Source organism: Rhodococcus yunnanensis NBRC 103083 (genome assembly GCF_001895005.1).
Classification (GTDB): Bacteria; Actinomycetota; Actinomycetes; order Mycobacteriales; family Mycobacteriaceae; genus Rhodococcoides; species Rhodococcoides yunnanense.
In genome coordinates, this window is record NZ_BCXH01000011.1 from 1 (window position 1) to 56,273 (window position 56,273).

Here is a 56,273-nt window from a genome sequence, read left to right on the forward strand (position 1 = left end):
ATGGGGAAACTGGGGATATCGACGACATTACCTGGTGGCGAGCATTCGACGATGTGGACGAGGCACATCGAGAGTTGATCGAGGGCGTCGAACGCTGGGGTTTCAACCGCGCGCGCATTGACAACTGGATCAAGATCGCAGGTAACGCGGGCAACGAGAAGGTGCAACGTACCGTGTCGATGGGATACGGCCCGGCGGGACTGGTGTCGGAGGTTACTGCGACGTCGCGGATCGGGCGTGAGGTTCATCAGTCGCGTATCTACATCAAGCCCAAGAATTATGCGCCCGAGCGGTTGGAGCGAGTTCGAGCAGTGGGCATCGGGTAGTGGCACACGAGAAACTGGGGCCCTGAGCCGAAAGCTACCGATACGCCCCTGGCGTCTGGCCGGTCCAGCGTTTGAACGCACGTCGGAACGCCGAGGGCTCGGAGAATCCGAGTTTGTTCGAGATGTCGTCGACCGAATCGCCGCGGCTCAGACCCGAGACCGCTGCGTCGCGCAGAACTTCCTCGCGGAGCTGGTTGACCGACGTTCCTTCCTGCCGGAGGAGCCGCCGGAGGTGAGCGGTGCTGACCGACAGCATGTTTGCGATGTCGTCGGTACCCGGTGCATCACCGTGCAATCCGAGTTCGAGGGCACGGCGTACTTGTGAGGATGCGGTGCTGTCGTAGTCGCGTGCGGTGAACAACAGGTTCGGCGACTCACGCAGATATTCGGCCAACGTCTCCTCGGTCTGGACGATGGGCGCTCGCATAGCGGAGTTGTCGAATTCGAGTACTGCCGCCGGCGCGCCGAATGTCACTCGGGTTCCAAACATTCGGTCGTACAGTTTGCCCGTCGCCGGGTCGTCCATGGCGTACGGAAGCTCGACCGAATGCAACTTCACACGCCCGCCGATGAGCCAGGCCGCGAAGCGATGGACCAGCACCATACGAAAATCGGTGAGCAAATTCGCTGCCGTCTCTCGCGCCGCCTCGGGGAGGTGGCTGTTGTCGGCAGGTGGGATGGACAGCCGAGTCGTCTGGTCTCCGCGGGTGATCAGCATCGGCGGCATGCCGGACAGAACTCGCGTCGTCTCGGCCATTCGGTACAGCGCCGCCGACAGATCGGGGGAATGAATGAGCGTCTGGCAGATCACACGAAAACTGCCGCGCCGCATGGGCGTCGACGCAAGACCGAACAACTCGTCACCGGTGATCTGCCAGGTGGCCTGCGTGAACAGCGTGACCTGTTCGGCTGTGAGCCGCGAGTGCGGATCGTCCAACTTCTCGGGCCCGATACCCGCCACTGCGAGGGGATACGACAGGTCGAGTCCGCCACTGGTTGCCAACCGAACAGCTTTGACGACGAAGTCGACGGGTATGGTTCGCGGTGCCATGGTCGCTCAGAGCGCGAGCAGCCTTTCGGCTGCATCGGCGAGAACGGCATCCTTCTTGCAGAATGCGAAGCGCACCAATGTTTTCCACGATCCGGGATGATCGACGAAGGCGGTGACGGGTACAGCGGCCACGCCGATCCGATCGGGAAGCGACCTGCAGAACCCGAGGGCGTCGGTCTCGCCGAGCGGCGAGACGTCTGCGCACACGAAATACGTTCCGCTGCTTTCCTTGACGTCCAATCCGGCCTTGGTCAATGCCGTCGACAGCACATCACGTTTGGACTGGAGGCCGCGACGAAGATTCTCGACCCACGCGTCCTCGTGATCGAGGGCATGCGCCACGGCGGGTTGGAACGGCGTCCCGCCGACGAACGTCATGAACTGTTTGGCTGCGCGCACTGCGGAGATGAGTTCGGCAGGTCCCAGTGCCCAACCGGTCTTCCATCCGGTCGCGTTGAACGTCTTCGCGGCGCTCGAGACGGTGACCGTGCGCTCGAACATGCCTGGGAGCGTGCACAGCGGCACATGCAGGGCAGGAGTGGAGCCTGCGGAATGACCGGAAAAAGCAGGAGTGGAGCCTGCGGAATGACCCAACTGAGGTGCGTCGAACACCAGTCTTTCGTAGACCTCGTCGGTGAGTACGAGCAGGTCGTGCTCGCACGCGATCTCTGCGATCCGGGTCAACTCGACACGGGTGAGGACCGTGCCCGTGGGATTGTGTGGTGAATTGACGATCAACAGCTTCGTGTGAGGGCCGATGGCGCGCTCGAGGGCGTCGAGGTCGACGGCGAACCCTGCACCCTCGGCGACCAGTGGAACCGTTGTGCGTTTGGCGCCGGCGAGGGCGACGGCTGCAGCGTACGAGTCGTAGTAGGGCTCGATGAGCAGGACTTCCTCGCCCGGTTCGACGAGCCCGAGCACGGTCGCAGCAATGGCCTCGGTTGCTCCTACGGTGACGAGCACCTGCGCGTCGGGGTCGTACTCGGTGCCGAAGCGCCGCGCACGGTCCGCGGCGATCGCGTGGCGAAGAACCGGCATTCCCGGTCCCGGCGAGTACTGGTTGAGACCTTGGGAAATGGCGTCCCGCGCTGCTTCGAGCATCGACTCTGGGCCGTCGGTGTCCGGAAATCCCTGGCCGAGGTTGACGGCGCCCTTCGCGACGGCGAGCGCTGTCATCTCGGCGAAGATGGTCGACGCGAAGGGTCGTAGGCGTTCGACGGTTCGGCTCTGGTGCTCCGCGGACATTGCTGCAGCCTATCTGGGTCGTTCCTGCAGGCTCCACTCCCGGCGTAGGTGGGTTGTTCCGGCAGGCTCCACTCCCGGCGTATCTGGGTCGTTCCTGCAGGCTCCACTCCCGGCGTATCTGGGTCGTTCCTGCAGGCTCCACTCCCGGCGTATCTGGTGTCACATTTCGGGCAGGAGCCTCGTCCACATCGTAGGAGCAACCATTACGACGAAGGAGTGATGACCATGTCTCGCATTCCACCCGTCCCACCTGCGCAAGCACCCGTTCTCGTGCGGTGGGCATACAAAGCTGCAGCCAGGATGGTCGGCGAAGTACCCGAGCCCTTCGCGGTGAGCGCACACCACCCGAAGCTGCTGTTCGCTTCGCTCATCCACGAATTCGCCGCAGGCAAGGCGTCGTCGACGCTTCCGACGAGCGTGCGTGAGATCGCCGTGTATCGGACTGCCTGGACTCTCGGGTGCTCGTGGTGCGTCGACTTCGGCGTCATGATGCAGCGGCTCGACGGTCTCGACATCGACCGCCTTCGAGACATCGACGACTACCGGACCTCGCCGGCGTTCACGGAAGACGAACGAGCGGCGATCGCCTACGCCGATGCCGTCACGGCAACTCCGAGTGCCGCGACCGACGAGCAGGTCGCGGATCTCGAGGCTCGTTTCGGGCGGGCGGGGGTCATCGAACTGACGTATCAGATCGGATTGGAGAACATGCGGGCCCGCATCAACTCCTCGCTGGGAATTGCCGAGCAGGGATTCAGCTCGGGGGCTGCGTGCCGGGTGCCGTGGGAGGCGGGGGCGTAGCCGACATGGCAAGCAGGTCTGCCGCGACACCGCCGAGTTTGGAGGGGTTCGCGAAATCGTAGGCCGCCCAGACGAGCCCGTCGCGGACGGTGAAGCCGCCCACTCGGCCGGGGAAGCTGCGATGGTCGTCGTCGCCGGGCGAGCCCGAGGAGTAGTAGCCGAGGCTGCCGTTGACCATGGCAGGTGCCATCGACGAGAGCGACCCAGCGCCGTACATCGACACGAGCCCCAGGTAGAAGCGTGCGCACTTGTCCGGTCCGAGGATGACCCGTGCGGCCGTCCGCGTGGTGCCACCCGAGTCGCCGATCGTCCTGCAGTCCGGGTGGAGAGCGGCGACGACGCGGGTGAGATCGCCGCTGGCCATCGCCTCCATCAAGCGGCCGACGGCCTCGTTGTGTTCGGTGGACGTCACCGGCTCGGGGGCCGCGTCGACGTGCTTGCGAGCGCGGGCCGCGAGCTGCCTCGCAGCGCTGGAACTGACGCCGAGGATGTCCGCCACCTCGTCGAACGGAACGGAGAAGCCGTCGTGCAGTACGAATGCGACTCGCTGGGCCGGAGACAAGGTGTCGAGGACGACGAGGGCGGCCAGGCGTGCATCCTCGTCACGGACGAGTAGATCGAGGGGATCGTTCGACTGCGTGCTCGGCGACGTCGCGATCGGCTCCGGTAGCCATTGACCGACGTAGCTCTCGCGTCGAACTGCCGCTGATTTCAGGCGATCCAGACAGATACGAGCCACGACGGTGGTGAGCCACCCACGCAGATCGGCGATGGTGTCGGCGTCGCTGCCGCTGAGGCGGAGCCAGCTCTCCTGTACCGCATCCTCGGCGTCGGCGACGCTGCCTGTCATCCGATATCCGACGGCCATCAGGTGGCCGCGGTGCGATTGGAAGTCCCGAGCGAGCGACGTGGTGCTCATGTCGGAGAGAATACTTCGGTCACCGATCGGTAGGCTTCGACCCATGCGATTCGGATTGTTCGTTCCTCAAGGCTGGCGTCTGGACCTGGTCGGCATCGACCCTTCTGCACAGTGGGATGTGATGCGAGATATCGCCACCGCTGCCGATTCGGGACCGTGGGAGTCCCTGTGGGTCTACGACCACTTCCACACCGTGCCCGAACCGACCGAGGAAGCCACACACGAAGCGTGGACGCTGATGTCGGCATTCGCGGCGTCGACGTCGCGCGTCCGCCTCGGTCAGATGTGCACCGCGATGGCATACCGCAACCCGGCGTACCTCGCGAAGGTCGCGGCGACGGTCGACGTGATCTCCGGTGGCCGCGTCGAGATGGGTATCGGCGCAGGCTGGTACGAGCACGAGTGGCGTGCCTACGGCTACGGATTCCCGCCGGCAGGACAGCGCCTGGGTGCGCTCGACGAAGGTGTGCAGATCTTCAAGCAGGCCTGGGAGACGGGGTCGGCGACTCTGGACGGCAAGTACTACCAGGTCGATGGTGCTCGGGTTTGGCCGAAGCCGTTGCAGGACGGCGGAATTCCGCTGTGGATCGCAGGCGGCGGTGAGAAGGTGACGCTGAAGATCGCAGCCAAGTACGCCGACTACACCAACTTCGACGGCACGCCCGAGGGGTTCGTTCGCAAGTCGGAACTTCTGAAGGGCCACTGCGACACCGTCGGTCGCGATTTCGATTCGATCGTCCGATCGTCGAACTACAACGTCGCGATCGGTAGCACCGAAGCCGAGGTCGAGGACCGGCTGAAGCAGCTGGAGGAGCGTCTGACCAAGTACGTCGGCGCGGAGAAGGCCGAGGGTGCGCTGGGTGCATTCCGCGGCCTACCCGGAGTCGGAACCCCGGAGCAGATCGTGGAGAACCTCAGCGCGCTGAAGGACAAGGGCCTGGGCTACGGCATCTTCTACTTCCCGGAGGCGGCGTACGACCGCTCCGGTATCGAGCTCTTCGAACGGGAAGTCATCCCCGCCCTCACCTAGGTCACTACTGGAGGTCGTCGGGAAGGTCGTGTGGGTCCACCAGCAGTTGCTGGTTCTCGGCCTCACGCACCTTCTCCGACAATCCGATGTTCGCGACCAACAGCTGCCATTCCGCTTCGCTGATCTGCGCGGTCGCGCGCTCGATCACCGATGCATCCTTGGTTCCCCATGCAATGGGCATAGGGGAGACCATTTGCCAGGTTTCGCTGATGGTGTTCTTGTTGCGGTCGGCCAGCACCGAAATCGACGGTACGAGTTCGCCCTCGACCAGTTCGTGACCCGGCAGCGAGCGAATGCTGCGGGTCACCAGAGCGTAGTGGGGCGCTTCGGCGTCGGGCTTCGCGATGTCGACGAGGGCCAGCAGAGTGACTCCGCGGGCGCGTTTCTCGGCGATGATCGCAGGAACCAGATCGCCTTTGGCGTACAGATCCTCGACTGTGCCGACCTTCCTCGGCGCCCACACCATGACCCACAACGAGGTCGCCGCCGCGATGACGAAGACGGCGCCGAGGATGTAGGACCACGGATGGGCCAACCAGAAGAACCATGCGGTCGCCGCGATCAAGATCACAGCAGTGAAGATCGCAGACGAACGGAGCCTGCGGACATCCGCCATCGTCTCGTTCACCGACTTGGCGTGGTCCACATCGACAGGAAACTGGAATCGGCGCACACGCTCATTAGTAGCACGAGCTGTCAGATGGCAGGTCCGAGCATGTCGTCGGCATCGGTGATCCGGTACGCGTAGCCCTGCTCGGCCAGGAACCGCTGACGGTGAGCGGCGTATTCGGCGTCGAGGGTGTCACGGGAGACAACGGAGTAGAAGTGCGCCTGGCCGCCGTCGTGTTTGGGACGGAGGAGTCGTCCGAGCCGTTGCGCCTCTTCCTGGCGTGAGCCGAATGTGCCCGAAACCTGCACGGCCACGGACGCTTCCGGGAGATCGATCGAGAAGTTCGCTACCTTGCTCACCACGAGTGTCTGGATCTCGCCCTTACGGAACGCGTCGAAGAGCACTTCGCGTTCCTTGTTCTTCGTCGATCCCTGGATCACCGGGGCGTTCAGTGCCTCACCCAACTCGTCGAGTTGGTCGAGGTATGCGCCGATCACGAGTGTCGGAGCGTCCTGGTGTTTCGCCAGAATCGATTTCACGACGGCGACCTTGGTGTGTGCCGTCGAGCACAGTTTGTACCGCTCCTCGGGCTCGGCGACCGCATACGCCATCCGCTCTGCGTCGGTCAGCGTGACGCGGACCTCGATGCACTCGGCAGGCGCGATCCACCCCTGAGCCTCGATGTCCTTCCACGGCGCGTCGTAGCGCTTGGGGCCGATGAGCGAGAAGACATCGCCCTCACGGCCGTCCTCGCGCACCAACGTCGCGGTCAGACCGAGTCGGCGCCGAGACTGCAGATCGGCCGTCATGCGGAAGACAGGGGCGGGCAGCAGGTGGACCTCGTCGTAGATCACCAGACCCCAGTCGCGGGAATCGAACAATTCGAGATGCTTGTACTCACCCTTGGTGCGTCGAGTGATGACCTGATACGTGGCGATTGTCACAGGGCGAATCTCCTTGCGCTCGCCCGAGTACTCGCCGACCTCTTCCTCGGTGAGCGACGTGCGTGCGATGAGTTCGCGCTTCCACTGGCGACCGGCGACGGTGTTGGTGACGAGAATGAGCGTGGTCGCCTTCGCCTTCGCCATCGCGGCGGCGCCGACCATCGTCTTGCCCGCGCCACACGGAAGCACGACGACGCCCGAGCCACCGGCCCAGAACGAATCCGCGGCCATCTCCTGGTAATCGCGCAGCGTCCACTTGCCGCCCTCGGTGTCGAGCTCGATGGGATGAGCTTCGCCGTCGACGTAACCGGCGAGGTCCTCGGCGGGCCAGCCGATCTTCAGCAGCATCTGCTTGAGGTGCCCGCGTTCGCTCGGGTGAACGATGACGGTGTCCTCGTCGACCTTCGCCCCGAGCATCGGAGCGATCTTCTTGTGCCGCATGACCTCGGTGAGGACCGCTCGATCGAGGCTGATCAGCGCCAGGCCGTGCACGGGGCTCTTGACCAACTGCAGGCGCCCGTAGCGGGCCATCGTGTCGACGATGTCGACGAGAAGCGGCTGTGGAACGGCGTAGCGCGAGAAATTGACGAGCGCGTCGACGACCTGCTCGGCGTCGTGACCGGCGGCGCGGGCGTTCCACAACGCGAGTGGAGTGATGCGGTACGTGTGTATGTGCTCGGGCGCTCGTTCGAGTTCGGCGAACGGCGCTATGGCTCCGCGAGCAGCTCCGGCAAGGGGATGATCGATCTCGAGCAACAGCGTCTTGTCGGACTGGACGATCAGGGGGCCGTCGGTCACAGTTCCTCCTAGAGAACTTCGGTGTCGCGCGCAGAAAGTGCGCAACTTCTCCATTGTCCTGATATGGAGGCCCTGGCGCCATGTGACGGCTATTCCACCAACGCCACCGACGTGATCCGATGCAGTGTGAACCGTCGAACTGCCCCGGTTGCCGGGTCGAACGCGTCGAGCTGGCCGCCCCCGACGCTCACCGGATCGACGACGCGTTGGGAGGCCACACCCTGGGCGTCGACGTAGCCGATCGAGACGCTGCGGCGCACTTTCACAGCCGTTTGCAGCAGCGCCATCGTTGCCGAACCGGTGGCTCGTGTGCCGTCGGAACGGACGGTGCGCCCACCTGCCGTTGCGGCGCGCTCGCCCGCGCGTAGTTCGGTGACCAGACGTCCGAGTTGCTCGTCGGTGGGAACGGCCTGGCTGCGGTAGTTCGTTCGTCCGCGGCGGACGGGGACTCTGGCGCCGCGGGCGCGCAGATCGACGATCGCGCCGGACGAGTCCTCACCGGCCGGGGCGAAACCTGCAGCCCCGAGCACGGCCATGACCTCGTTCAGTGACGCCTGCGAGATCGCTACCGTCGGAGCGAGTGCGCGCAGCGCCACTTGCTCGGCTGCGGGGGACTTGAGCACCTCGGCGAGCAGAGCCGGATCCTCGCATCGCACGAACGACGACGCGACGCCGGCTCGAAGCCTCCCGTGCCGGCGTGCGACGTCGTCGATCAGATAGGTCAGCCCCTGGGGCACCGGTGTGCGTGAGTGTGTCCCGAACAGTGTGTGCAGTTCGGCAGCACTCATTCCGACGTCGAGGGCGCGGCGCAAGCTCTTGTCGGTGACGCGGTAGACGGTCGCGGCACCCGCGGACTCGACGTCGGCGACGAGTTCGATCCGGTCCTCCAGATCGGGTTCGAGCGGACCGGGAGCGACGAGCGTCAGATCGGCCTGAAGAAGCACGTAGTCGATAGGTGAGGGGAGCGCGTCGCGCATCTCGGCTTCGGCGTCTCCGCCGTGCAGCAGCGCTCTGCCCGGACTCGACAACGCGCCGCGAGCGACGATGCTCAACGCCGTTGCCTCGGCGATCATGTTGGTCGTCGGGCGCGGTGCGAACCGGGCTGCGGACCGTGGGCGTCGCCACGCCAGTCCGCGCGAGACGTCCGTCTCGGTCGTCGCCGTGCCCGAACCCAGATCGGCAAGGTAGTCGAGTATCGCTCGCCGGTCGCGCGGCGCTGCGGGGGAGCGAACTTCCTCCGACAGCGCGGCAACCGGCTTGTCGGTCGGATCACGCATGCCGATGAGCCACGGTGCGCGCTGCAGATCGAGCCACGCCGACGCCAACGTGTGCCACCTGGATGCGGGTGTCGCTGTGATCCATGGATCGACAGCCGACGTCGGCGCCCAGTAGTCCTCACCCGAATCGTTCGCAGGCAACGGATCGGGTGTCCCGCTGGAGATGAGCGACGCCGCGGCCAGAAGCTCGACGAGCAGTCCGACGCGTGCCTCGTCGAGACCGGTGACCTTGCCGATGCGTTTGGTCTCACGGACGCCGAGCCCGCCCGCCTTCAAGGCGGGTGCCGGTGAGTCGGACAGGGCCTCGATGATCGCGCCGCAGTGGCGGATCAGCTCCAGGGCCTCACCCGCGGCCGTCGCGTTGACATCGGAGAGTGGGTATTTCGTGGTGACAGGCTTCGGTGGAGACAACGACGTCGGATCGGTGATCGGCTCACCGCGCAGTGCCTGCCCGACCTGATGCGGCAGTTCCACCGTCTGCTCGTCGAGCCAGATCAGCAATCCGGCTCCGAGTAGCTTCTGCACCGGGCGATCCGGCGGCGTGCCGGGCGCGGCATCTCGGGTTCTGCCGGTGGGCGACGATCGAGCGAGAGTTTCGAGCAGGCTGCGTTGGGCGTCGTCGATGCCGTCGAGTGCCTGCGTGAGCTGCTCGGGGGTGAGCGACTCCGATGCGTCGAGGATCCGGCCGATGCGCCAAGGGACGGCGTCGCGCGCAGCAGGCGCAGTGCGCAGTGTCTTCGTTCCCCAGACGAGGGCACGGTCGCGCAGCGCAGCGAGTGCTGCGTCCACTGCCTTGGCGGTGGCGCGTTTGGCGACGAGCTGGTCCAACTGGGCACGGGTGACGGCCATCTCGTGCGCGCCCTCGACGGACAGCATCTCGAGAATCGTCAGCGCCAGCGTGTCCAACGTATCCGCGGCACGCAGGATCGACGCGCGTTGCTCGGCGCGTCCGGCGAGCACACCGATGGTCGACGGTGGCGGTACCGTCAGGTCCGGTCGCAGCGTCAGAGTGGTGACGAGTTCGGTGTCGGTACGAGATTTCAGCCACGCCGCAAGGTCCGGAGGCAGTGCAGTTTCGGTCATTGCTTAACAGATTAGTGACCTGGGCTGGTGTATGCCGCAGCGCAGGTGTCAAAATGAGCGCATGGTGAACAAGTCGAAGAAGCCCTATGTCGATCCAGGCTGGCCGGAAACCGCGCGCGGTGACCATGCGGTGAGCGAGTTGGCGTCCTCACGCTCGGGAGGTCTGTCCCCTTTCGGTGAGGAGACCGAATTCCCGTTGCCCGTGGACGACCTGCTGTATGCACATCCCGTGACCGTCATCAATCGCTAGAAGTCGGCACGAGCCCACCGACACGACAAAGGCCCCCGAGTGATCGGGGGCCTTTCTCGTACTCTGAAGTCGTGCGGCTTACTGAGGCAGGAATGCCTTGTTGGCCTGATAGAACTCGACGATCTGGGGATCGAGCTGGATTCCCTGCGTCGCGCTCTGGATGAGCGATGCGATCTGCGGATCGTTGGTCACCGTCTGGACGGCTGTGGTGATGCCGTCGATGACCTCGGCGGTGCCGTCGACCGTCGGGATCGACGTCAGATCGGGAAGCGTGGGGGCGGCCGGAGCGGACTGCGGCGAGGCAGGAACGCTGCGCTCACTCGGGGAGCTGCTCAGTCCGAGGCTCGAGGAGCAGGAAGGCCATGCGCCCCAACCCTGAGATGCCAGCACCTTCTCCGCTACTGCGATCTGCTCTTCACGGCTTGCCTGGTTGGCGGTGGCTGCGTACTGCCCGCCGCCGTGCGAAGTCCAGGTGCTGGGCGAGAACTGCAGGCCACCCTGGAAACCGTTGCCGGTGTTGATGCCCCAGTTGCCGCCTGCTTCACACTGTGCGAGGCGATCCCAATCGGAATCGGGTGCTGCAGTGGCGGTGCCGGTGAAGGCGATGCCTGCTGTGCCCATGATCGCGCCGGTGACGGCGACCTTGGCTACGGTGCGGCCGGTGGTGGTCGGCTTGCGATGACGTCCGCTCATACGAGTTGAAATCCTCTCCACTGGCGCCTGCGAGGTCAGCTGTCGGGTTCGGGCTGAGAGGTAGCCCGGCTCAACCATCCCGGTAGGGACTGTTGGGCTTCACCCCAAGGAAAGTACGGCCTGAGCAGTGCTTTCCGGTTATCCGAGAGGACGTGTGGGTCCCCCGTCCTCGTCCCCTGGGTGTTCGTCGAGGGTTCCGTTCCCGCGGGACGAGGTTTGGCGCTGCGGGTACGGATTCGGCCGAAGTTTCTCAGCCGCTGATGACCGTACTGAACTTCTCGCGGAGTGTCACCATTTGGTAACTGTTGCAATTTCGAGCCGCATCATGGTGTCGCGCCGGCGCGGAAACGCTTCTCGGCGAACCTGCAGCTAGCGGCGTCGAAGGGCGAGCGACGCACGCTCGTTGCCCTTCCGTTACTCCGCCGTTATGTGAGGGAAGTCACACCCATCCACAGGTTGGTGCCGGAGGGGCTGAAGTGATCAGGCGTCGACGATGTCCTTGCCGAGCGGCATGAGAGAGATCGGAATCATCTTCAGATTCGCGAACGCCAGAGGGATCCCGATGATGGTGATCGCCATCGCTATCGCGGTCACCACATGACCGATCGCGAGCCAGATGCCGGCGACGATCACCCAGATCACATTCCCGATCACCGACGCCACCCCCGACGTCGGCTTCTCGACGACCGTCTTGCCGAACGGCCACAGTGCATAGACACCGATGCGGAACGCCGCGATACCGAATGGAATGGTGATGATCAGAATGCAGCAGACGATTCCTGCGGCGAAGTAACCGAGAGCGAGCCAGAAGCCACCGAAAATCAACCAGATGATGTTGAGAATCACTCGCATCCTGGGCCCCCTACCTCGCGCGTCTGCCGGACATCAAAGCAAAGACTAACGCCAGAACGAAGCCGAGAGGTGCCGCCAGCATTGCAGTCAGATAAAGCCACAGTGGCGGCTGTTCGTGCGTGATCGCGGGAACCAGGAAAATGGCGACGATGGCCGCCAGACCAACTGCAAAGATCCCGAGAGCGATGCGCAGCAGAGTATTGCGATGAGAACGAGTCGGATCGGGCACACCACCAACCTATCCGGGTCGTTCCGCAGGCTCCACTCGCGGCCACTGAGGTCGTTCCGCAGGCTCCACTCGCGGCCACTGAGGTCGTTCCGCAGGCTCCACTCGCGGCCACTGAGGTCGTTCCGCAGGCTCCACTCGCGGCCACTGAGGTCGTTCCGCAGGCTCCACTCGCCGCCATTGAGGTCGTTCCGCAGGCTCCACTCCCGTGGATTCGAGGGTTGGCGCCGGCGTCGAAACCCGGATGCTGCCGATGACCCCTTCGCTGTACACTGCGTCATTCGCGTCCTGCGTTTGTCGTGGGGCGCGAAACGTGTGCAGGAAGACTTTCAAACGAATGGACGGGTGAGCGCAGTGCCTACCGGCAAGGTGAAATGGTACGACGTCGACAAGGGATTCGGCTTTCTCTCGCAGGATGAAGGAGAGGACGTCTATGTTCGTTCGTCAGCGCTGCCCGCAGGTGTCGAAGGCCTCAAGGCCGGGCAGAAGGTCGAGTTCGGGATGGCCGCAGGTCGACGCGGTCCGCAGGCGCTCAGCCTGAAAGTCCTCGAACCTGCACCGTCGGTTCGTCAGAACACCGCCAATCGCCGTGAGCCGGTCGAGCGCAAGCACACTCCCGACCAGCTGCACGGCATGGTCGAGGACATGATCACGCTGCTGGAAGCGACCATTCAGCCCGAGCTACGTAAGGGCAAGTACCCGGATCGTAAGACCGCGCAGAAGATCTCCGAGGTCGTCCGTGCCGTGGCTCGCGAGCTCGACAGTTAGCCGTTACTAGCCCGTCGCGATGGACCAGATCGCGTGACTGATGATCTCTTCCTGCTGGGTGTCGCTGTCGATGACGCCGGAGGGCAGGCGCACCTCGACGCCGAGCAGCGCCCTGCCTGCGTCGTCGAGCGGTGGGACCGTCAAGGCGAGTGTGGTGTCCGGCAGGTACAGAGTGTCGGTCTCGACGGCGTCGGCACCGTCGGGATGGGCGTAGACGGCCGCGAGAATCCAGGGCGCCGACGAGATCTCTGCGGGCAGCGACAGCTGAAGCGGCTGGTTCTCACGCACCGGTAGCGTCGCGCTCGCGCCGTCGCTGTCGCACAAGGGCTCGTCGACCGGGCAGTACAGGTAAGGCTCGACGTCGATGGTGCGGCCGTCGGCGAATGCGGTGACCGCGGGGCGATGCTCCGGTGCGTCGCGGATGAGCAGTGCCAGGACCGCGACGAATGCGACGACCACGACGACGGCACCCACCGCCCCGATCGCCAGGACCTTCTTGGTTTTCGGTGCGAGGTTCACTTAGCTCACGTTCTGTCGGACGGACGAGTCTGGTATTTCCTGCTCGGCATGATCGGGGCGATTACCGCCGAGGCCGGGCAGGAGCGTTTTCCCTCGGTAGGTGAAGAAGGTCTGCGCGAGACCGATCGTAAGCAACACCGAGACGACGGTGAAACCCAGCCAGTACTCGGTCGGTAGCAGCACGCCGAGGGTTCCCCCGAGAACCCAGCACAGCTGCAGGACGGTCTCCGATCGTCCGAAGCCCGACGCGATCGACTCGGGCGGCAGGTCGGACTGCAGCGAGGCGTCGAGAGAGACCTTGGCCAGCGCGCTGGCGCAAGAGGCGACGAGGGCCGCCAACGCTGCGGTCAGCAGGCTGTCGGTGACAGCGGCGACGATCGCTACAACGGTGACCGCGGTAGCGCAGCGAATCACCACGATCGACGGCCTGCCGAGCTTGATGCGCGCGCCCGCGGCGTTGCCGCTGAAGTTTCCGATCGCCGCCCCGGCCCCGACGAGGCCAAGCATCGCGGCCTGCTTGATCGGTTCGTGTTCGGTCTGCGATTTGGCGACGAACGCTATGTACAGCGTCAGAAAGCCCGTCAGGATCCGGATGGTCCCGTTGCCCCACAGCCCGACGATGACGGCCTTGCCGAGTGGTTGGCGACGATTCTTCGCAGGCGCGGTGACGGGCTTGCCGCGTCGTAGCACCTCGGTTTCGGCGTCCGAGCCGTGATAGCTCAGCGTCGCGGGAACCTCACCCTCGGTGACCTCGACCCACGACGGGATTCGCATGCTCAGGTAGGCGCCGAAGACGGTGATGGCGGCGACGAACCACAACGCTCCCGGTGACCCGGCCAGCCAGGCGATGACCCCGGCGATTCCGCCCGCGACGATCGTGCCTCCGATCAGGCCGAAGACCGTGAGCCTGGAGTTGACGCGCACCAGATCGATTTCCGGTGGAAGCACCCTCGGCGTCACCGCACTCTTGAGTACGGCAAAGGATTTGCTGAACACGAGCATTCCGAGTGCCGCCGGATACAACACCCAGCTGTCGAAGTTGAACACCAGTGCCACCGCGAGCACGGTGCGCACCAGGAAAGATCCGGCGAGCGCGAGCCTCCTGCCGTGCTGCAGACGGTCGAGCATCGGTCCGATGAGCGGTGCGATGAGGGCGAACGGTGCGATGGTGATGACCAGGTACAACGCGACCTTGGTCTTGTCCTCGCCGGTCGCGGCGGAGAAGAAGAGAGTGTTCGCCAGCGCCACCGCGATGGCGGCGTCGGAGGCGAAGTTGGCCATCGTCGCGTAGGTCAACGCCGTCAGCCCGGATTTGTCCGCACCGTCGGCCTTTGCTGCCCGCTGGAACGTCGCGATGCCCTTGCCGGTCAGTTCTCGGCTGCGCATCGCCGCCACACGGGTGACCGTCAACTTGCGCGGCAACGGCGGCGGCTTCGGCCCGTCGCCCTTGGCGGTGGGCGGCGTCGGGGGATGCAGTGGAGGCAACGGGGTTCGCCTGCTCGCAGCGTGGGGGGCCGGCGGGTAGTTGTCGAACCCCGGGTGGTCCTCACCCGGAGGGGTATCGGAATGGCTGGGGTCGGTCACAGGATCAATTCTGTCCTAAAACTCGAAGCAGCGAGCACACCGACTCACTGCCGGGGTGTGAACTGCACCTCGAACATTGTCGGCCACCGCTTTCCTGTCACCAGAAAGTGGTCCGTGCCCGGAATCTGGGCTATCCCGTTGAGGACGTCGGCACCCGAACGCTCGTCCTCGGTCATCGAGTTCCACAACGGCGAGGCGTCGATCATCTCGGTGATCTCACCGGTGGCGGGGTCGATTCGGGCGATGTCGAGACTCTGCCAGATGTTGGCGTAGACGGAGCCGTCCTCGGCGCATTCGAGTTCGTTGAGATTGCTCACCGGTTCGCCGTCCGAGGTCACCTGCACCGAGGAGGTCTCGTCGAACGACCGAGGGTCACGAAAGGTCAGTGTCGACGAACCGTCGCTCATGACGAGTCGGTCCCCGCTCGCGCACAGACCCCAGCCCTCGCCGTCGTAGCTCACCTGGCGACGTTCCTGCAGGGTCTGCGGGTCACGGTCGTACGCGATGCCGTCACGCCAGGTGATCTGCCACACCGCGTCGTCGGTGACGGTGAGGCCTTCGCCGAAGACGTCGGGCGAGAGGTCGACGCGCCGAAGTTCTTCCCCGGTCGCGAGCGAGGAAACCCGGACGTACGACGAGCCGGTGAGCCCGGTGCCCTCGTAGAGTTCGTCGCCTGCGATCTCGAGCCCCTGGGTGAATGCCGTCGGGTCGTGGTCGAAGGTGCGCAGCACCCGCACGGTGGACGTGGAGACGGCCGAAGGCTCGGGCTCGGCGGGAGTCGGCGAGCAGCCGACGAGGACGATCGAGGCAGCGAGGGCACCCGGCAGTGCGCGGAGGGAGGCCTTCATCTGCCCCATCATGGCAGCCCGAACTGGGTGGTTTCGAAGTGATGCGGCAAAATGAATGTGTGAGTTTCGCATCGTCTCCAGAGCTCGACCACATTCGTCCTGTCCTAGCCGAGGCCGCAGAGTCGGCGCGGCAGGCACTGATCGATCTGGGAGAAGGCGGCGTCGGTGAGTATCTCGGCGTCACAGCCGAGTCCGACAGTGCCGCCACCCATCGTTTCGTCAGTGATCTGCCCGGCTATCGCGGATGGCAGTGGGCCGTCGTCGTGGCCGCACCCGAGGGCGCGGATACCGCGACGATCAGCGAGCTGGTGTTGCTTCCCGGCCCCGACGCCCTCGTCGCGCCGACCTGGCTGCCGTGGGACGAGCGCATCCGCCCCGGTGACCTGGGGCCAGGGGATCTGCTTCCACCGCGCGCGCAGGACCCGCGCCTCGTGCCCGGTTATGTCGCGACCGGTGACCCGCAGGTCGACGACGTGGCGTACGAACTCGGTTTCGGGCGAAAGCAAGTCCCGAGCAGGGAAGGACGCGCCGACGCCGCCGAGCGCTGGCACGACGGCGAGCACGGCCCGGACAGCGAGATGGCGAAGTCTGCGCCGTCGACGTGCGGATTGTGTGGGTTCTACCTTCCGATCGCAGGATCGTTGTCGGCGGCGTTCGGAGTGTGCGGCAACGAGTTCGCAGCCGACGGGCAGGTGGTGCACGTCGAGTACGGATGTGGTGCGCACTCGGACACCGAACTGCCCACCGGTGCGGGTTCCCCGTTGTACGAACCGTTCGACGACGCTGCGCTCGACGTGACCCAGCAGGACACACAATCGACGAATTGATCGATTCTTTCGGAACCGAGGCACTGCGTGCCGGGGTGCTGGCGGCATGGGCCTCGTCCCCGACGCGGTTGCGGGAGGACGCGGCCACCGAGGCCGATCTGGTTCGGGGAGGCTATCGAGATCGACTTCTCACCGAGTTGGCGCAGAACGCCGCCGACGCGGCCTCCCGCGCCGGAGCTCAGGGCCACATCCGGGTATGGGGTGTCGGCCGTGAACTTCATGTCGCGAATACCGGTGCGCCTCTCGATCTCGGCGGTGTCCACGCCCTGACGGCACTCCGGGCATCGGCGAAGACATCGGGCGTCGGGCGTTTCGGGGTGGGTTTCACCGCCGTGCGCGCGGTGTCCGACGAGATCGAGTTTCGTTCCGCAGCAGGCGGAGTCCTGTTCAGCGGCGAGCGCACTCGTGCCGCCATCGCGGACGCCGGATCGGCTGCCCCCGATGTCGGTCTACCGGTTCTTCGTCTGGCGTGGCCGGTGGATACGGCTCCGGCAGAAGGCTTTTCGTCGGAGATCGTCCTTCGTCTACGAGAGGGCGACGCCGACGGGATGCTGCGGTCGCTGCGCGGGGAGGCCGTCGACCTTCTGCTGGAACTTTTCTCGCTTGCCTCCATCGAGATCGGCTCCGAACGATTCGACCGCGTCGCACATGATCTCGGCAACGGACTGGAGTCGCTGGAGATCGACGGTCGCACATGGTGGCAGTACCGCACCGATCACGCCCGGTGGCTGGTCCCCGTCGACGACGGGGTCCCGACGCCCGTGTCCACCGATGTGCTTCGCGCACCGACACGCTCGGACGAAGAACTGTCCTTGCCGGCGCTCGTGATCGCAGACGTGCCGATGCAGCCGGACCGCCGACGTATCCTGCCAGGGGCTGCCCTGTCGCGCGTCGCGGAGGGCTACATCGGATTGCTCGCAGCTCTCCCGGTGAAATACCGGCCGATGTTCGTTCCTCTTCCTGGCTTCGCGCGCAGCGAGGTGGACGGCATTCTCCGAGAACGGATAATCCGTGAAACGGCAACTGCACCATGGCTTCCCGGGGTATCGGGCGAGGATCTGATCCCGTCGCGGGCGACGCTTCTGCCGGGGCTGACCGACGAGCTCGCGGACGTTCTGGGGCCGGTGGTCGACGGCCTGGTCTCCGCATCGCTGTCCGGACCACGTCATGCCGCCGCGCTCGCTGCCGTCGACGTGCACCGTATCGGGTTGGCCCGGCTGGCCGAGATGCTCACCGGGGTCGAGCGCGAACCGTCGTGGTGGAAAGCGTTGTACGACGCGTTGTTCCCGCTGGTGACCGATGGTGTCGCTGCGGAAGAGCTTGCGGCCCTGCCTGTTCCGCTGTCGGACGGGCGAACCGTGACGGGCCCGCGCACCACGATTCTCGCCGTCGGCGCGCGGGAGGTCGGGGGAGTGCACTGGGCACGCCTTGTCCATCCGGATGCGGTGAGTCCGTTGCTCTCTCGCCTCGGAGCGACGGAGGCCTCGCCTGCGGATCTGCTGTCGGATCCGGCGTTGGAAGTTCTGCTCGACGATCTGGACTGGGACGCAGGCGACGCCGTCGGAGATCTCACCGACACGGTGCTCTCGCTTGCCGACGGTCAGCGAGATCTGCCGCCGTGGTTGGGGTCGTTGCCGTTGGAGGATGTCGACGGTGAGCTACGGGCTGCCGACGAACTGTTGCTGCCCGACGCGCCGCTCGTGGCTCTGCTGGCCGAGGACTCGCCGTTCGGTGTTGTTGCGAAGTCCCTCGTCGAGAGGTTCGGTGCGCAGGCACTGAGGGCAGTGGGTGTCGGATGGGGGTTCGGCATCGTCACCGAGGATCTGCCGACCGGCCCGGACCACGACCTCCCCGACGAGCAGGCGTGGTGGTCCGGCCTGGGTGAGGATCCCGCGGTACTCACTGCCGTGCGTGACCTCGATCTCGTCGAGGAACCTCGGTGGCCGGACGCACTGGCGCTGCTGGCTGCGGACCGAGTCACGCGCGCGACACTGGCGAACCGTGAGAGCTACACGGCCTGGTGGTTGCGTACCCACGCCCGGGTCGACGGCACTGTCCTCGGCAGCTGGCGTGCGCCGTCGGACACCACGTTCGCGGGGTTGCTCGACCCACTCGATCATCCCGATGCAGACGCTCTTGCTGCGACCCTTGCCCCGTCGGTGTGTGACAGTGCGGAGATCGCGCGGCTGCTTCTGGCGCGGCTGGCCGATCCAGCGCGCACTCCCACTCCCGCGGTGATCGCTCGGGCACACCGGCTGATCGCCGAATCGGTCTCCACCGGGGTGGTCGCGCTCGACGATCTCGATCTTCCTCCGCGGGTGCGTGCGATATCGGGTGCTCTCGTCGACCCGGAGGATGCGATCGTGCTCGACCGCCCGTGGCTTGTCGGGGTCGTTCCCTCCGACGTCGCCGTGTTGTCCTCGATGGCGACGGCGGCGACGCTGTCGGCGATCCTGGATGTGCGGATGTCCTCGGAGTCGATCCAGGGCGTGGTCATGGGTGTAGGCCGAGTGAGTTCGTGGGACCGCGAACCCGGCGCGGTACTCGCCTGTGCGGCACTGGGTTTGGATCTTCCCGTCGGACGCGTGGTCGTGCATCGTGAATTGGTGGTGCGTCTGACCGGAGCTGTCGACGGCGAGCGGCACGTCGCGTGGTGGGTGACGGGCGACGGGATCACGCACTGCGTCGACAGCTGGGACCGACCACGTGGACAGTGACGTCCTGCAGTGGATGGTCGAGCACCGCGTCGGCTGGTTGACCGATGCGTTCTGGGTGATCACGACCATCGGCAACACGTTCGCGATGGCGGTGCTGGCGACGGTGACGGTGCTGGTGCTGTTGCGTCTGGGGCGACGAACCGACGCGGTCATGGTCGCGGGCGCGATGCTGACGGGCTTCGCCGCGATGAACCTGCTCAAGCTGTACTTCTCGCGTGACCGACCGTTGATTCCGGACCGGCTCGTGGACATCACGACTCACTCGTTCCCGTCGGGGCACGCGATGATGTCGGCGATCCTGGCCACGACGGTGACCGCGGTGATGCTGCGGTCGACCGACTCGTGGCTGCGGAACCCGTTCGTGCTGGCGCTACCGGCGATCGCGTCTGTGCTGATCGGAGTGTCGAGGATCTACCTCGGTGCGCACTGGACGACGGATGTTCTTGCTGGATGGATCTTCGGCGTCGTGTGGGGCGCCGTTGCGGTGGGAATTACCGCGAGAAATCGCTTCGCTGGGCGATGACGAGAAGTTCGTCGCGCATCGACGGGCTGGAGACGGCGTGTGCGCGTGCGTAGAGAGCGCGGAGAGAGCGAACGTGGTTGCGACGGGTACGGAACTGGGAAACGAGCTTCATGGCCTTGCTTTCGGAAATCGGTGTGCTCTAAAAACTGACATAACCGATACTCCACGTTAATTCTGTGTTACTCAACCGACTCGGAGGTGAGTTTCCGCACGTCAGAGCCCTGTTGGTGACGGAAGTTACGTGATGGTGGTCTCAGTCGAGGCCGCGTTGGGCAGTCTTGCTGCCGCGCCGCGCTGCTGCGCGTTGAGCCAGGAACAGGGCGAAACCCGCCGCGCCGACGGCGATTCCGGCCCAGCAGGTCGGGAGTGCCTGCGACCAGCGGTCCCCGCTGAGAAGCACGACGACGGTGGCGACGACCCAGGCCGCGATACCGACCGCGATGACCGGTGCTGGATCGGTCAGCCGCGGACTCAGTGCATTCGTTTCCGGCTCACGGTCCACGAAATGTAGGTTACCCCTATGGCTTTCTCGTCCCGGCTCCTGGACAACTACTTCAAGATCACCGAACGAGGATCGACCGTCGGGTCGGAAGTGCGCGGTGGCGTCGTCACATTCGTGGCGATGGCCTACATCGTGGTCCTCAATCCGCTGATCCTCGGCAGCTTCTCCGCCGACGACGCGGCAGCCAAGACCGACGTTCTCGGCAACATTCTCCCAGTGGCGCAGGTCGCTGCCGTGACCGCTCTCGTCGCCGGCTTCATGAGCATCCTGTTCGGCATCGTCGCCAACTATCCGTTCGGAATCGCCGCGGGTCTCGGCATCAACACACTCCTCGCCGTCACGATCGCGCCGCAGGTGACCTGGCCCGAGGCGATGGGTCTCGTCGTCATCGACGGCATCATCATCGTGTTGCTCGCGGTCACCGGCTTTCGGACCGCCGTGTTCAACGCCATCCCTGCCGAGTTGAAGGCCGCGATCGCAGCGGGCATCGGTGCGTTCATCGCCTTCATCGGGCTCGTCGACGCAGGCTTCGTGCGACGCATCCCCGATGCGGCGGGCACGACGGTTCCGGTCGGGCTCGGTATCGACGGATCGATCGCGTCGTGGCCGACGGCCGTCTTCGTCTTCGGTGTTCTGCTGATGGGTGTTCTCGTCGTCAGGAAAGTGCGCGGCGGACTGTTGATCGGCATCGTCGTCACCACCGCGATCGCCGCGCTCGTGGAAGCGTTGACCGACGTCGGCGCGTCGGCGGGAGTCGATCCGAAGGGCTGGAACCTCAGCGTTCCGATACTGCCCGAGCAGCTGTTCCAGACCCCGAATCTGTCGCTGGTCGGCGATGTGGACCTGTTCGGTGCGTTCGCCCGAATCGGGGTGCTCGCGGCGAGCCTGCTGGTGTTCACTCTCGTGTTGGCCAACTTCTTCGACGCCATGGGAACGATGACCGGCCTGGGCAAGGAGGCCGAGTTGACCGACAAGACGGGCACACTCCCCGGCATCGGGAAGGCGCTCGTCGTCGAAGGCACCGGTGCGATCGTCGGAGGCGGCGCTTCGGCGTCGTCGAACACGGTCTTCGTCGAATCGGCGTCGGGCATCGCCGAAGGCGCGCGAACGGGCCTGGCCAACGTCGTCACAGGGCTGCTGTTCCTCGCCGCGATGTTCCTGACCCCGCTCACCGCGATCGTGCCTATCGAAGCAGCAGCTCCGGCGCTGGTCGTCGTGGGTGCGCTGATGATCGGCCAGGTCCGCGACATCGACTTCACGAAGTTCGAGATCGCCCTCCCGGCGTTCCTGACCATCGTGGTCATGCCGTTCACCTACTCGATCGCCAATGGGATCGGCGTCGGTTTCATCACCTGGGTCGTGCTCGCGGTCGCTGCACGCAAGGCGAAATCGGTTCATCCCCTGCTGTGGGTCGTCGCAGCCCTATTTGTCGTGTATTTCATCGTCGGACCCATCACCGACGCGGTTACGTGAGCGAAAGATGCGACTCGAGGCGTAGTCTCTGCGCTGTGACGTCGGGATACAGCGTGAAGGACAACCGTGAATTGGCGAGCGATCTCTCGCTTGCCGTGGTGCGATTGACTCGCCATCTCAGGGGGCGCCGGGTCGATTCGCAGGTGTCGTTGACTCAACTGTCGGCTCTGGCAACGCTGAGCCGTGAAGGGGACATGACGCCGGGGGCTCTCGCGTCGAGAGAGCGTGTGCAGCCGCCGTCGATGACCAGGGTCATCGCTTCTCTGGCCGAGTTGGGTCTGGTCGTGCGTACTCCGCATCCAACCGACGGTCGTCAGGTCATCGTGTCGTTGTCACCTGCCGGGCAGACGTTGATCGCCGACGAGGCGAGCGCCCGCGAGGCATGGATGACTGCGCAACTGGCAGGCCTGGAGGAGGCGCAACTGTCGATTCTCCGCGATGCAGTGACCATCATCGGATCCTTGGTGAGCGACTCCGAGTAGGTCGTTACCTAGGGTTAGTATGTACAGAGTGCCCACTCCTTCGCCGATGTTCGCTGCGCTCCGAACACGGAACTATCGGTTGTGGGCCTCCGGTCAGATCGTCTCGCTCGTCGGGACGTGGATGCAGCGGGTCGCGCAGGACTGGCTCGTACTGACGCTGTCGGGCGGCAACGGTTTGGCGGTCGGCATCGTCATGGCGTTGCAGTTCGGTCCGACCCTGTTTCTGTCGGTGTGGGGTGGTGTCTTCGCCGACCGATACGACAAGCGCAAGCTGCTGATGATCACGCAGGCATTCGCAGCCGTGTGCGGTCTGGTACTCGGATTGCTCGACGTCGGCAACCTGGTCGAGCTGTGGCACGTCTACGTCATCGCGTTCGTGTTGGGGTGCTCGTCGGCGATAGACGCGCCGGTCCGGCAGTCCTTCACGATCGAGATGGTCGGCAAGGAGACGCTGTCGAACGCGATCGCGTTGAACTCGATGACGTTCAACACCGCTCGCATCATCGGTCCCGCGATCTCGGGTGTTCTCATCACGCTGGTCGGTACCGGCTGGGTGTTCCTGATCAATGCCGTCTCGTTCGCAGCAGTGTTCGGGGCACTCGTGGCGATGCGCGCCAAAGACCTGTACCGAGTCGAACCTGCCCCGCGCGCAAAAGGACAGGTTCGAGCAGGCTTCGCCTACGTGTGGGGTCGACCGGATCTGCGCGTGCTTCTGGCCACCGTCTGTATCGTCTCGACCTTCGGGCTCAATTTCCCGCTGAGCCTGGCGGTGTTGGCGCGCAACTCCTTCGGCAGCGGCGCCGACGCATACGGATTGCTGTCGACGACACTCGCGGTCGGCACACTCGTCGGTGCCACCCTGGCGGCTCGGCGTGCCACCGCGCCGAGGCTGCGGTTGTTCGTCGGTGCCGTCATCGCATTCGGCATCCTCGAACTGCTCGTCGGGCTGATGCCGAACTACATTCTGGTTGCGCTGCTCCTGATCCCGACGGGCGCACTCAACCTGACATTCTCGACGTCGGCGATGAACATCCTTCAGATGTCGGTTCCCTCGGACATGCGCGGGCGTGTCATGGGCATCTACATGCTGTGTTTCCTCGGTGGAACACCCATCGGGAGTCCGGTGCTCGGGTGGCTGGCCGACGTCGTCGACCCACGTGCTCCGCTGGTGTTCGGCGGTGGCATCGCCCTCGTCACGGGTCTCGTCGCCGCAGTGTATCTCGTGCGGCACAACGACTTGCGCGTATCACTCGTCCGCGGCTCGGATCGATTGCGACTTCCGGTACTCGACGTCCGCAGCAGCGTCGTAGTGTGCGACGCGTCCGAGCAGGCCACCCAGGCGGGCACTGCACAGCAGATCAGGTGAGTAGGTCTCAGATCCAGCCGTAGCGTCGGGCAACGGCGCACGCCTCGTGACGGTTCGCGGCACCGAGTTTCGCGGCCGCAGCCGACAGGTAGTTCCGTGTGGTGCCCTGGGTGAGATGTGCTCGCTGTGCGATCTCGGCTATGGAGGCACCGTCGGCGGCGTACTCGAGCACGTCCGCTTCGCGCGGAGTCAACGGTGAATCTCCGGCGCCGATGGCTTCGGCCGCCAGCGCCGGGTCCACGTAGCGGCCGCCTGCGTGCACGGTACGGACCACCTCGGCCAGGGTGGCAGCGGACGTCGTCTTCGGCAGAAACCCGCGCACGCCCGCCGACAGCGCTTTCTTCAGATAGCCGGGGCGGCCGTGGCTGGTGACGATGATCGCCGCACACGACGGCACCGCCGCCGCGACGAGCCCAGCAGTCTCGATGCCGTCGATGCCTCCCATCTGCAGATCCAGTACCGCGACGTCGGGAGAATGCACTGTCGCGGCGTCCACCGCGGCCTCGCCGGATTCGGCTTGCGCGACTATCTCGATGTCGTCCTCCAGCGCGAGCATCGTCGCCAGGGCAGTGCGGATGAGGTTCTCGTCGTCGGCCAGCAGTACGCGGATCATGATGAAACCGTAGCCGGAAACGTTGCGGTGAGGGTGAATTCGTCGGCCGAGCGGACGGTGTCGACGGTGCCGCCGACCGTCGCCAGGCGTTCGCGGAGGCTCGATATCCCAGTGCCGTCGGTGGATGTGGACGCATGAGGCCTGTCGTTGCGCATGGTCACCGCTCGATCGCTCAGATCGATACGGATGCACGTGGCGTCGGAATGCCGAAGAACGTTGGTTGCGCCCTCGCGTACGACCCACGCCGCGGCCTCGGCGTGTTCGGCGCGGACCTCCTCGACGCGACCTGTCACGTCGGTGCTGATGCCTGCCGCGTTCAGAAGTGAACGTGCGCCGTCGATTTCCGTGATCAGGTCGATCGATTGATACCCTCGCACGAGCTGCCTCGCCTCCGTCATGGACTCTCTGGCCAGCTCACTGACCTCGTCCATCTGCGCGGCTGCTCGGTCGTCACCTCGTCGTGAGAGTGCCGCAGCCAGTTCGCTCTTCACCGCGATGGCCGACAAGGAGCGGCCGACGACGTCATGCAGATCGCGCGAGAATCGCAAACGCTCCTCGGCGACGGACAGCGCCGACGCGGTGTGACGCGCAAGATCGAGTTCGGTCACCGTGCGCAGCAGCCACATCGAGAGTTGAACCGTCATGGCCATGAACGCTGTCACGGCGAACGCGGCCACCGCACCGACCGCTCCGAAACCGGCAGCTGCCGATCCGGCGCCGAGGACGAGTGACGCGATCACGGACCAGCGCAACGGGACAGCTGCAGTCAGCGGGATCGCCACGACGACCAGAGCCCAGAGCGCCGTCGGCGCACTCCCTGTTGCGGCCGCCACACCAGCCGCTGCGACCGCGATTCCCACGGCGACCCGTACGTAACCGCGAGCGGTGCCGCCGAATTGCGGCATACCGAGTACCGCAACGACGGCACCGGCAGTACTGACGACCATCGCACCTACGGCGACCCAGCGGTCCTCGGCGACGGAATCCGTCACCGCGGCGATCGCTACGAGGACCGCGATCGCGACGAACGACTGACGCGTGTACACACGGACCTTGTCGACTTCGGACGTCTCCCGCCAGGGAATTCGAGGATCGAGGTACCGGCGTAGTTTCATTCGTTCACCCTTCCAGATCTACGCGCGTGGTTCCCACCGGAAATGGGTCTTCGCCACCACGATGGATCCGAGTGTCCAGGCTGCGACGACGAGCAGGGGCGCGAGTGCGGGCTCGAAGGTGTCCACGAACGCGAGCGCCTCCGTATCGGGGTCGGTCGTGCCGATCCAGCCGAGATTCACCAGGTCCAGAACAGCCGCCATCGGGGTCAGTTCGACAACGCGGTCCAACGAGTCGGGCAGGGATTCGCGGAGGAACGAGGTTCCCGCCATCGCGATGAGAATGATCGGCAGGCTCGTGATCTGCGCTGCTTCGGCATTGCGTGTGAACGTCGAGGTGATCAGCGCAAGCGCCGCGAACATCGCTGCGCCGCCGCCGAGAGCGCCGAGGATCAGAAGTGGATTGACCGGAAGTCCGCCGCCGAGCCCCACGATGATCGCGGACACGGCGATAGTCAGTATCGCGGTCAGTGCGAACGACGGGACCGCCGGGCCGAGCAGGATTTGATTGTCGGTCGCCTCACCGGAACGCAGTCTCTTGAGTACGAGTTCGTCTCGACGAGTGGTGTACGCCGACAACAGGTTGTAGAAGACCAGGAACACCAGCAGGAAGAGCGCGAAGACCTCGAGAGCGGCGGACACGGCCGCGTCGGACAGCCCGTCGCCGCGCCCGATGATCAGGACGACGACCGGGAACAGCAGCGGCATGACGAGAGCATTGAACAGCAGTACGCGGTTGCGGACGAGGAGTGTGAACTCCGAACGGGCAAGTGTGGTCGAGGCGCTCATGCTGCCATCTCCTTACGGTCGTCGAATTCGTCTGCAATGGACAAGAACACGGTCTCCAACGACGCGGCCCGTGCATCGAGTCCGTCGATCCGTACGCCTGCTCGCTGCGCCCAGATCAGGAGTTCGGTGAGCGTGTCCTGCAGTGCCGCAGTGTCGATGACGAGCTTGCCGTCCTCGACGTCGATGCGTGCGGAGGTGAGCTCGGGAAGCGGCACGGGAGGAAGTTCCAGACGGATCCTCGCCGGATGGCCGACGACGACGTCGGCGACAGTTCCGCTGCGAACCACGCGGCCCTTGTGCATGAACGCGAGACGGTCGCAGAGCTGTTCTGCTTCGTCCAAGTAGTGCGTGGTCAACATGATCGTCACACCCGAGCGTTTGAGCTCCTCGATCAATGTCCATGTGTTGCGGCGACTCTCGGGGTCCAACCCCGTCGTCGGCTCGTCCAGGAAGAGCACGCGCGGCTGCCCGATGATCGCGCACGCCAGATCCAGCCTGCGCTGCTCACCGCCGGAGAGGAACTTGACCCGAGTGTCGCCCCGGTCGGCGAGGCCCACACGTCCGAGCACTTCGCGAACCGGTAGTGGGTTGCTGCACGTACCCGCCCACATCTCCAGGCTCTCCAGTGCGGTCAGGTCGGAGGGCAGGCCGCCTTTCTGCAACATGATCCCGAGGTTGGGGCGCACATCGCGTCTATCGCGGATCGGATCCATGCCCATGATGGACACGGAACCCTCGCTGGCACGTGAAAGCCCTTGAATGACTTCGAGAGTCGATGTCTTGCCCGCACCGTTGGTGCCGAGGAGTCCGAACAGCTCGCCTTCCTCGACGTTCAGATCGAGTCCGCTGACGGCTTCGAACGACGACTTTCCGCTGCCGTAGCGACGGGTCATTCCGCGTACGTCGATGATGCTCATGATGTGCTCCAGCCGCGCAGGCCGATCACGAAGCGGGTGGCGAGGAACAGAACCGTCGCCGCCGCCACGATCCACACGAGCAGCTGTGATCCGACGACCGCGATCACGACCGCCAGCACGGCCAGCGAAATCACGATGACGACGATCTCTCGTGCCATCGTCGGGGCAGGCCCGAACTCCATCAGATCGGTGAACAGGTTTCCTTCATCCGGTTGTCTCATGCCATCGAGCTTCGCCGAAACGACTGCGCCGCTGTAGTGCGCGGCATCACCGGTCGAACTGACACCGTCACCGATGAGAGGTGACAAATGTCAGTTGGCCCTGGGGTGGGCCCTGGGGTGCGCTAGAACCCCCAACCCATCACCGATGCCCGATCGGTGGAGAACGCGATGTCCACGGTGTGCAACGCATTCGCATCGCGGCTCCACAGACGGTCGGCTGCGGCGAACCGAGTTGCGCGGTGTGTACCGAAGTACAGTGCGCTCAGTACATCGATCTTCAGGCTCACGTCCGCCGGGGCGTCGGCGGCGGTGCACGTGGCCCGCCCGCCGGAGATGGTGACGTCGAACGTTCCGCCTGCATCGAGAAACGGATCTTCGACCTCGAGCACGAACTGGGCGTCGACCGCGTAGGTGCGGGCCTCGAGTGCGGCCTTCACATCCATGATCCGGCACCAGAGGGCGTCGTGATGGGCGGTGACCTCGGGTAGCCGATTGTTCGTCAGCAGAAACGGCAATGCCTCGTCGGGGGCCTGGCTGACCTCGATCGTGTCGACGAGATCCACCCCGGCGAGTACCTGCCACAGTTCGGCGTACGCCTCGTCGGTGACGGCGATGAATTCCTCGACGACGATTTTGGACTCGGTGGGGCTACGTCGATAGGCGACGTAGCCGTCTGCGTGGGCGATGAAGAACAGCTCGGTGAGCCCGCGCCGCCGGTTCTCGCGGTCGGCGAAGAATCGCTCCCAGCGGATCGGTGGTTTCGGCTGCGCGCCTGCAGTCGCGCGCTGCCACCGTCGGTAGATCTCGGGAAGCAGTGTCGACGCCTCGGCGGACTCGACGAGCCGTACCCCGGTGACGGGAGGGACGCCCTTGTGGAACTGCGCGAACCTCCGATCGAGCACCACCCGGTGCTCCTCGGTCGCAGGTCCGTACCCGAAGCGGCCGTAGATCGTCGCCTCGCTCGCCGTCAGCAGCGACAGCGGCGCACCTGCTGCCTGGAGCTCGCGGTGCTGCGCGGTGAACATGCGTCGCAGAATTCCGCGGCGCCGATGCGTCGGCGCGACCGACACCCACGACACACCGGATGCCTCCACCTGCGCGCCACCCGGGACGGTGACCGACATGGGAAAATGCATCGCGACGCCGACGGGTGTGCTCCCATCCCACGCCATGACGACATGTCTCGAGCTCGTCAAAATCTGTGTCTCGGCGAGGTCCTCGGAATTCTGGTGCTCGCCGAACGCATGTGCGTCGAGAAGGGCTACAGCATCCCAGTCTTCGTCGGTGGCAGTTCTGATCGTGATCGAGTCGTCGGTAGTCATCACGGTCGAGTTTTTCATACGGATGCCAAGATGGACACGTGGTACACGTAATCGACATCGACGACCCTGCAGATCCGCGGTTGGACGACTTCCGCGATCTCAACTCCTCCGACCGTCGTCCCGACCTCCCGGAGGGGAAGGGGCTGGTCATCGCCGAAGGTGTCCTCGTCGCCGAGAGACTGCTGTCGTCGCGGTTCATCCCGATCAGCCTGCTCGGCGTGGACCGCAGGCTGACCGAACTCGGCGCGCGTCTCGACGGTGCCGACGTGCCGTTCTATCGCGCCAGCGCCGAGGTGATGGCCGAGGCCGTCGGATTTCACCTCAATCGCGGAGTGCTCGCGGCCGCGCGTCGTCCACCGGAGCTCGATCTGCAGGAAGTCCTGAAGGATGCGCGGACGGTCGTCGTACTCGAGGGCGTCAACGATCACGAGAATCTCGGCTCGATGTTCCGGAACGCGGCAGGACTCGGCGCCGACGCCGTCCTCTTCGGTGCCGCGTGTGCCGACCCGCTGTATCGGCGCGCGGTTCGAGTGTCGATGGGGCACGTGTTGCGAGTACCGTTCGCCCGCGTACCGGACTGGCCGCGAGGCTTGAACATATTACGCGACAATGGATTTCAGACCATTTCTCTGACGCCGAACCCGTCGGTGATTCCTCTCGCCGAGGCGATGACAGGGGAGAAGGTCGCGCTGCTGCTCGGGGCCGAAGGGCCAGGTCTGACCGAACACGCGATGCGTGCAACCGACGTTCGCGCTCGAATTCCGATGGCGCCCGGCACCGATTCGCTCAACGTGGCAACTGCGGCCGCCATGGCGTTCTACGAGCGTGTGCGGCTGCGGTGACCGACCCCGAGGTTCTCTACACCGGTATCCCGGTGGCTGCTGCCGCCGCGGTGCTCGTCGGTGTGGCATTGACGGCGTTCGGCGGCGAGCTGGCTGCCATCAACGTAGTTCTTGCGGTGGGAATCAACCTCGTCGTCGTGGGCGGGGCAGCACCGACGATCCTGCGATGGCGTCGTACGCCGGTGTGGCGGTGGCCGGTGTACGGGGCGTGCGTCGGAGCGCTCGTCAGCTTCGTGGCGCTGGGGGTTTCCGTCGCCACCACCGCGTGAGAGAACGCTCGTGGGTGGGCGGAGGCCCTGCGGTCGGCTCCTGGCCGGCCACGTACGTGGTGAATCCGCAGACGGGCAACGCATTCGGATCGAACTCGTCGCCGCGCGGTGCGCCGGTGTAACGAAAGCCGAGCCACAGTGCATTGGCCGCCTCCGCGAACTCCTGCGGATGGAACGGAAGCGACTGCGGATCGGGCATGACGCCCGGCGGATACACGAGGGGGTGTTCGCCCGCCCAGAACGGGCGTTCCCACACCAGAGGAAGTCCGATGTCCTCGTAGATGTAGATCGGCGTCGCGCTGAACGAACGACGCAGTGACCCGCGCTCCCAGTAAGCGAAAGCGCCCCACGCAGTGTCGGGGTCGGTCGCGATCAGATACGTGTGCTCCGACGCGAGTGGGCGGGACCAGCGGTCCGACAACGACAGTGGCGACGCGGCGGTGAGTTGTTCACTGCAGACAACCGTCACACCGGGGTAGCTGCCGATGAACACCTCATCGGCACCAACGCCTGCCGACTTGGCGATCGGTGCCTGCTGCGTGGGAACCGCGACGGTGCCAGGAAACATACTGCCGGCCAATGCCGTCGCGGCATCCCAATCCGACGAACTACTGTTGCGCAGAACAGATATCGGATCGGGCGCGTCCACGTACCAGATCGTCGATGCCTTGGCCCCCAATGCCCGCACCCTTCTCCTGCGAAGTTCTGCCGAAGATGCTCAGCTGTGACCGCTACTCCGGACCCCCAGCAACACATCCTCCCACGACGGCATCGCGGGTTTGCCCTTCTTGTCCTTCTTCGGTGACGGTGCGTCGTACTTCGGCTCTTTTTCCGCAGTCGGAGGGGCGACCGGGGTTGGATCTGCTTCTTCGACTTCGCTGTCTGCTGTCGTTCCGTAGTACTCGTCGAAGGACTGCTGCGATTCGTCTTCGGTGTCCGGTGCCGATTCCAGAGCTCGGACCGGAGCCAACCCTCGGAGTTGACGGCCGAAGTCGGGATCGATCAGTTCCGACGCCGCGTCGTCGAGCGGAACGATGGTGCCGCCGTGACCGTCCGGCAGGAACTGCCAGTGCGCCTTGTTGGTGGTACGGCCGGCCTGCCACTTCAGTTGGGCGACCCACTTGTTGTCCTCGTCGCGCCATGCGTCCCACGCTGCGTCGTCGAAACTGTGGCCGCGGGCGCGGAAGGCGAGGGTGACAACTTCACAGAGAGTTTGAACGGCAGGACCGTCGTGCCGGAGAGGGTGGCCGGCCTGAGCCATGCTGGCGGCCTGTGAACGTTCGAGCAGGACAGGGTGAGCGAATATCTCGACTCGGCTCAGTGCCATGCCGGATTCACTTGCCACCTGCTCGACGGTCGCGCCGCCGCGAATACGGGCCTGGATCTCCTTGGGTCTGAGCAAACTGTCCATTTCGATCTCAATCTGTCCTAGTCGAGCGATGTCACCGCGGGAGGCCGCGCGAAGCTTGTCGTCGGCCGGAAGCCGGAATTTGTCGCCGGTTTTGGGATCGGTACAGATCACGTATTGCCCATCGGGTTCGAGACCGACCACACGTAGATCTCGCACCTTGACCTCCTCATCGCGCCGACTCGCGATATCGTCCGTCTTCGACAGTAATCCACTCGTGATCTTCGGCGGGTGTCCGACACGCGTGGTCCCGGTGTCAAAGACTAGTCATCGCATGCTCGGGTTGCACCCGCTCGGCTGCCACCTGACGAGATCGGTTGAGGATCAAGCGTTGTGCATCGATGCGGATGTAGACCGCTCCGAGCATGAATCCGATCGACAGCGCCAGCGCGTGACCGAAAGCAGTGAACGACGGATCCGACACCGCCGCCGCCGTGACGAACGCGATCCATCCCGCTACCCACACGGCGCGCCACGGCGGACGCAGGTACCGAATCATCGAACCTGCGACGGCGGCCGCGGCATAACTGACGCCGACATCGACGGCCACCGCGAGCGAGTCGGCGAGCCAGTCCGCGTGGATGCCGACGACCAGACCGACCGCGACGAACGAGGTGGCGCCGACGTGCCCCGCGGCGGCGGTCAGCAGGAACCGTCTCGAACCCGACACCCATTCGGCGACGACGAACAGAACAGCGATGGATCCGAGCCAGAGCCAGTTCGGTTCACCATCGGTGAGGAACGCACTCGCGACGAGCGTGCCGATGTGTCCGTCGCCGAGATTGTGAAGATTGGTGCTGGCCTCCAGCAGCACGTGCCACTGGGTGCGCGGATGCAGATGCGCGAGGAACGCGGTCACCGAGAGCGCGATCGCGAAGTAGGCGATGGTGACCTTCAGCCTCGTGAGGGCGGCGAGAAAAGGCAACGGGCGCTCCCTTCGAGATAGTTGCACATGCCAACTATTTTAGCTCTCGAAGGAAGCGCCCAGCTGTGAGCCTGCTGCTAGTTCAGTGTGGACACCACGTAGTCGATGCTCTTGGTCAACGCAGTGACATCGTCCGGGTCGATCGCCGGGAACATTCCGACACGGAGCTGGTTGCGCCCCAGCTTGCGGTACGGCTCGGTGTCCACGACGCCGTTCGCACGCAGAATCTTGGCGACCTGGGCGGCGTCGACCTTGTCGTCGAAGTCGATGGTGCCGACGACCTGGCTGCGGTGTGCAGGGTTCTCCACGAACGGAGTAGCGAACTCACTGGCCTCGGCCCAGTTGTACAGACGCGACGACGAATCAGCGGTGCGCTTGACTGCCCAGTCCAGGCCGCCCTGATTGTTGAGCCACTCGATCTGGTTCAGGAACAGCAGCAGCGTCGCGACGGCCGGAGTGTTGTAGGTCTGGTCCTTGAGACTGTTGTCGATTGCGATCGGCAACGACAGGAAATCCGGAACCCAGCGGCCGGTCGCGTCGATCTCCTTGACGCGCTCGAGTGCGGCCGGGCTGAACAGTCCCACCCACAGGCCGCCGTCGGCGGCGAAGTTCTTCTGCGGAGCGAAGTAGTAGACATCGGAGTCGGCGACGTTCACCGGAAGACCGCCCGCACCGGACGTGGCGTCGATGGCGATCAACGCGTTCTCCGACCCGGCCGGACGGCTCACCGGAATGGCAACACCCGTCGAAGTCTCGTTGTGCGCCCAACCGATGAGGTCGACGGACGGATCCGACGTCGGCTCCGGGGCGCTACCCGGCTCGGCCTTGACGACGATCGGATCGCCGATGAACGGGTTGTTCTTCGCGACCGAAGCGAACTTCGAGCTGAACTCACCGTTGGTCAGGTGCAGCGACTTCTCGCGAATCAGTCCGAAGGCGGCAGCATCCCAGAACGCGGTGGTTCCACCGTTTCCGAGGATGACCTCGTAACCCTCGGGCAGGGAGAACAGGTCCTTCAGTCCGCTGCGGACACGGGCGACCACGTCCTTGACCGGCTTCTGGCGGTGACTCGTACCGAACACGGATGCACCGACGTCGACCAGGGACTGCAGCTGCTCGGGGCGAACCTTGGACGGTCCGCAGCCGAAACGTCCGTCGGCGGGCAGAAGATCGGCGGGAATGATCGGCAAGTCGGCCATTGAGCAGCGCATCCTAGCGTCGAGGGAATATGGCCCCTACAGATTAGTTGATGCGGGTCTGCGGCTCGTCCGCCGCTTCCCTTCCGCGCAGGTTGTGGTGTGGGGTTGGGACGGGTTGCGGCGCGCGGGTTGCAGCGGCTGCGCGGGTTGCATCGTGCGCGTGTGCTGGAAGGTGCGCGGTTGGGGGGTGTGGGGTGGTGTGGGGTTGGGACGGGTTGCGGCGCGCGGGTTGCAGCGGCTGCGCGGGTTGCATCGTGCGCGGGTGCTGGAAGGTGCGCGGTTGGGTGGTGTGGGGTTGGGACGGGTTGCGGCGCGCGGGTTGCAGCGGCTGCGCGGGTTGCATCGTGCGCGGGTGCTGGAAGGTGCGCGATCAGGCCGGCCGATCGAATATCCGTGGTCCCGGAACCGTCGCCGCTAGGTCGATAGCATCTTGAAGGTGCGCCAAAAACGTGTTCGGCCGGTCGAGGTCGGACCACGTCACGCGGAGTACGAACCACCCGAAACGTCGAACCCCGTCCTCCCTCTTCTTCTCCGCGATGACGATGTCGCTCGATTCCTGTCCTGGCTTGACCAATTTTTTGTATTTGACGTCGCCGTCGAATTCGAGCGCGACACCGACGTCGAATCCGAAGTCGAGACGAGCGATCAATCGGCCACGTTCGTCGCGTACTTCCACCTGCAGTCGTGGCACCGGCATGCCCGCACGGTGGAGCAGAACCCGAGTTCTCGTTTCTCCCACGCTTTCGCTTTTCGCGTCGCAGAACTCGAGGGAGCGTCGTGCCGTCACGATTCCTCGACCGCCCGAGCGAACAAGCGCCTCGTCGATTCCTGTGACCGTAGCCGAACCCGCATGGAGTGCGGAATCACCGACGCACACACCTGCCTCGAATGGCAATACCCTCAGCAGATCCGCGATCGTGCGATCAGCGGTGGTCACTGGAATTCCGTCGACCTCGGTGATATCCCTGTCGGCGATGGGATTCGCGTGCACATGGCGGGTCTTGGTAGTTCGACCTCCGGAGTTTCTATCGACGGTGAAGTGCACTTTCGACAAGTCTGGTGCCCACATCTCGAAACCGTGCACAGCTGCCGCGGACTGATGGCTCACAACGAGCGTGCTGTTTGCTGCGGCGAGATGAGCTCGGACATTCAGCACGTGCCGGTCCTCGGGGCGCATGTCCTTCAAAGTCCTCGTCGAGACGAAAGCGCCCCGGCGAAGAGACGCAATCGAGCCGGCGGCCTTCGCAGATCGGATGTCACTGTCGGACCGTCCATTGCGCACGAGGTCGCGACGAAGTAGCAGCGGGTCGTTTTCGGTGTCCATCAATACATGCTGACCTGCGTCTGGGCGCTGAGGTAGGCCTGTTGATGGGCCTGTGGACAACCATTGCCGAGCCCGTTCTGCGCGGGTTGCAGCGACTGCGCGGGTTGCAATGTGCGCAATCGCTGGAAGGTGCGCGCTTGGCGGGAAGGTGCGCGGTGGGACGTGGGGTGCGGGGGTGGGGGTCTGCGTTCTGCGCGGGTTGCAGCGACTGCGCGGGTTGCAACGTGCGCAACCGCTGGAAGGTGCGCGCTTGGCGGGAACGTGCGCGGTGGGACGTGAGGAGCGAACGTGCGCGGTGGGACGTGGGGAGCGAACGTGCGCGGTCGGCCCGAACCCCTGAAACGCCGATCGCCGCTACCGAAGGACGGTAGCGGCGCTCGATAGTGCTGGCACTCAGTTGATCTGGCCCCACCCGTCCACGGAGTCGGGGGTACGCGGGGCGGGGCCGGTGTAGATGGCGGCCGGGCGGACGAGTTTGCCGAGCCGCTTCTGCTCGAGGATGTGCGCACACCAGCCTGCGGTACGGCCGCAGGTGAACATGGCGGGCATCATGTGCGCGGGGACCTCGGCGAAGTCGAGGATGACCGCGGCCCAGAATTCGACGTTGGTTTCGATGGCGCGGTCGGGGCGACGCTCACGCAGCTCGGCCAGCGCGGCCTGCTCCAGCGCCGCGGCGACCTCGTACCGCGGGGCGTTCAGGCGCTTGGCCGTCGCACGGAGCACGCGGGCGCGGGGGTCTTCGGCGCGGTAGACGCGGTGCCCGAAGCCCATGAGCTTTTCCTTGCGGTCGAGGATGCCCTTGACCAGCGCGCGGGCGTCGTCGTTCTTCTCGACCTCTTCGATCATCGGCAGCACGCGGGCGGGTGCGCCGCCGTGCAGTGGACCGGACATCGCGCCGATCGCACCGGACAGTGCGGCGGCGACGTCGGCGCCGGTGGAGGCGATGACGCGTGCGGTGAACGTCGAGGCGTTGAGACCGTGCTCGGCGGCGGAGACCCAGTAGGCGTCGATGGCTTCGGTGTGCGCGGGGTCGGGGTCGCCCTTCCAGCGGGTCATGAAGCGTGCGGTGACGGTTTCGCACTGGTCGATCTTCTTCTGCGGTACGGCAGGTTGGTAGATGCCGCGTGCGGATTGGGCGACGTAGGACAGTGCCATGACCGACGCGCGGGCGAGCTGATCGCGGGCGGTGGCGTCGTCGATGTCGAGCAGCGGCTGATAGCCCCAGATCGGGGCCAGCATCGCCAGGCCTGCCTGGACGTCGACGCGGACGTCGCCGGTGTGGATGGGCAGCGGGAACGGCTCGGCCGGCGGCAGTCCTGGGCCGAAGCGGCCGTCGACGAGCAGTGCCCACACGTTTCCGAAGGTGACGTGTTTGGAGACGAGGTCTTCGATGTCGACGCCGCGGTAGCGCAGTGCGCCGCCGTCCTTGTCCGGCTCGGCGATGTCGGTGGTGAAGGCGACGACACCTTCGAGGCCACTGACGAAATCTTCTGGTACCTGTTGAACAGCCATTGCCTCTGGACTCTCCTCGTAGCCGTACGACCCACGTCGAGCCGCGTTCGAGCTTGCCTGGTCGAAACTTTAGCCGGTCGTACTCTCCAGTAGCGTCTTGGCTTGTGCCGAATGACGAACCACCTCTCGCCGACATGCGTGTCGACTACGCGGACGACACCGATCTCGAGGTCGATCGGTTCGAGGGTGGGTGGTTTCCGGTCGCCCAGCAGTGGCTGGGCGACGCAATCGCCGCCGCCGTTCCCGAACCCAATGCGATCGTGCTGGGAACCGTCGACGAATCAGGTCACCCGGCGACCCGCACTGTTCTGTGCAAGGGCCTCGACGCCGACGGCGTGGTCTTCTACACCAACTACGAATCCGACAAGGGAGTGCAACTTGCGCGCACCCCTTATGCGTCGATCACGTTCCCGTGGATCGCCATCGCGCGCCAGCTCACGATCCGAGGAGCTGTGAAGAAAGTCTCGGCCGAGTCGACGGCGAAGTACTTCGCGACGCGTCCGCGCGGGTCTCAGCTGGGCGCATGGGCGTCGCATCAGTCTCGTCCCGTCGCGTCGCGGGCCGAGCTGGAAGCGCAACTGGCCGAGGTGACAGCGCGATTCGACGGCGCAGATGTTCCGGTGCCGCCGAACTGGGGAGGCTTTCGGGTGATCCCGGAGACCGTCGAGTTCTGGCAGGGTCGAACGAACCGTCTGCACAACAGGATTCGAGTCACAGTCGCCTCCTCGACGGTGGAGCGGCTCCAACCGTGACCGAAGCACTGAAGAAGAGCAGGCTGCGCGGAGTTCTCGCCGACACCACGCCTCTGCAGAATCCGGCGTACCGCAGACTGTGGGTCGCCAACATCGTTACCGTCATCGGCGCGCAGCTCAGTATCGTCGCGGTGCCGCAGCAGATTTTCGAGATCACCCGCAGTTCCGCCTATGTCGGCTTGACCGGCGTGTTCGCGCTCGTCCCCCTCATCGTCTTCGGGTTGTGGGGTGGGGCTCTCGCCGACGTCATGGATCGGCGAACGTTGTTGGCGATCACGACGATCGGTCTGATCGCGACGTCGACGCTGCTGTGGTTGCAAGCGCTCGCCGGTCTGAACAATGTGTGGGTCGTGTTGTGCCTCTTGGCTGTTCAGCAGGCATTCTTCGCGGTCAATCAGCCCACGCGCAGCGCGATCATCCCGAGACTGCTCCCCGGTGCGCAGTTGCCGGCGGCGAACTCACTGAACATGACGGTGATGAACTTCGGCGCTATCGCAGGCCCGCTCATCGCAGGCACGATGATTCCACTCGCAGGCCTGCGGACGCTGTATCTGGTCGACTCGATTGCGTTGTTCGCGACGCTGTGGGCGGTGATCCGGCTACCGGCCATTCCTCCGGCCGAGGCAGGAAGAAAGGCCGGGCTTCGTTCGGTCATAGAGGGTTTCACGTACCTCGCCACGCAGAAGGTGCTGTTGGCCTCGTTCGTCGTCGACATCATCGCGATGGTGTTCGGTATGCCGCGTGCTCTGTTCCCGCAGATCGCGCACGACACGTTCGGCGATCCGGCGTCGGGCGGCCTGGTTCTGGGGCTGCTGTTCGCGGCACTGTCGGCCGGTGCGGTGATCGGCGGGGTGTTCTCGGGATGGCTTCCGCGAGTGCAGCGTCAAGGACTCGCCGTCATCGTGTGCATCGTCGTGTGGGGGATGGCCATGATCGGGTTCGGCGTCAGCGTCGGATTGGCCACCGGCGGAACCGTGTCGATCGCACTGTGGTTCGCACTTGCGTTCCTTGCGCTCGGCGGCGGTGCCGACATGATCTCCGCGGCATTCAGAAGCACGATGCTCCAGCAGGTCGCGACCGACGACATGCGCGGCCGCCTGCAAGGCGTGTTCATCGTGGTCGTTGCCGGTGGCCCGCGAATCGGCGACGTCATGCACGGGGCGAGCGCCGCCATGGTCGGTACCGCCGCTGCTGCGGCCGGTGGCGGCGTCCTCGTCGTCGTCGGAGTGGTGATTGCCGCAGTTGCTCTGCCTGCATTCATTCGCTATCGGGTCACGAGGGTGGACAATGGTCACCATGGCTGACGCACAGAATTACTTGCTGACGAGCGGTAAATATCGCGCCGAGGTCGCTTCGACGGGCGCAGGTTTGCGCGCTCTCGAGTACGACGGCTCGGCGTTGACGGAGACGTGGGAAGTCGGGAAGAAGCCGCCCATGTCCGCAGGTTTGGTGCTGGCTCCGTGGCCGAACCGCGTCGCCGACGGGAAATTCACGTTCGGCGGCACCGACCACGAACTGGAGATCACCGAACCGAGCAGGAACAACGCGAGCCATGGGTTCGTCCGAAGGGAGGAGTGGACGCTCGTCGATCACTCCGATGCACGGGTCGAACAGTCGATCGACGTCGGCGTGCACCAGGGGTGGCCGTACGAATTGTCGGTCACCGTCGTCCACGAACTGACCGAGAGCGGCCTCGTGGTGACTGCGACCGCCGAGAACAACGGAGACACCGACGCCCCGTACGGGATGGGCTTCCACACGTTCGTCCGGGTCGGGGACGTTCCGCTCGACGAGTGCACGCTCGAACTGTCCGCAGGCACTCGGTTGCAGCTCGATCCCGAGCGAATGTTGCCCAGCGGGCCATCGGTGCCCACGGCGGGTTCGGAGTTCGACTTCACCACTGCGAAGCCGTTGGCGGACGTCTGGCTCGACACTCCGTTCAGCGCCGAGGTTCCCGACGACGACGGCAAGGCGCGGCACGTCCTGAGCGCCCCCGGCGGCCCCTCGACGGTGCTGTGGACCGACCGCGAGTTCGACTGGATCCAGGTGTTCACGGCCGATCCCGCGAAGGATCAGGCGTATCCGGACCGAGGGCGAGCACTGGCGATCGAACCGATGACCTGTCCTCCCGACGCGTTCAACTCCGAAATCGATCTGCTGATCCTGAAGCCGGGCGAATCCTGGACCGGCACCTGGGGAATGGAGTACCGCGCCTAAATGACGATTCTCGTGTGTGGCGAAGCGCTGGTCGACCTCGTGCCCGTGCACGAAGGGCCGCTGCTGGCCCCGAAGCTCGGGGGCGGCCCGTTCAATGTCGCGGTCTCGATCGGACGACTCGGTTCCTCGGTCGCGTTCTTGTCGAGGGTGTCCAAGGACGCATTCGGCGAACAGATCCTGGCGAGTCTCGAGGACGCAGGCGTCGATACCTCGTGGGTGCAGCGCGGGAACGAGCCGACCACGTTGGCGATGACCACGCTCGCATCCGACGGCAGCGCCCAGTACTCCTTCTACGCGGACGGCACGGCGGATCGTCTGGTCGAGGATCCGGGTGCCATACCGGACGAGATCGAGGCGTTGTCCTTCGGGACGCTGTCGCTGCTGTACGAGCCGGGCGCTTCGGTGTACGCCGCGCTGCTGCATCGGGCGCGAGCTGCAGGAAAGCTGACGATGCTCGATCCGAACATTCGCCCTGCCGCCATCGACAGCACCAGCGGGGACATCACGGCCGACGGTTTCCGGACGCGGTTCAAGTCCTGGCTTCCTGCGGTGGACATTCTCAAGGTCTCGGAGGACGATTCCCACTGGTTGAGTCTCGGCGTCGAGGGGACGACGGTCGACGACTGGTTGTCTTCGGGTGTCACAGCGGTGGTCATGACACGAGGCGGCGACGGTATTTCGGTGTTTCTGGCGTCGGGTGAGATCTCGGTTCCCGGGGTCGCCGTCGACGTGGTCGACACGATCGGCGCAGGTGACACGGTGCACGGAGCTTTACTTGCGTTTTTGAACAGGGAGACCATTCTCACATCACGCGCCGTGAGTGAGATGAGTAAGGAAGATTGGGAGCGAGCACTGAGTTTCGCTGCACGGGCCGCGGCCGTCACGGTTTCGCGCCCGGGCGCGGACCCTCCGTGGGCGTCCGAGACGCCGAGAGACTAGTTTCTCTATCGACTGAAGAATTATCCGTTTTAGTACGTGTCCGTTACACGAGTTCGAGAGGGACCATTCGTGCCCGCTGAGAATGACGCCAAAGCCACCCTCACCTATCCCGGTGGCGAACACAGTATGTCCATCGCCAAGGCAACAGAAGGCAATGACGGCATCGAGCTGGGGAAGTTGCTGGCTGCGACCGGTTACACGACTCTCGACGGTGGTTTCGTCAACACCGCTTCGACGAAGTCTGCGATCACGTACATCGATGGCGACCAGGGCATCCTGCGCTATCGCGGGTACCCGATCGAACAACTTGCAGGCAAGTCGACGTTCATCGAGGTCAGCTACCTTCTGATCTACGGCGAGCTACCCACCGAGGATCAACTCGAGATCTTCACCGACAAGATCCGCCGACACACGCTGCTGCACGAGGACCTCAAGCGGTTCTTCGACGGGTTCCCGCGCAACGCGCACCCGATGCCAGTCCTGTCGAGTGCGGTCAACGCCTTGTCGGCGTACTACCAGGATTCGTTGGATCCTGATGATCCCGAGCAGGTCGAACTCTCGACCATCCGTCTGCTCGCGAAGTTGCCGACCATCGCGGCCTACGCCTACAAGAAGTCCGTCGGACAGCCGTTCCTGTACCCGGACAACTCGAAGAGCCTCGTCGAGAACTTCCTTCGTATGACGTTCGGTTTCCCGGCCGAGCCGTACGAGGTCGACCCGGAGATCGTCAAGGCGCTCGACATGCTGCTGATCCTGCATGCCGATCACGAGCAGAACTGCTCGACGTCGACGGTCCGTCTCGTCGGTTCCTCGGACGCGAATCTGTTCACGTCCATCTCCGGCGGTATCAACGCGCTGTGGGGCCCGCTGCACGGCGGCGCCAACCAGGCCGTGCTCGAGATGCTCGACAAGATCAAGGCCGAGGGCGGCGACGCCACCGACTTCGTGCGCCGGGTGAAGAACAAGGAAGACGGCGTGAAGCTCATGGGCTTCGGGCACCGCGTCTACAAGAGCTTCGATCCGCGCGCGACGCTGGTCAAGGAAACTGCGCACACCATTCTCGCCAAGCTGGGCAACGGTGACGAGCTCCTCGACATCGCCTTGAAGCTCGAAGAGACCGCGCTGACCGACGACTACTTCATCGAGCGCAAGCTCTACCCGAACGTCGACTTCTACACCGGTCTGATCTACCGCGCGATGGGCTTCCCGCCGCGCATGTTCACGGTGTTGTTCGCGATGGGTCGTCTCCCGGGCTGGATCGCGCACTGGCGCGAGATGCACGAGGATCCGTCCACGAAGATCGGGCGTCCGCGCCAGATCTACACCGGCTACACCGAGCGTGACTACAAGGACCTCGGCGCACGCTGACATCGACGACGAAAGCCGCCCACTCCCGAACATCGGGGTGGGCGGCTTTTTCGTACGTTGCCGAACTCGCCGACCTCAGAACTGACGACGGTTGGCCAGCACGGGCAACTTCTTTCGTACCTCGGCGACGACGGCGGGATCGATGTCGACGGTCAATAGGCCTGGGGTGGCGTCGAGCTCGCCGAGGACCTCGCCGGTGGGGGAGCTGACCACCGAATGTCCGACGCCCAAGGGTGCTGTTCCGTTGGCCTCGAGGGGTTCCGGCTGGTCGCACGCGGCGACGAAGGCCGTGGCGTCGAGGGCTCGGGCACGTGCGAGCAACGACCACTGTTCGACCTTGCCCGGTCCCGATCCCCAGGACGCGGGCACGACGACCAGCTGAGCGCCCAGATCGCCGAGCTTCTGGAACAGCGCCGGAAAACGTAGGTCGTAGCACGTGGCGAATCCGACGCCGAAGCCGCCGATCTGCACGACGAGCGGGTCGGTTCCCGGTGCGACGGTGTCGGACTCGGCGAAACCGAAGGCGTCGAAAAGGTGGATCTTGTCGTAGCTGGCGTCGACTCCTGGCCCGGTGATCAGCAGGGTGTTGGCGACGCGGCCTTCGTCGGCGGGGGTGAACATGCCTGCGACGATCGTGATGTTCAGGCGCTGCGCGATGTCGCGGACGGCGTCTGCCCACGGGCCGTCGACGGGTTCCGCGACGCCCCGGATCGGGCCACCGAAGCACCGCATCATCGCTTCGGGGAAGACGACGAGCGACGACCCGGCTTCTGCTGCAGCACGCGCGTGAGTCTCGATGATCTTCAGGTTGTCGTCCGGTTCGGTGCCGCTGCTTACCTGGGCCAGGCTGATGCGAATGGTGTCAGTCATGGTCGAACTCCTGGTTTCGTGTGGCGCCGACAGGTATACATATCGTATGCAATCGCTGTCGGGTAGGGACAAGGCGTACGTCTTCGTGCGTGATCAGGTGCTCACTTCTCCGGCGGCCACGGGTACTTTTCTCAACGAGCAGGATTTGGCGACGCGAATCGGTGTGTCCCGCACCCCTGTTCGTGAAGCACTGCTCATGCTCCAGGCCGAGGGTCTGGTCGAGATGGTACCGAAACGCGGTGCGCACGTCCCCGCGATGTCGGGTCGTCAGATCGGCGAGTTGATGGACCTTCGTGGTGTTCTCGAACGGCATGCGGCCACGACGTCGTTGAAGGCGGGCAAGGCTCCGGCGTCGGCGATGCGCTCTGCCCTTGCGGAACAGCAGGTTCTTGCCGACATCCGAACCGATGACGCGGCCAAGGAGTTCATCGATCTCGACGGCAAGTTTCATCAGATTCTCGTCGACGCCGCAGGCAGTGAACTGCTCTCGCGGACCTACGCGGGCTTGCGTGCTCGGCAGCTCAGGGTCGGACTGTCTGCTTTGTTCTCTGCGGCCGACCGCCAGCACAACGTCTGCGCCGAGCACGAGGCCATCGTCGCGGCTCTCGAGAGCGGCGACGAAGGCGACGTGCATCGGGCGATCGACGATCATCTGGAGGTTACTTTACAGATTCTGTTGCGGGCCTAGCGTTCCCGATGACCGCATACTCTTCTTCCTCGGCGCGATCGGGGTTGCGGCCCAACGCGAGTCCGGCGAGCGTGAGGATTCCGACGATGGCCACGTAGCCGACGATCGGCACCCAGGTGTCGGTCTTGTCGAGTAGGAATACGAAGATCAGCGGAGCCATGGCGCCACCGAACACACCGGCGATGGTGTACGCCAGTGAACTACCTGTCGAGCGGAGTCGAACGGTGAACTGCTCGGTGACGAACGCAGCCTGCGGCCCGTACATGAACGAGTGGAATGCCAGTCCGACGACGACGCCCAGGATCAACAGGGGTAACGAGCTTCCGCCGATGATCAAGAAGAAGATCGCACTCCAGGCGACGCCACCGACGGCAGCGACGGCGTAGACGAGACGACGGTTGATCCGGTCGGACACCGCACCCGCCAACGGGATGAGCCCCAGCTGGAACGCGGAACCGACGAGAATCGCCGTCAGTACCTCACTGCGCTCGAAGCCCAATTTCTGGACGCCGTAGGTGATCGAGAAGACGGTGAACAACGCGTAGATGACGTCGGGTGCGATCCGCGAGAGGATCGCGGCGATCAGCGGCCGCAGCTGCGTCGAGAAGACCTCGCTGATCGGGGCTTCGGAGCGGTCACCACTTTCCTGAAGAGCCTTGAACACCGGGGTGTCCTCGAGCTTCAGTCGAATCCACAGGCCGAATCCGACGAGGACGGCCGAGAACAGGAATGCGACGCGCCAGCCCCACGACTCGAACTGATCCTCGGTGAGGCTGAGGGTCAACACGGCCAGTGCGCCGTTGGCGAGCAGGTTGCCTGCGGGAGGTCCGATCTGCGCTGCCGAGGACCAGAACCCTCGCTGTCGCGGGTTGCCGTATTCGCTGGACAGCAGAACGGCGCCACCCCATTCGCCGCCCACTGCCACACCCTGGGCGAAGCGCATCGCCACCAGCAGGATCGGAGCGACGATGCCGATCGTGTCGTAGCCGGGAATGAGACCGATCGCGAACGTGGTGACGCCGATGAGCATCAGCGTGATGACGAGCAGCTGCTTGCGTCCGATCACATCGCCCAGGCGACCGAAGACGAATCCGCCGATGGGCCTGGCGATGTAACCGACCGCGTAGGTCGAGAACGCCAGCAGCGTTCCGGTCAGGGGATCGCTGTCCGGGAAAAAGATGATGGGAAAGACCAGCGCGGCAGCAGCCGAGTAGACGGCGAAGTCGTACCACTCCAATGCCGTCCCGGTCAGGCTTGCGGCGAATGCTTTCGCCAGGCCCTTCTTGTCGACTGTCTGCGCAGTCATGGCAACTCCTTCGTGTGTGCCTCGGATCACTCTATCCGTTGTACGTGCTCCATACTTGCTGTATACAAGACGTATGCGCAAGTGTTTTCGCGTATTGGAAACAATCAATTAACGAGAGAGGCCCTCACGATGCTGACGTTCACGCTCCCCGACGGATCGACCGAGACGCTGGAGCCGCAGAATCTGCTCAACGCCGGCTACGCGGGCCGCAACCAGGACGAAGTAGCCCACCACATCGCTGAACTGGCAGAACTCGGTGTACCCGCACCGACGGTCACTCCGGCCATGTACCCGATTTCGCCGTATTTGGCACAGCAAACCGATGCGGTGCACGTCCAGCACGGCCACACCTCGGGCGAAGCCGAATGGGCGATCGTGATCCTCGGCGACACCGACAACGACGTGCTGCTCACCGTTGCCTGCGATCACACCGACCGTGACCTGGAAGTTCACAGTGTCGCGTGGAGCAAGAACGCCTCTCCCGACGTACTCGGCACGCATGCATGGCGGTTGTCCGACGTCGCCGATCGCCTCGACGACATAACCCTGAAAGCATGGGTCGGGGACACCCCCATCCAGGACGGTTCACTTGCCGATCTGTTGGCTCCGAAGTACTGGCTCGACGTCCTCCGCGAGCGCGGGCTGTTCCAGCGCGGCACCATCCTGATCTCCGGCACCATCTCCATGCTTCCCGGCGTCGATCAGTTCGCCGACCAGTGGAAGGTCGAGATGGCAGATCCCGCCACCGGCAACACTCTGACCTGCGAATATCGAACAATTCTCATGCCTGCCCCGATCGGCTGAGCACTGCGACGTAGGGTGGAGAGCGTGACGAAGCCAATTATCGAGTTCCAGGCCGGCCCCCCGCCCATCGATCTGGTGGTGGTGGACCTGGTCGAGGGTGATGGCGCCGAAGCTGTCCCCGGCGGCAATGTCGAGGTCCACTACGTCGGCGTCGAGTTCGACAGCGGAGAAGAGTTCGACTCCTCGTGGAACCGCGGAGAGTCGATCCAGTTTCCTCTGCAAGGCCTCATCCAGGGATGGCAGGATGGAATCCCCGGCATGAAGGTCGGCGGACGACGTCAGCTCACCATCCCCCCAGAGCTCGCATACGGGCCCGCAGGCGCAGGCCACCGGCTCTCCGGCAAGACTCTCGTCTTCGTGATCGACCTGCTCGACGCCAAATAACCCCTCACCTCGGCAGTCCGCCGGCTCCACTCCCGATCTACTGGGTCGTTCCGCCGGCTCCACTCCCGATCTACTGGGTCATTCCGCCGGCTCCACTCCCGATCTACTGGGTCATTCCGCCGGCTCCACTCCCGGGTTATCGGGTCGTTCCGCCGGCTCCACTCCCGGGTTATCGGGTCGTTCCGCCGGCTCCACTCCCGGGTTATCGGGTCGTTCCGCCGGCTCCACTCCCGACGGCAGCTCGGACACGAGCTGCCTCGCGGGTGGCCGTCGTGTTCGCCCTGCCCCCTCGGGAGCCCGCCAGCTTTGCTTCGATGTGCTCGGCGACGGTGACCGGCTCGTAGTGCACCGGTTCACCCAGTTCGATGCACGAGTCGAGCGGGGAGATGGTCGCATTCAAGTTCCCGTCGTGGAAGAAGGCCGCCGACCTGCGGCGCACGATGGAACCGTCGACGATCGGCGGACGCACTCGATGCAATGTGGACATCCAGCGGTCGTTCGTCAGCCTGGCCGTCAGATCACCCAGATTGATCAACAGCGCATTCTCGGCAGGCGACACATCGTGCCATCGCACATCGCTTCCCAACACCTGTAGGCCCGCGACTCGGTCCGCCCAGAGAACCGTGACGATGCCGTAATCGGTGTGCTCACCCATGCCGTCCGGTTCACCGAGTTCGATCTCACCTGGCCGCGCTGGTGCCTGCGGAACGGACTGGTGAGGCGGTAGGGCGTAGTTGTTCATTCGGAAGGTGTCGAGCGAGTTGTCGGTGATCCGATCGAAGAAGCCCTCGTCCACGCCGAGTGCGTCGGCGAAGATGCGGGTCAACGTTCGCGCCACCCGCGCCGCGTGCTCGAAGTAGAGGTTCACCGCGCTCTCGAACTCGGCTACCGCAGGCCACACGTTGGGTACGCCGTCGCCGGTTCCGACGTTGAAGGCCTCGAAGAAATCGTTCGTGCGGGTCGCCGATTCCAGCCCGAGGCTCAGACTGAGCGACTCGCTGCGCGGCGCCGTGTACCCCCGGTTTACCTCCGGCGGCATGATGTACGACGCCTTCTCCTCCGGCGGCAGGGCGAAGAATCCGTCGATGGCCAGGCCGAGGCCGGCGATGACGTCGTCGGGAATTCCGTGGCCGGTGACGGACATGAATCCGATTGTGCTGCATGCGCAGTCGAGATCGGCGGCAACGTCCCGCCGGCTCTCTTCGGTGCCACCCTCGACATAGGGGGATATGTCGATCGTCGGGACGTGGAACTGAGTGAACGGCATCCTGACAGTGTCGCAATGTCGTGGCCGCTCGTGGGTTTCTTCGGTGTAAACGGTTAGGTGGGCGAGTCGTCCGGAGATGGTCGGTCGTCGAGTTCGAGCACCAATCTGGCCCCGCCGAGTGGACTGTCGGTGAAGTAGGCGCGTCCACCGTGCAGTTCGGCCTGCTGCTCGACGAGCGCCAGCCCGAGGCCGGAGCCGCCCTTCGCGGCTGCAGCGCCGCGGTAGAAACGTTCGAACACGGCATCACGCTCGCCGCGAGCCACGCCGGTGCCGTCGTCGTCGATGGTCAGGGTGACGAGAGTGCCCTGCCGTCGGATCGAGAGGACGACGGCTTTCGCGTTTCCGTGACGTACCGCGTTGATGATGGCGTTGTCGACGGCGAGGCGCAGTCCTGTCGGAAGTGCCCGCATCGTGAGAGACGGTACCGAGTCGATCCGAACGTCGAGGTCCTCGTTCTGACGCATGGCGTCCTGGGCTGCGACGTCGCAGATCTCCACGACGTCGGTGGCGACGCGGTCGCTGTCGCTCGAGAGCTCACCCGAAGCCAGACGCTCCAGCGCGGCCAGCGTGGTCTCGACCCGTCCCTGCGTTCTTTCGAGGTCCCGCAGGATCTCCTCCTGCTGTGTCCGTTCCAGATCGAGGGTGCGAAGAACCTCGATGTCGGTGCGCATCGCCGTCAGTGGAGTGCGCAGTTCGTGAGCAGACACCGCAGCGAAGTCACGTGCCGTCGCGAGCGCGTCGTTGGTGCGCTCCTGGGCGTCGTTGACGCGTTGCAACATGCCACCGATCGCGACGGCGAGCTCGTCTGCTTCGCGCACACCGGTCTTGGTGTCCGGTGGCATCGGCGGTTGCGCACTGACCTGGCGTGTCAGCTTCACCAGTGGGCGCACGGCACGGCCGCCGAAGAGCCAGCCCAGGCCTGTGGACACAGCGATCGCACCGAGCCCGATGAAGATGACCTGCCGCTGCTGTTCGTCCGTCACCTGCTGCGCCTCGATGGCCGGGACCCCGATGGCGATCGAGATGTCGACCAGCGACACGGTCTTGGTCGTGTACACCCGGAATCGTTGGCCGTCGACGTCGACGGTCTCCGAGCCCTCCGGCAGGTCGGGCAGTTGAATGGGCGTCGAGGCGCGCACGGTGTCGCCGGTCCTGATGGTGACGGCGAAGGCCGCCGACAACTGATCGAGGAACGTCTCGAGAACAGCCGCGTTGGGGACGAGTGCCTGGGAGGCCGTCGTCAGACGCTCGTCGAGCTGATTGACGTTGTTTCGCGAAATCGCCACCGACGTCACCACCGCGAGCGCGGCGACGACGAGCGTCGCGCCGAGGGCAGTGGCTGCCGCGACGCGCAGGCGAAGCGACAGTCTCATGTCGCGTCCCGGAGCACGAAACCGACGCCTCGCACCGTGTGCAGGACGCGGGATGCGCCGTCGACCTCGATCTTTCGCCTGAGGTATCCGACGAAGACGTCGACGACATTGGTGTCGGCGACGAAGTCGTAACCCCACACCAGTTCCAGTAGCCGCTCACGCGTCAGTACGACGCCCTTGTTGCGGGCCAGTATCGCGAGAAGTTCGAATTCGCGTTTGGTGAGGTCGAGTTCGCGTCCTCTGCTCCTGGCACGGTATCCCGGAATGTCGACGGAGAGCTCGCCGACGACGATCTCCGGCGACGAGGAGGCCGTCGGCTCGGCCGCGGGAGCCACCGAGCGACGTCGAAGCATGGCGTTGATTCGGGCCACCAGCTCGGCGAGCACGAAGGGCTTGGTCAGATAGTCGTCGGCACCGGACTCGAGGCCGGATATCCGGTCGTCGACCGACGAACGGGCGCTCAACACGCAGATGGGCACGTCGTTGCCCATTGCACGGAGTGCTTTGACGACGCTTGCCCCGTCGAGGACGGGCATGTTGATGTCGAGGACGACGACGTCCGGGGACTGGCCGGATACGACGGTGAGTGCGGCGGCACCGTCGGCCGCGGTGATCACCGTGAAACCGGACAGTCGCAGCCCTCGTTGGAGCGAGGACAGGACGTCGTCGTCGTCGTCGACCACGAGAACCGTGGCGGAGCTACCTGGCGCAGATTCGGGCACCGCCCCATTGTGCCTAGGCAGCCCAGCTGTCGACGGTCTTCTGGCGTTCCTCGGGCGTTTTGGCGAAGAACTCCTCCAGCGCGCTCCGGCGGGTCGTATCGGTGTCGAGCGACCATGCGACTGCGGGAGCCTTCGAGTACAAGGCCTCGTAGTACTTCTCGAAACTGCAGGTGCTGTTCACCAATGACTGTGCGCCGGGGAACCTCGGTGTGCTTTTCATGATGTGCTCCTCTCTTGCGGTGTTTCCCAACGTAGGACGCGTTCATGCAGCGTTGGTGATGCTTCGTTGGCGTTTCTCTGAGAGTTGCTCGGGTATGACTGGACCTATGACTGTGGTGTGGTTTCGACGCGATCTCCGGCTGGCCGATCTTCCGACGCTGAAGGCTGCCGCCGAATCGGGAGATCCGGTGCTCGGGCTGTTCGTGCTCGACGATCGGCTGCTGAAGACGTCCGGCGGCCCGCGCAGAGACTTTCTGTACCGAAGTCTGGCTGCCCTCGACGAGCAGATGGATGGAAAGTTGCTCGTGGTGAAGGGCGAGCCCGAGACCGTGGTGCCGAAGGTCGCGAAAGCAGTCGGCTCGGACGAGGTGCACGTCAGCGCGGATTACGGTCCGTACGGACGTGCGCGCGACGAACGCGTCTCGAAGCGCGTGTCGCTGATCTCCACCGGCAGCCCGTACGCCGTCGCTCCTGGCCGGGTCACCAAGAACGACGGCGAGCCGTACAAGGTGTTCACGCCGTACTTCCGGCAGTGGATGGACCACGGGTGGCGAGGCCCCGCCGATACATCGGCCTCGACGGTGACGTGGCTCGATCCGTCGGACGTCGAGGGAACCGGTCGACGGGTGAAGATCCCGACCGAGAAGGATGCGTCGGAGGCGCCTGCGGGGGAAAAGGCGGCACTGGAGGCGTGGAACGAATTCCTCGATCGCATAGCGGGTTACGACGACGAACGAAACCGTCCGGATCTCGATTCGACGAGCCGCATGTCGGTGTATCTCAAGTACGGCAACATTCATCCTCGGACGATGCTGAAGGATCTCTCCCGCCTGCGCAGCGAGGGCAGTGGTGCCTACCGTCGACAGTTGGCCTGGCGAGATTTCTACGCGGACATACTGTTTCAGCGACCCGACAGTGCGCGTGAGAACTACGACAAGAAGTACGACCGCATCGAACTCGACACGGGCACGCATGCGGACGAGTTGTTCACCGCATGGAAGGAGGGTCGCACCGGCTTCCCGATCGTCGACGCCGGTATGCGACAGCTGAATTCCGAGAAGTGGATGCACAACCGCGTGCGCATGATCGTCGCGTCGTTCCTCGTCAAGGATCTGCATCTACCGTGGTGGCGGGGCGCGCGCTACTTCATGCAGCAACTCGTCGACGGTGACCTCGCCAACAATCAACACGGATGGCAGTGGACCGCAGGCACCGGAACCGACGCGTCACCGTACTTCCGAGTGTTCAATCCGATCACCCAGGGTGAGAAGTTCGATCCCACCGGAGACTTCGTACGCCGCTGGGTTCCGGAACTCCGCGGTGAGGAAGGAAAAGCGGTGCACACGTTGAAGTTCGGAAGACCCAAGGACTACCCGGAGCCCATCGTCGACCACAAGCACGAAAGAGAAGTAGCGATCGCACGGTTCAAGGCGCTCTAACCAGGCGGCGCTCTAACCAGGCGGCGCTCTAGCCAGGCAGCGCTCTAGCCAGGCGGCGCCGTGGCTCAGCGGTGCCAGGACTCAGCGGCGCCAGGGCTCAGCGGCGCCGGGACAGTCCGACGCCGACGAGGCAAATTGCACCGCCGAGGACGGCGAGGACGTGCGGGACCTCGCCGAGCAGAACCCATCCCAGCAGGATCGTGATCGGTGGGATGGCGTAGGTGGTGACCCCGAGTCGGCCCGCGTCCATCCGCTTCAATGCGTACGCCCACGTACTGAATGCGAGTGCCGTCGGAACGAGACCCAGGTACAGGAGCCCGCCCGTCGCGCCCGCCGACGCGGTGCCGAGGTCGTCGATCAGCGCGGGAAAGAAGGGAAGCGTGCACAGTGCGCCGATCGCGCACGCCATCCACGTGACCTGCAGTCCTGGAATCGTTCTCAGTACCGGCTTCTGACTGAGCACGCCGATCGCGTACGTGGCAGCGGAGACCAGACACAGTGCGATGCCGAGGAAGTCGGCGTCGGTCCTCGTGGTGTCGGAACTGGTGACAGCGGTGACGACTCCGACGAGAACCGCACCCGAGAACGCGACGGCTGCTCCGATCACGAGCCACTTCGGGAAGCCCTCGCCGAGGAGCAGTCCGGCGAACAGGGCGACCAGAATCGGGCCGATCTGGATGAGCATCGACGTGGTCCCGGCGTCGACGCGTTGTTCGGCGGCGTTGAGGGCGACGTTGTATATCGCGAACCAGAAGACTCCGACGCTGACGATCTGCAGCCATTGCGTCTTGTTCGGCCTGACCCACTTGCGCCCCAGCAGCAGAATCATCCCCAACGCAGCGGTGCCGATGAGCAGGCGACCGAGCGCGAGCGGTCCTGCACCGAACGACGTCCCGACCCCGCGGATGGCCACGAACGCCGAGGCCCAGGCCAGGACGGTGATCGTGATCGCGCCGAGGGCGAGCCAGTCGGTCTTCGGTCGGGTGTCGAGCTGCGTCATGCTGTCGACACTAAGGGGTGGGTAGGCCGATTCTCGCGCGGGTTTCGGACAACTTAGCGCGAGTTACTGCCGCAGCAGTTTCTCCAACTGCTCGAGCACTGCCGGGTCTTCGATGGTCGACGGCACGCTGTACTCTTCGCCGGCGACGATCTGCCGCATCGTCTTGCGCAGGATCTTGCCGGAGCGAGTCTTCGGCAGTGCTCCGACGATCGTGACGTCCCGGAACGTCGCGAGTGCTCCGATCTGGTCGCGGACCATCGCGACGAGTTCGGTGCGCAACTGTTCCTCGCTGATGGTCTCACCCGCTTTGAGCACGACGTATCCGCTGGGGCGTTGGCCTTTGAGGTCGTCGTGTATCCCGATGACCGCGCATTCGGCGACGGCTCCATGCCTCGCCACCACCGCTTCCATCGATCCTGTCGACAACCGGTGCCCGGCAACGTTGATGACATCGTCGCTGCGGCCGAGAACGTACACGTACCCGTCGGAGTCGATGTAACCCGAGTCGCCGGTGAGGTAGTACCCGGGGAAAGTCTCCAGATACGAACGGCGAAAGCGTGTCTCGTCGTTCCACAACCCGACGAGCGTTCCCGGCGGAAGGGGTAGCTCGACGACGATGTTGCCCTCGGTGCCGGCTTCGACCGGGCTGCCGGTCGCGTCGAGGATACCGACCTGAAATCCGGGAACGGGGACGGTGGGTGAGCCGGACTTGATCGGAAGCGGTTCGAGACCACGGAGATTGGCGCAGATCGGCCAGCCGGTTTCGGTCTGCCACCAATGATCGACGACGGGTCTGTGCAGTGTCTCCGAGATCCACTCGTAGGTATCAGGATCGAGGCGCTCGCCCGCGACGAAGAGGGTCTCCAGGCCCGTCACGTCGTACTTCTCGAGTTCGGCCGCTCCAGGGTCGACCTTGCGAATCGCACGCAGCGCCGTCGGAGCGGTGAAGAGGGCGCGGACCCCATGGTCTGCGATCACACGCCAGAAGGCGCCCGCGTCGGGAGTCCCGACGGGTTTGCCCTCGTACAGAACGGTTGTCGCCCCGGCGAGCAATGGGCCGTACACGATGTAGGAGTGCCCGACGACCCAGCCGACATCGGACGCCGTCCACATGACCTGGCCTGCCCCGACGTCGTAGATATTGCGCATCGACCACACCAGTGCGACGGCATGGCCGCCGTTGTCGCGGACCACTCCCTTGGGTTTGCCCGTGGTTCCCGACGTGTAGAGGATGTACAGCGGATCGGTGGCTCGTACCGACACCGGCTCGGCGGCAGACGCATCGGTGATCTCGGAGTCCCAGTCGAGCCAGTTGTGCTGCGCCGGGATCTCCTTGCGCGCCTTCACGATCACGGTGGGCGCGGCCGCGGTGGTCAGCTCGAGCGCTTTCTCGACGATCGGAAGGTACTCGATGGTTCGGCCGGGTTCGAGGCCGCCGGATGCGGTGACGATCAGACGTGGTTCGGCGTCGTCGATTCGTGCGGCGAGTTCCTTTGCCGCGAAGCCGCCGAACACGACCGAATGCACGGCTCCGATTCGAGCGCAGGCCAGCATCGCGGTGACGGCCTCGGGAATCATCGGCAGGTACAGCACCACTCGGTCGCCCGTCGACACCCCGTTGGCGAGGAGGACCCCGGCGAAGCGCGACACTTCGCCCAGGAGCTCGTTGTAAGTGTAGGAGCGTTGAACCCCGAGCATCGCCGAGTCGTAGATCAACGCCGTGCGATCACCGTGGCCTGCCTCGACATGGCGGTCGAGCGCATTGAAGCACGTGTTGAGCCGGCCGCCTGGAAACCACCGATCATCGGCGAATGCAGTGGTGGGAGGCGTCGACCAGTCGATACCCGCGGCGGCGTCGAGCCAGAATTTCTCGCGATCGAAGATGCTGCTGTCGAATGCCGTCCGATACTCGCCGCTCATACCGTCCACCCTAGTGTGACCTGCGTTGCATGTAGGTAGCGTTTCGTCAGGACTGCGTTCTCGACGCGGGGCCGGGCAGATTCTCGCTGGCGGCGGCGAGTCCCAGGTGTCGATAGCGGTTCAGTCGGGAGGACAGGCGCCCCTCCGGTCCACGGCGGTCCAGTTCGTGTAATTCGCGTGCGATCGCCCCTGCCAGGCGTTTCGAGAACTCGACGGGCTCCTCGGCGGCATCGGGATGCTCGGGGACGATTGCGTCGACGATACCGTCGCGCAGCAGATCGACCGAGCGGATGCCCTGGGATTCGGCCATGGCCGCGGCGTGGTCCGTATCGCGGTGCACGATGGCACTCGCGCCTTCGGGCGGCAGAGGTGCCAGCCAGGCGTTCTGCGCGCAGAGCGTGCGGTCGGCGGGAAGCAGGGCCAATGCTCCGCCGCCGGTTCCCTGGCCCAGCAGAACCGATACCGTCGCAGTATCGACGGTCACCAGATCGCTTATGCAGCGTGCGATCTCGGGAGCCAGGCCGCCCTCCTCCGCTTCTTTCGACAACGCGGCACCGAAGGTGTCGATCACCAACACCAGTGGTATGCCGAGCTCCTCGGCAAGCCGCATCCCGCGTCGCGCCTCGCGTAGCGCTCCAGGGCCCATCGTGGCGGTGACACTGTGACTGCTGCGATCGTTTCCGAACACCACGCACGAGATTCCTCGAAACCGGCAGAGCGACAACAGAATTGTCGTGTCCGATTCGCCTTGGCCGGTGCCGCTGAGCGGAACCTGCTCGGTAGCAGCGTGTTCCAGGAGCTGCCGGACGCCGGGTCGGTCGTCACGCCGTGATGCCTCGACCGAATGCCATGCCGAACGGTCGGGGATCTCCGCTGCCGCCGGTGCAGGCTCCAGATTCTCGGGTGCATCGTTCTCGGGCGCATCGGAGTCGCCGCTGACCACGCGCAATGCGCGCACCATCAGGTGGCGCAGGCTCCGCACCGGGACCACACCGTCGATGACGCCGTGGTGATAGAGATTCTCCGCGGTCTGAACGCCGTCGGGAAAGGGTTTGTCGTACAACGCCTGATAGACGCGCGGGCCGAGAAACCCGATGAGTGCGCCCGGCTCGGCGAACGTGACGTGCGCGAGCGATCCCCACGAGGCGAACACACCGCCTGTCGTGGGATTGCGGAGGTACACCAGGTACGGCAACCGGGCCTTCTTGTGCAGGGTCACGGCGGCAGCGATCTTCACCATCTGCACGAACGCGAGGGTGCCCTCCTGCATCCTCGTACCACCCGACGTCGGTGACGCGATCAGCGGAAGTTTCTCGGCGGTCGCCCGCTCGATCGCGGTGACGATGCGCTCGGCCGCGGCGACACCGATCGAGCCGGCGAGAAACGCGAACTCGCACGCGATGACTGCTACCGGGCGGCCGTCCACCGATCCGCGACCGGTGAGCACCGACTCGTCGACGCCGCTCTTCTCGCGTGCCCGCACCAGGTCGGCGGCATACGCGTCGCCGGGGGAGACATCGAGTGGCTCTCGGTCCCATGACACGAACGATCCGCCGTCGAGGAGTGCATCGAGAATGTCGACGGCGGACGTTCGTGTGGTCATGACCGAAAGCTTAGCGAGCGAATGCTTCCTTCCACGTGACGGTCTTGCCGATGCGCAGTATCGAGCGCTGGTAGATCTTCGCGGCGACGACCGCGAGTGCCGCGGTGGTCGCGGCCATGATGAGCGCGGTACCGACGATCTGGTAGATCGGTGCGACACCTGCGGCGATGCGCAGCGGCATCATGACTGCGGAGAACGGCGGGATCCAGCTGAGCACGTTGCTGAGCGTGCTGTCGGGTTCACCCACCGAATAGAACGCGGCGAAGAACATCGCCATGATCAGCAGCAACAGCGGCATGGTCGTCGAATTGACGTCCTCCTGGCGGGACACCATCGAACCACCCGCCGCGTAGAGCACCGCGAAGAACGCGAAGCCGAGCACGAACCAACCGAGAGTGCTCGCGAAGACACCGAGGGCGGTACCGGTGACGGTCAGTGTGCCCGTCGCGAGGCCCGCGCCCACTCCCGCCGCCCCGTACAGGGCCAGTTGCAGTATTCCGACCGCACCGATGCCGATGATCTTGCCCCACAACAACTGCAGTGGTCGGACGGTCGAGAGGAGCAGCTCCACGACACGCGAGGACTTCTCCTCGACCACGCCCATCGCGACGTACATGCCGAACCCGATGATCTGCGCGTACAGGACGAACACTGCGGCCAGCGACAGCGCAACTCGCTGTCCTGCTTCGGGATCCGGTGGATCGATCGCGTCGACGGTGACGGTGGCATTGGTGACCGCGGCTGCGAGAGCAGCTTGATCGACGTCCTGCGCAGCCAGAGCCGTATCGGTGGCCAGGGACTGGACACTTCCCTCGACGACGGCACGCAGTGCGCCGGTGAGCTCGGTATCGGTGATGGCCGTGTAAGCGCCTGCGCCCTCGGGAACGAGAGCGACTGCGATGTCTCCGGATTCGACATCCGATCGTGCCGCGGTCGCGTCGGCGATATCTCGAACCTCGACGGGATTTCCGACGACGTTTCCGTTCGCTTCGAGCACACCGGCGATGGATCGATCTCCGACGATGCCGATGACGTCACGTTCCTCGTCGTCACCGCCGGCGAAGATGGAGTAGGCGATGATGCCGCCGATGATCACCACGAGAATGATGACGTTGCTGATGACAAAACTCTTCTTCATCACCTGAACCGCGAACTCGCGTTTGGCGATCAGGCCGATCGCTCGGCTGGACGATACCTGTGCGCTCATACGACGGCCTCTCTGAACAGATCGCTCA

The 56,273-nt window shown here is 64.8% G+C and carries 57 protein-coding genes, 1 pseudogene and 1 riboswitch (1 of these 59 running past the window's edge); of the genes and pseudogenes, 22 read left to right on the forward strand and 36 right to left on the reverse strand.

Annotated features, from left to right (window positions below; translation table 11 throughout):
- Positions 1-326 (forward strand): annotated as a pseudogene (locus RY1_RS17410) (hypothetical protein); the annotation flags it as partial.
- 34 nt (positions 327-360) lie between these two features.
- Here RY1_RS17410 and RY1_RS17415 read toward each other — a convergent pair.
- On the reverse strand, positions 361-1,377 hold the full coding sequence (locus RY1_RS17415; RefSeq protein WP_072805265.1) for an AraC family transcriptional regulator: 1,017 nt from the start codon (positions 1,375-1,377) through the stop codon (positions 361-363).
- Between the two features lie 6 nt (positions 1,378-1,383).
- Positions 1,384-2,622 (reverse strand): pyridoxal phosphate-dependent aminotransferase, encoded by a 1,239-nt coding sequence (locus RY1_RS17420; RefSeq protein ID WP_072805267.1) that lies wholly within the window; start codon positions 2,620-2,622, stop codon positions 1,384-1,386.
- Positions 2,623-2,847: 225 nt separating this feature from the next.
- Here RY1_RS17420 and RY1_RS17425 point away from each other — a divergent pair, with 225 nt between their 5' ends.
- Positions 2,848-3,423, forward strand: a complete 576-nt coding sequence (locus RY1_RS17425; protein WP_371829487.1) for a carboxymuconolactone decarboxylase family protein — start codon at positions 2,848-2,850, stop codon at positions 3,421-3,423.
- Here the strand turns inward: RY1_RS17425 and RY1_RS17430 are convergent.
- Positions 3,377-4,342, reverse strand: coding sequence for a sigma-70 family RNA polymerase sigma factor (locus tag RY1_RS17430; protein ID WP_072805433.1), 966 nt, complete (start codon positions 4,340-4,342; stop codon positions 3,377-3,379). The genes RY1_RS17425 and RY1_RS17430 overlap by 47 nt on opposite strands.
- A 43-nt stretch (positions 4,343-4,385) precedes the next feature.
- Here RY1_RS17430 and RY1_RS17435 point away from each other — a divergent pair, with 43 nt between their 5' ends.
- The gene (locus RY1_RS17435) at positions 4,386-5,372 is read left to right on the forward strand and encodes an LLM class F420-dependent oxidoreductase (protein ID WP_072805270.1); all 987 of its coding nucleotides are present in this window, start codon (positions 4,386-4,388) and stop codon (positions 5,370-5,372) included.
- 4 nt (positions 5,373-5,376) lie between these two features.
- On the opposite strand, the gene RY1_RS17440 is transcribed toward RY1_RS17435, so the two are convergent.
- The 3 genes from RY1_RS17440 to RY1_RS17450 form a co-directional block, all read right to left on the reverse strand.
- On the reverse strand, positions 5,377-6,045 hold the full coding sequence (locus RY1_RS17440; RefSeq protein WP_174565408.1) for a DUF3239 domain-containing protein: 669 nt from the start codon (positions 6,043-6,045) through the stop codon (positions 5,377-5,379).
- A 23-nt stretch (positions 6,046-6,068) separates the two neighbouring features.
- Entirely contained in the window at positions 6,069-7,724 is a 1,656-nt protein-coding gene (locus RY1_RS17445) for a DNA repair helicase XPB (RefSeq protein WP_072805272.1), read from the reverse strand.
- Positions 7,725-7,813: 89 nt separating this feature from the next.
- Positions 7,814-10,084 carry a helicase-associated domain-containing protein gene (locus RY1_RS17450; protein WP_072805274.1) on the reverse strand — a complete coding sequence of 757 codons (2,271 nt, stop codon included), beginning with the start codon at positions 10,082-10,084 and terminating at the stop codon, positions 7,814-7,816.
- Between the two features lie 61 nt (positions 10,085-10,145).
- Here RY1_RS17450 and RY1_RS17455 point away from each other — a divergent pair, with 61 nt between their 5' ends.
- Positions 10,146-10,334, forward strand: coding sequence for a hypothetical protein (locus RY1_RS17455; protein WP_072805275.1), 189 nt, complete (start codon positions 10,146-10,148; stop codon positions 10,332-10,334).
- 78 nt (positions 10,335-10,412) lie between these two features.
- On the opposite strand, the gene RY1_RS17460 is transcribed toward RY1_RS17455, so the two are convergent.
- From RY1_RS17460 to RY1_RS17475, 3 genes are all read right to left on the reverse strand, one after another.
- Positions 10,413-11,027, reverse strand: coding sequence for a transglycosylase family protein (locus RY1_RS17460; RefSeq protein ID WP_072805277.1), 615 nt, complete (start codon positions 11,025-11,027; stop codon positions 10,413-10,415).
- Between the two features lie 8 nt (positions 11,028-11,035).
- Positions 11,036-11,227, reverse strand: a riboswitch (cyclic di-AMP (ydaO/yuaA leader).
- A 280-nt stretch (positions 11,228-11,507) separates the two neighbouring features.
- Complete coding sequence (locus RY1_RS17470) at positions 11,508-11,879, reverse strand: YccF domain-containing protein (protein ID WP_072805278.1); 372 nt, start codon at positions 11,877-11,879, stop codon at positions 11,508-11,510.
- Between the two features lie 10 nt (positions 11,880-11,889).
- Positions 11,890-12,108, reverse strand: a complete 219-nt coding sequence (locus RY1_RS17475; RefSeq protein WP_072805280.1) for a hypothetical protein — start codon at positions 12,106-12,108, stop codon at positions 11,890-11,892.
- A gap of 351 nt (positions 12,109-12,459) precedes the next feature.
- Here RY1_RS17475 and RY1_RS17480 point away from each other — a divergent pair, with 351 nt between their 5' ends.
- Positions 12,460-12,873, forward strand: coding sequence for a cold-shock protein (locus RY1_RS17480; RefSeq protein ID WP_072805282.1), 414 nt, complete (start codon positions 12,460-12,462; stop codon positions 12,871-12,873).
- Between the two features lie 6 nt (positions 12,874-12,879).
- Here the strand turns inward: RY1_RS17480 and RY1_RS17485 are convergent, their stop codons facing one another.
- The 3 genes from RY1_RS17485 to RY1_RS17495 are packed head-to-tail and all read right to left on the reverse strand — an operon-like array spanning position 12,880 to position 15,824.
- A complete protein-coding gene (locus RY1_RS17485; RefSeq protein WP_072805283.1) occupies positions 12,880-13,392 on the reverse strand; it encodes a DUF2771 domain-containing protein in 513 nt (170 codons plus the stop codon).
- Positions 13,393-14,976 carry an MFS transporter gene (locus RY1_RS17490; RefSeq protein WP_174565409.1) on the reverse strand — a complete coding sequence of 528 codons (1,584 nt, stop codon included), beginning with the start codon at positions 14,974-14,976 and terminating at the stop codon, positions 13,393-13,395.
- 44 nt (positions 14,977-15,020) lie between these two features.
- Positions 15,021-15,824 (reverse strand): glutaminyl-peptide cyclotransferase, encoded by an 804-nt coding sequence (locus RY1_RS17495; RefSeq protein ID WP_072805438.1) that lies wholly within the window; start codon positions 15,822-15,824, stop codon positions 15,021-15,023.
- Positions 15,825-15,865: 41 nt separating this feature from the next.
- Here RY1_RS17495 and RY1_RS17500 point away from each other — a divergent pair, with 41 nt between their 5' ends.
- From RY1_RS17500 to RY1_RS17510, 3 genes are read left to right on the forward strand one after another with little or no spacing between them, the layout of a single operon-like run.
- Positions 15,866-16,651: a DUF3027 domain-containing protein gene (locus RY1_RS17500; RefSeq protein ID WP_072805286.1), complete on the forward strand. Its 786-nt coding sequence runs from the start codon at positions 15,866-15,868 to the stop codon at positions 16,649-16,651.
- A complete protein-coding gene (locus RY1_RS17505) occupies positions 16,648-19,368 on the forward strand; it encodes a sacsin N-terminal ATP-binding-like domain-containing protein (protein ID WP_072805288.1) in 2,721 nt (906 codons plus the stop codon). Before RY1_RS17500 ends, RY1_RS17505 begins: the two co-directional genes overlap by 4 nt.
- Positions 19,358-19,891, forward strand: a complete 534-nt coding sequence (locus RY1_RS17510) for a phosphatase PAP2 family protein (RefSeq protein WP_084727506.1) — start codon at positions 19,358-19,360, stop codon at positions 19,889-19,891. The genes RY1_RS17505 and RY1_RS17510 overlap by 11 nt, the downstream gene beginning before the upstream one ends.
- Positions 19,892-20,144: 253 nt before the next feature.
- On the opposite strand, the gene RY1_RS17515 is transcribed toward RY1_RS17510, so the two are convergent.
- Positions 20,145-20,393 carry a DUF2530 domain-containing protein gene (locus RY1_RS17515; RefSeq protein ID WP_072805289.1) on the reverse strand — a complete coding sequence of 83 codons (249 nt, stop codon included), beginning with the start codon at positions 20,391-20,393 and terminating at the stop codon, positions 20,145-20,147.
- Between the two features lie 18 nt (positions 20,394-20,411).
- Between RY1_RS17515 and RY1_RS17520 the strand changes: the two genes are divergently transcribed.
- Genes RY1_RS17520 through RY1_RS17530 form a run of 3 tightly spaced genes read left to right on the forward strand, consistent with a single transcriptional unit; the run spans position 20,412 to position 23,714 of the window.
- Positions 20,412-21,866 carry an NCS2 family permease gene (locus RY1_RS17520; RefSeq protein WP_072805291.1) on the forward strand — a complete coding sequence of 485 codons (1,455 nt, stop codon included), beginning with the start codon at positions 20,412-20,414 and terminating at the stop codon, positions 21,864-21,866.
- Positions 21,867-21,919: 53 nt separating this feature from the next.
- On the forward strand, positions 21,920-22,348 hold the full coding sequence (locus tag RY1_RS17525) for an Rv0880 family HTH-type transcriptional regulator (protein ID WP_072805439.1): 429 nt from the start codon (positions 21,920-21,922) through the stop codon (positions 22,346-22,348).
- Between the two features lie 46 nt (positions 22,349-22,394).
- The gene (locus RY1_RS17530; RefSeq protein WP_174565415.1) at positions 22,395-23,714 is read left to right on the forward strand and encodes an MFS transporter; all 1,320 of its coding nucleotides are present in this window, start codon (positions 22,395-22,397) and stop codon (positions 23,712-23,714) included.
- A gap of 7 nt (positions 23,715-23,721) precedes the next feature.
- Here the strand turns inward: RY1_RS17530 and RY1_RS17535 are convergent, their stop codons facing one another.
- The 6 genes from RY1_RS17535 to RY1_RS17560 form a co-directional block, all read right to left on the reverse strand.
- The gene (locus tag RY1_RS17535; protein WP_072805295.1) at positions 23,722-24,327 is read right to left on the reverse strand and encodes a response regulator transcription factor; all 606 of its coding nucleotides are present in this window, start codon (positions 24,325-24,327) and stop codon (positions 23,722-23,724) included.
- A complete protein-coding gene (locus tag RY1_RS17540) occupies positions 24,324-25,442 on the reverse strand; it encodes a sensor histidine kinase (protein ID WP_072805297.1) in 1,119 nt (372 codons plus the stop codon). Before RY1_RS17540 ends, RY1_RS17535 begins: the two co-directional genes overlap by 4 nt.
- An 18-nt stretch (positions 25,443-25,460) precedes the next feature.
- Complete coding sequence (locus RY1_RS17545) at positions 25,461-26,228, reverse strand: ABC transporter permease (protein WP_072805298.1); 768 nt, start codon at positions 26,226-26,228, stop codon at positions 25,461-25,463.
- Positions 26,225-27,145: an ABC transporter ATP-binding protein gene (locus RY1_RS17550; protein WP_072805299.1), complete on the reverse strand. Its 921-nt coding sequence runs from the start codon at positions 27,143-27,145 to the stop codon at positions 26,225-26,227. Before RY1_RS17550 ends, RY1_RS17545 begins: the two co-directional genes overlap by 4 nt.
- Positions 27,142-27,366, reverse strand: a complete 225-nt coding sequence (locus RY1_RS17555; RefSeq protein ID WP_084727530.1) for a hypothetical protein — start codon at positions 27,364-27,366, stop codon at positions 27,142-27,144. The genes RY1_RS17550 and RY1_RS17555 overlap by 4 nt, the downstream gene beginning before the upstream one ends.
- Positions 27,367-27,488: 122 nt before the next feature.
- The gene (locus RY1_RS17560; protein WP_072805441.1) at positions 27,489-28,688 is read right to left on the reverse strand and encodes a GNAT family N-acetyltransferase; all 1,200 of its coding nucleotides are present in this window, start codon (positions 28,686-28,688) and stop codon (positions 27,489-27,491) included.
- Between the two features lie 38 nt (positions 28,689-28,726).
- On the opposite strand from RY1_RS17560, the gene RY1_RS17565 reads away from it, so the two are divergent.
- Both RY1_RS17565 and RY1_RS17570 read left to right on the forward strand, forming a co-directional pair.
- A complete protein-coding gene (locus RY1_RS17565; protein ID WP_072805300.1) occupies positions 28,727-29,530 on the forward strand; it encodes a TrmH family RNA methyltransferase in 804 nt (267 codons plus the stop codon).
- Positions 29,527-29,799 (forward strand): DUF2537 domain-containing protein, encoded by a 273-nt coding sequence (locus tag RY1_RS17570; RefSeq protein ID WP_072805301.1) that lies wholly within the window; start codon positions 29,527-29,529, stop codon positions 29,797-29,799. The genes RY1_RS17565 and RY1_RS17570 overlap by 4 nt, the downstream gene beginning before the upstream one ends.
- Here RY1_RS17570 and RY1_RS17575 read toward each other — a convergent pair.
- The 6 genes from RY1_RS17575 to RY1_RS17600 all read right to left on the reverse strand — a co-directional run bounded on the left by RY1_RS17575 (position 29,756) and on the right by RY1_RS17600 (position 36,167).
- Positions 29,756-30,487 (reverse strand): DUF6928 family protein, encoded by a 732-nt coding sequence (locus RY1_RS17575; RefSeq protein WP_245819732.1) that lies wholly within the window; start codon positions 30,485-30,487, stop codon positions 29,756-29,758. The genes RY1_RS17570 and RY1_RS17575 overlap by 44 nt on opposite strands.
- A 30-nt stretch (positions 30,488-30,517) precedes the next feature.
- Complete coding sequence (sepH, locus tag RY1_RS17580) at positions 30,518-31,366, reverse strand: septation protein SepH (RefSeq protein ID WP_072805302.1); 849 nt, start codon at positions 31,364-31,366, stop codon at positions 30,518-30,520.
- A 97-nt stretch (positions 31,367-31,463) separates the two neighbouring features.
- Positions 31,464-32,132: a rhomboid-like protein gene (locus RY1_RS17585; RefSeq protein WP_072805303.1), complete on the reverse strand. Its 669-nt coding sequence runs from the start codon at positions 32,130-32,132 to the stop codon at positions 31,464-31,466.
- Between the two features lie 77 nt (positions 32,133-32,209).
- A complete protein-coding gene (gene serC, locus RY1_RS17590; RefSeq protein ID WP_072805304.1) occupies positions 32,210-33,331 on the reverse strand; it encodes a phosphoserine transaminase in 1,122 nt (373 codons plus the stop codon).
- A 370-nt stretch (positions 33,332-33,701) separates the two neighbouring features.
- Positions 33,702-34,655 carry a hypothetical protein gene (locus RY1_RS17595; RefSeq protein WP_072805305.1) on the reverse strand — a complete coding sequence of 318 codons (954 nt, stop codon included), beginning with the start codon at positions 34,653-34,655 and terminating at the stop codon, positions 33,702-33,704.
- 393 nt (positions 34,656-35,048) lie between these two features.
- On the reverse strand, positions 35,049-36,167 hold the full coding sequence (locus RY1_RS17600) for a citrate synthase 2 (RefSeq protein WP_072805306.1): 1,119 nt from the start codon (positions 36,165-36,167) through the stop codon (positions 35,049-35,051).
- A gap of 134 nt (positions 36,168-36,301) precedes the next feature.
- Here RY1_RS17600 and pdxH point away from each other — a divergent pair, with 134 nt between their 5' ends.
- The 5 genes from pdxH to RY1_RS17625 all read left to right on the forward strand — a co-directional run bounded on the left by pdxH (position 36,302) and on the right by RY1_RS17625 (position 41,443).
- Positions 36,302-36,919 (forward strand): pyridoxamine 5'-phosphate oxidase, encoded by a 618-nt coding sequence (pdxH, locus tag RY1_RS17605; protein ID WP_072805444.1) that lies wholly within the window; start codon positions 36,302-36,304, stop codon positions 36,917-36,919.
- 23 nt (positions 36,920-36,942) lie between these two features.
- Positions 36,943-38,223: an MFS transporter gene (locus tag RY1_RS17610; RefSeq protein ID WP_072805445.1), complete on the forward strand. Its 1,281-nt coding sequence runs from the start codon at positions 36,943-36,945 to the stop codon at positions 38,221-38,223.
- A complete protein-coding gene (locus RY1_RS17615; RefSeq protein ID WP_072805307.1) occupies positions 38,207-39,136 on the forward strand; it encodes an aldose 1-epimerase family protein in 930 nt (309 codons plus the stop codon). Before RY1_RS17610 ends, RY1_RS17615 begins: the two co-directional genes overlap by 17 nt.
- A complete protein-coding gene (locus RY1_RS17620) occupies positions 39,137-40,075 on the forward strand; it encodes a carbohydrate kinase family protein (protein ID WP_072805308.1) in 939 nt (312 codons plus the stop codon).
- A gap of 69 nt (positions 40,076-40,144) precedes the next feature.
- Positions 40,145-41,443, forward strand: a complete 1,299-nt coding sequence (locus RY1_RS17625; protein ID WP_072805309.1) for a citrate synthase — start codon at positions 40,145-40,147, stop codon at positions 41,441-41,443.
- Between the two features lie 75 nt (positions 41,444-41,518).
- Here RY1_RS17625 and RY1_RS17630 read toward each other — a convergent pair whose 3' ends face one another.
- Entirely contained in the window at positions 41,519-42,313 is a 795-nt protein-coding gene (locus RY1_RS17630; protein ID WP_139279898.1) for a carbon-nitrogen hydrolase family protein, read from the reverse strand.
- 46 nt (positions 42,314-42,359) lie between these two features.
- On the opposite strand from RY1_RS17630, the gene RY1_RS17635 reads away from it, so the two are divergent.
- The gene (locus RY1_RS17635; protein ID WP_072805448.1) at positions 42,360-43,001 is read left to right on the forward strand and encodes a GntR family transcriptional regulator; all 642 of its coding nucleotides are present in this window, start codon (positions 42,360-42,362) and stop codon (positions 42,999-43,001) included.
- Here RY1_RS17635 and RY1_RS17640 read toward each other — a convergent pair.
- Positions 42,973-44,307 carry an MFS transporter gene (locus RY1_RS17640; RefSeq protein ID WP_072805310.1) on the reverse strand — a complete coding sequence of 445 codons (1,335 nt, stop codon included), beginning with the start codon at positions 44,305-44,307 and terminating at the stop codon, positions 42,973-42,975. The two genes, RY1_RS17635 and RY1_RS17640, sit on opposite strands and share 29 nt — an antisense overlap.
- Before the next feature lie 129 nt (positions 44,308-44,436).
- Between RY1_RS17640 and RY1_RS17645 the strand changes: the two genes are divergently transcribed.
- Both RY1_RS17645 and RY1_RS17650 read left to right on the forward strand, forming a co-directional pair.
- Positions 44,437-45,111 carry a DUF2848 domain-containing protein gene (locus tag RY1_RS17645; RefSeq protein ID WP_072805311.1) on the forward strand — a complete coding sequence of 225 codons (675 nt, stop codon included), beginning with the start codon at positions 44,437-44,439 and terminating at the stop codon, positions 45,109-45,111.
- Between the two features lie 24 nt (positions 45,112-45,135).
- The gene (locus RY1_RS17650; RefSeq protein WP_072805450.1) at positions 45,136-45,495 is read left to right on the forward strand and encodes an FKBP-type peptidyl-prolyl cis-trans isomerase; all 360 of its coding nucleotides are present in this window, start codon (positions 45,136-45,138) and stop codon (positions 45,493-45,495) included.
- 202 nt (positions 45,496-45,697) lie between these two features.
- Here RY1_RS17650 and RY1_RS17655 read toward each other — a convergent pair whose 3' ends face one another.
- From RY1_RS17655 to RY1_RS17670, 4 genes are read right to left on the reverse strand one after another with little or no spacing between them, the layout of a single operon-like run.
- Positions 45,698-46,762: an isopenicillin N synthase family dioxygenase gene (locus tag RY1_RS17655; protein WP_072805312.1), complete on the reverse strand. Its 1,065-nt coding sequence runs from the start codon at positions 46,760-46,762 to the stop codon at positions 45,698-45,700.
- A 53-nt stretch (positions 46,763-46,815) separates the two neighbouring features.
- Positions 46,816-48,135 (reverse strand): sensor histidine kinase, encoded by a 1,320-nt coding sequence (locus RY1_RS17660; RefSeq protein WP_072805313.1) that lies wholly within the window; start codon positions 48,133-48,135, stop codon positions 46,816-46,818.
- Positions 48,132-48,857 (reverse strand): response regulator transcription factor, encoded by a 726-nt coding sequence (locus RY1_RS17665; protein WP_072805314.1) that lies wholly within the window; start codon positions 48,855-48,857, stop codon positions 48,132-48,134. Before RY1_RS17665 ends, RY1_RS17660 begins: the two co-directional genes overlap by 4 nt.
- Positions 48,858-48,870: 13 nt before the next feature.
- Positions 48,871-49,077, reverse strand: a complete 207-nt coding sequence (locus RY1_RS17670) for a hypothetical protein (RefSeq protein ID WP_072805451.1) — start codon at positions 49,075-49,077, stop codon at positions 48,871-48,873.
- 106 nt (positions 49,078-49,183) lie between these two features.
- On the opposite strand from RY1_RS17670, the gene RY1_RS17675 reads away from it, so the two are divergent.
- On the forward strand, positions 49,184-50,515 hold the full coding sequence (locus tag RY1_RS17675) for a cryptochrome/photolyase family protein (RefSeq protein ID WP_072805315.1): 1,332 nt from the start codon (positions 49,184-49,186) through the stop codon (positions 50,513-50,515).
- A 97-nt stretch (positions 50,516-50,612) separates the two neighbouring features.
- On the opposite strand, the gene RY1_RS17680 is transcribed toward RY1_RS17675, so the two are convergent.
- The 5 genes from RY1_RS17680 to RY1_RS17700 form a co-directional block, all read right to left on the reverse strand.
- The gene (locus RY1_RS17680) at positions 50,613-51,515 is read right to left on the reverse strand and encodes a DMT family transporter (protein WP_072805316.1); all 903 of its coding nucleotides are present in this window, start codon (positions 51,513-51,515) and stop codon (positions 50,613-50,615) included.
- 63 nt (positions 51,516-51,578) lie between these two features.
- Positions 51,579-53,435, reverse strand: coding sequence for a propionyl-CoA synthetase (locus RY1_RS17685; RefSeq protein WP_072805453.1), 1,857 nt, complete (start codon positions 53,433-53,435; stop codon positions 51,579-51,581).
- A gap of 46 nt (positions 53,436-53,481) precedes the next feature.
- Positions 53,482-55,038 carry a carboxyl transferase domain-containing protein gene (locus RY1_RS17690; RefSeq protein WP_072805317.1) on the reverse strand — a complete coding sequence of 519 codons (1,557 nt, stop codon included), beginning with the start codon at positions 55,036-55,038 and terminating at the stop codon, positions 53,482-53,484.
- Positions 55,039-55,048: 10 nt separating this feature from the next.
- Positions 55,049-56,245, reverse strand: coding sequence for an ABC transporter permease (locus RY1_RS17695; RefSeq protein ID WP_072805318.1), 1,197 nt, complete (start codon positions 56,243-56,245; stop codon positions 55,049-55,051).
- Positions 56,242-56,273: the 3' portion of an ABC transporter ATP-binding protein gene (locus tag RY1_RS17700; protein WP_072805319.1), read on the reverse strand. 859 nt of this gene lie beyond the right edge of the window; the window shows 32 of its 891 coding nt (coding positions 860-891); its start codon lies beyond the right edge, outside the window; the stop codon is at positions 56,242-56,244. Before RY1_RS17700 ends, RY1_RS17695 begins: the two co-directional genes overlap by 4 nt.

What these genes read in the sequence shown, in the direction of transcription:
- RY1_RS17470 (WP_072805278.1), bottom strand. Translation starts at nt 11,879, where the DNA reads ATGCGAGTGATTCTCAACATCATCTGGTTGATTTTCGGTGGCTTCTGG.
- RY1_RS17655 (WP_072805312.1), bottom strand. Translation starts at nt 46,762, where the DNA reads ATGCCGTTCACTCAGTTCCACGTCCCGACGATCGACATATCCCCCTAT.
- RY1_RS17695 (WP_072805318.1), bottom strand. Translation starts at nt 56,245, where the DNA reads ATGAGCGCACAGGTATCGTCCAGCCGAGCGATCGGCCTGATCGCCAAA.
- RY1_RS17550 (WP_072805299.1), bottom strand. Translation starts at nt 27,145, where the DNA reads ATGAGCATCATCGACGTACGCGGAATGACCCGTCGCTACGGCAGCGGA.
- RY1_RS17660 (WP_072805313.1), bottom strand. Translation starts at nt 48,135, where the DNA reads ATGAGACTGTCGCTTCGCCTGCGCGTCGCGGCAGCCACTGCCCTCGGC.
- RY1_RS17685 (WP_072805453.1), bottom strand. Translation starts at nt 53,435, where the DNA reads ATGAGCGGCGAGTATCGGACGGCATTCGACAGCAGCATCTTCGATCGC.
- RY1_RS17540 (WP_072805297.1), bottom strand. Translation starts at nt 25,442, where the DNA reads ATGAAACTACGCCGGTACCTCGATCCTCGAATTCCCTGGCGGGAGACG.
- RY1_RS17495 (WP_072805438.1), bottom strand. Translation starts at nt 15,824, where the DNA reads ATGAAGGCCTCCCTCCGCGCACTGCCGGGTGCCCTCGCTGCCTCGATC.
- RY1_RS17645 (WP_072805311.1), top strand. Translation starts at nt 44,437, where the DNA reads ATGCTGACGTTCACGCTCCCCGACGGATCGACCGAGACGCTGGAGCCG.
- RY1_RS17690 (WP_072805317.1), bottom strand. Translation starts at nt 55,038, where the DNA reads ATGACCACACGAACGTCCGCCGTCGACATTCTCGATGCACTCCTCGAC.
- RY1_RS17555 (WP_084727530.1), bottom strand. Translation starts at nt 27,366, where the DNA reads ATGAGACAACCGGATGAAGGAAACCTGTTCACCGATCTGATGGAGTTC.
- RY1_RS17455 (WP_072805275.1), top strand. Translation starts at nt 10,146, where the DNA reads ATGGTGAACAAGTCGAAGAAGCCCTATGTCGATCCAGGCTGGCCGGAA.
- RY1_RS17620 (WP_072805308.1), top strand. Translation starts at nt 39,137, where the DNA reads ATGACGATTCTCGTGTGTGGCGAAGCGCTGGTCGACCTCGTGCCCGTG.
- serC (WP_072805304.1), bottom strand. Translation starts at nt 33,331, where the DNA reads ATGGCCGACTTGCCGATCATTCCCGCCGATCTTCTGCCCGCCGACGGA.
- RY1_RS17680 (WP_072805316.1), bottom strand. Translation starts at nt 51,515, where the DNA reads ATGACGCAGCTCGACACCCGACCGAAGACCGACTGGCTCGCCCTCGGC.
- RY1_RS17460 (WP_072805277.1), bottom strand. Translation starts at nt 11,027, where the DNA reads ATGAGCGGACGTCATCGCAAGCCGACCACCACCGGCCGCACCGTAGCC.
- RY1_RS17595 (WP_072805305.1), bottom strand. Translation starts at nt 34,655, where the DNA reads ATGGACACCGAAAACGACCCGCTGCTACTTCGTCGCGACCTCGTGCGC.
- RY1_RS17630 (WP_139279898.1), bottom strand. Translation starts at nt 42,313, where the DNA reads ATGACTGACACCATTCGCATCAGCCTGGCCCAGGTAAGCAGCGGCACC.
- RY1_RS17600 (WP_072805306.1), bottom strand. Translation starts at nt 36,167, where the DNA reads ATGGCTGTTCAACAGGTACCAGAAGATTTCGTCAGTGGCCTCGAAGGT.
- RY1_RS17545 (WP_072805298.1), bottom strand. Translation starts at nt 26,228, where the DNA reads ATGAGCGCCTCGACCACACTTGCCCGTTCGGAGTTCACACTCCTCGTC.
- RY1_RS17640 (WP_072805310.1), bottom strand. Translation starts at nt 44,307, where the DNA reads ATGACTGCGCAGACAGTCGACAAGAAGGGCCTGGCGAAAGCATTCGCC.
- RY1_RS17520 (WP_072805291.1), top strand. Translation starts at nt 20,412, where the DNA reads ATGGCTTTCTCGTCCCGGCTCCTGGACAACTACTTCAAGATCACCGAA.
- RY1_RS17435 (WP_072805270.1), top strand. Translation starts at nt 4,386, where the DNA reads ATGCGATTCGGATTGTTCGTTCCTCAAGGCTGGCGTCTGGACCTGGTC.
- RY1_RS17615 (WP_072805307.1), top strand. Translation starts at nt 38,207, where the DNA reads ATGGTCACCATGGCTGACGCACAGAATTACTTGCTGACGAGCGGTAAA.
- RY1_RS17500 (WP_072805286.1), top strand. Translation starts at nt 15,866, where the DNA reads ATGCGGCAAAATGAATGTGTGAGTTTCGCATCGTCTCCAGAGCTCGAC.
- RY1_RS17450 (WP_072805274.1), bottom strand. Translation starts at nt 10,084, where the DNA reads ATGACCGAAACTGCACTGCCTCCGGACCTTGCGGCGTGGCTGAAATCT.
- RY1_RS17670 (WP_072805451.1), bottom strand. Translation starts at nt 49,077, where the DNA reads ATGAAAAGCACACCGAGGTTCCCCGGCGCACAGTCATTGGTGAACAGC.
- pdxH (WP_072805444.1), top strand. Translation starts at nt 36,302, where the DNA reads ATGCGTGTCGACTACGCGGACGACACCGATCTCGAGGTCGATCGGTTC.
- RY1_RS17430 (WP_072805433.1), bottom strand. Translation starts at nt 4,342, where the DNA reads ATGAGCACCACGTCGCTCGCTCGGGACTTCCAATCGCACCGCGGCCAC.
- RY1_RS17675 (WP_072805315.1), top strand. Translation starts at nt 49,184, where the DNA reads ATGACTGTGGTGTGGTTTCGACGCGATCTCCGGCTGGCCGATCTTCCG.
- RY1_RS17560 (WP_072805441.1), bottom strand. Translation starts at nt 28,688, where the DNA reads ATGACTACCGACGACTCGATCACGATCAGAACTGCCACCGACGAAGAC.
- RY1_RS17415 (WP_072805265.1), bottom strand. Translation starts at nt 1,377, where the DNA reads ATGGCACCGCGAACCATACCCGTCGACTTCGTCGTCAAAGCTGTTCGG.
- RY1_RS17420 (WP_072805267.1), bottom strand. Translation starts at nt 2,622, where the DNA reads ATGTCCGCGGAGCACCAGAGCCGAACCGTCGAACGCCTACGACCCTTC.
- RY1_RS17530 (WP_174565415.1), top strand. Translation starts at nt 22,395, where the DNA reads ATGTTCGCTGCGCTCCGAACACGGAACTATCGGTTGTGGGCCTCCGGT.
- RY1_RS17635 (WP_072805448.1), top strand. Translation starts at nt 42,360, where the DNA reads ATGCAATCGCTGTCGGGTAGGGACAAGGCGTACGTCTTCGTGCGTGAT.
- RY1_RS17535 (WP_072805295.1), bottom strand. Translation starts at nt 24,327, where the DNA reads ATGATCCGCGTACTGCTGGCCGACGACGAGAACCTCATCCGCACTGCC.
- RY1_RS17425 (WP_371829487.1), top strand. Translation starts at nt 2,848, where the DNA reads ATGTCTCGCATTCCACCCGTCCCACCTGCGCAAGCACCCGTTCTCGTG.